Source organism: Nocardia noduli, assembly GCF_019038455.1.
Taxonomy (GTDB): Bacteria; Actinomycetota; Actinomycetes; order Mycobacteriales; family Mycobacteriaceae; genus Nocardia; species Nocardia noduli.
The window spans coordinates 1-57365 of record NZ_JAFMPL010000013.1; the positions used below are offsets into that span (position 1 = coordinate 1).

At 67.8% G+C, this 57365-nt stretch carries 53 protein-coding genes (1 of these 53 running past the window's edge); 34 read left to right on the forward strand and 19 right to left on the reverse strand.

Annotated elements, in window-relative coordinates; translation table 11 throughout:
- Positions 1-200, forward strand: a 200-nt coding sequence (locus tag JZ792_RS10475) for an AMP-binding enzyme (protein ID WP_438804321.1), incomplete at its 5' end; no start/stop codon positions are given.
- 134 nt (positions 201-334) lie between these two features.
- Positions 335-787 carry a MaoC family dehydratase gene (locus tag JZ792_RS10480; RefSeq protein ID WP_216909371.1) on the forward strand — a complete coding sequence of 151 codons (453 nt, stop codon included), beginning with the start codon at positions 335-337 and terminating at the stop codon, positions 785-787.
- A gap of 24 nt (positions 788-811) precedes the next feature.
- Here the strand turns inward: JZ792_RS10480 and JZ792_RS42915 are convergent, their stop codons facing one another.
- Both JZ792_RS42915 and JZ792_RS10490 read right to left on the reverse strand, forming a co-directional pair.
- On the reverse strand, positions 812-1828 hold the full coding sequence (locus JZ792_RS42915) for an adenylate/guanylate cyclase domain-containing protein (protein ID WP_216909373.1): 1017 nt from the start codon (positions 1826-1828) through the stop codon (positions 812-814).
- A gap of 38 nt (positions 1829-1866) precedes the next feature.
- Positions 1867-2805: a radical SAM protein gene (locus JZ792_RS10490; protein ID WP_216909375.1), complete on the reverse strand. Its 939-nt coding sequence runs from the start codon at positions 2803-2805 to the stop codon at positions 1867-1869.
- A gap of 289 nt (positions 2806-3094) precedes the next feature.
- Between JZ792_RS10490 and JZ792_RS10495 the strand changes: the two genes are divergently transcribed.
- A complete protein-coding gene (locus tag JZ792_RS10495) occupies positions 3095-4351 on the forward strand; it encodes an amidohydrolase family protein (RefSeq protein ID WP_216909377.1) in 1257 nt (418 codons plus the stop codon).
- A 151-nt stretch (positions 4352-4502) separates the two neighbouring features.
- Here the strand turns inward: JZ792_RS10495 and JZ792_RS10500 are convergent, their stop codons facing one another.
- The 4 genes from JZ792_RS10500 to JZ792_RS10515 are packed head-to-tail and all read right to left on the reverse strand — an operon-like array spanning position 4503 to position 9538.
- Positions 4503-5675, reverse strand: coding sequence for a thiolase C-terminal domain-containing protein (locus JZ792_RS10500; protein ID WP_216909379.1), 1173 nt, complete (start codon positions 5673-5675; stop codon positions 4503-4505).
- Complete coding sequence (locus JZ792_RS10505) at positions 5672-6850, reverse strand: Zn-ribbon domain-containing OB-fold protein (protein WP_216909381.1); 1179 nt, start codon at positions 6848-6850, stop codon at positions 5672-5674. Before JZ792_RS10505 ends, JZ792_RS10500 begins: the two co-directional genes overlap by 4 nt.
- A gap of 19 nt (positions 6851-6869) precedes the next feature.
- Positions 6870-8078: a CaiB/BaiF CoA transferase family protein gene (locus JZ792_RS10510; protein ID WP_216909383.1), complete on the reverse strand. Its 1209-nt coding sequence runs from the start codon at positions 8076-8078 to the stop codon at positions 6870-6872.
- A complete protein-coding gene (locus JZ792_RS10515; protein ID WP_216909392.1) occupies positions 8075-9538 on the reverse strand; it encodes an aldehyde dehydrogenase family protein in 1464 nt (487 codons plus the stop codon). Before JZ792_RS10515 ends, JZ792_RS10510 begins: the two co-directional genes overlap by 4 nt.
- Positions 9539-9839: 301 nt before the next feature.
- Between JZ792_RS10515 and JZ792_RS10520 the strand changes: the two genes are divergently transcribed.
- From JZ792_RS10520 to JZ792_RS10555, 8 genes are all read left to right on the forward strand, one after another.
- Positions 9840-10547 (forward strand): SDR family NAD(P)-dependent oxidoreductase, encoded by a 708-nt coding sequence (locus tag JZ792_RS10520; RefSeq protein WP_216909394.1) that lies wholly within the window; start codon positions 9840-9842, stop codon positions 10545-10547.
- Positions 10548-10616: 69 nt separating this feature from the next.
- Positions 10617-10811, forward strand: a complete 195-nt coding sequence (locus tag JZ792_RS10525) for a ferredoxin (protein WP_109530409.1) — start codon at positions 10617-10619, stop codon at positions 10809-10811.
- Between the two features lie 12 nt (positions 10812-10823).
- A complete protein-coding gene (locus tag JZ792_RS10530; protein WP_216909397.1) occupies positions 10824-12182 on the forward strand; it encodes a cytochrome P450 in 1359 nt (452 codons plus the stop codon).
- Between the two features lie 136 nt (positions 12183-12318).
- Positions 12319-13953, forward strand: a complete 1635-nt coding sequence (locus JZ792_RS10535; RefSeq protein WP_216909592.1) for a thiolase C-terminal domain-containing protein — start codon at positions 12319-12321, stop codon at positions 13951-13953.
- 22 nt (positions 13954-13975) lie between these two features.
- A complete protein-coding gene (locus tag JZ792_RS10540) occupies positions 13976-14938 on the forward strand; it encodes an alpha/beta hydrolase (protein ID WP_216909405.1) in 963 nt (320 codons plus the stop codon).
- Entirely contained in the window at positions 14938-15492 is a 555-nt protein-coding gene (locus JZ792_RS10545; protein WP_216909407.1) for a DoxX family protein, read from the forward strand. Before JZ792_RS10540 ends, JZ792_RS10545 begins: the two co-directional genes overlap by 1 nt.
- Positions 15492-16310, forward strand: coding sequence for an NAD(P)-dependent oxidoreductase (locus JZ792_RS10550; RefSeq protein WP_216909409.1), 819 nt, complete (start codon positions 15492-15494; stop codon positions 16308-16310). The genes JZ792_RS10545 and JZ792_RS10550 overlap by 1 nt, the downstream gene beginning before the upstream one ends.
- Positions 16311-16324: 14 nt before the next feature.
- Complete coding sequence (locus JZ792_RS10555; protein ID WP_216909411.1) at positions 16325-17134, forward strand: NAD(P)-dependent oxidoreductase; 810 nt, start codon at positions 16325-16327, stop codon at positions 17132-17134.
- Between the two features lie 36 nt (positions 17135-17170).
- On the opposite strand, the gene JZ792_RS10560 is transcribed toward JZ792_RS10555, so the two are convergent.
- Genes JZ792_RS10560 through JZ792_RS10570 form a run of 3 tightly spaced genes read right to left on the reverse strand, consistent with a single transcriptional unit; the run spans position 17171 to position 20232 of the window.
- Positions 17171-18727 (reverse strand): acyl-CoA synthetase, encoded by a 1557-nt coding sequence (locus JZ792_RS10560; protein WP_216909413.1) that lies wholly within the window; start codon positions 18725-18727, stop codon positions 17171-17173.
- Positions 18728-18748: 21 nt separating this feature from the next.
- A complete protein-coding gene (locus tag JZ792_RS10565) occupies positions 18749-18937 on the reverse strand; it encodes a ferredoxin (protein WP_109530416.1) in 189 nt (62 codons plus the stop codon).
- A complete protein-coding gene (locus JZ792_RS10570; protein WP_216909415.1) occupies positions 18934-20232 on the reverse strand; it encodes a cytochrome P450 in 1299 nt (432 codons plus the stop codon). Before JZ792_RS10570 ends, JZ792_RS10565 begins: the two co-directional genes overlap by 4 nt.
- A 139-nt stretch (positions 20233-20371) precedes the next feature.
- On the opposite strand from JZ792_RS10570, the gene JZ792_RS10575 reads away from it, so the two are divergent.
- The 5 genes from JZ792_RS10575 to JZ792_RS10595 all read left to right on the forward strand — a co-directional run bounded on the left by JZ792_RS10575 (position 20372) and on the right by JZ792_RS10595 (position 25437).
- Complete coding sequence (locus JZ792_RS10575; RefSeq protein WP_216909417.1) at positions 20372-21511, forward strand: acyl-CoA dehydrogenase family protein; 1140 nt, start codon at positions 20372-20374, stop codon at positions 21509-21511.
- 33 nt (positions 21512-21544) lie between these two features.
- Entirely contained in the window at positions 21545-22774 is a 1230-nt protein-coding gene (locus JZ792_RS10580; protein WP_216909419.1) for an acyl-CoA dehydrogenase family protein, read from the forward strand.
- Positions 22775-22813: 39 nt separating this feature from the next.
- Positions 22814-23725, forward strand: coding sequence for an LLM class F420-dependent oxidoreductase (locus JZ792_RS10585; protein ID WP_216909421.1), 912 nt, complete (start codon positions 22814-22816; stop codon positions 23723-23725).
- On the forward strand, positions 23725-24594 hold the full coding sequence (locus JZ792_RS10590; protein WP_216909423.1) for an SDR family NAD(P)-dependent oxidoreductase: 870 nt from the start codon (positions 23725-23727) through the stop codon (positions 24592-24594). Before JZ792_RS10585 ends, JZ792_RS10590 begins: the two co-directional genes overlap by 1 nt.
- A gap of 72 nt (positions 24595-24666) precedes the next feature.
- Positions 24667-25437: an SDR family NAD(P)-dependent oxidoreductase gene (locus tag JZ792_RS10595; RefSeq protein WP_216909425.1), complete on the forward strand. Its 771-nt coding sequence runs from the start codon at positions 24667-24669 to the stop codon at positions 25435-25437.
- Position 25438: 1 nt separating this feature from the next.
- On the opposite strand, the gene JZ792_RS10600 is transcribed toward JZ792_RS10595, so the two are convergent.
- Complete coding sequence (locus JZ792_RS10600) at positions 25439-26113, reverse strand: TetR/AcrR family transcriptional regulator (RefSeq protein WP_308165243.1); 675 nt, start codon at positions 26111-26113, stop codon at positions 25439-25441.
- A 159-nt stretch (positions 26114-26272) separates the two neighbouring features.
- Here JZ792_RS10600 and JZ792_RS10605 point away from each other — a divergent pair, with 159 nt between their 5' ends.
- The 6 genes from JZ792_RS10605 to JZ792_RS10630 all read left to right on the forward strand — a co-directional run bounded on the left by JZ792_RS10605 (position 26273) and on the right by JZ792_RS10630 (position 31746).
- On the forward strand, positions 26273-27574 hold the full coding sequence (locus JZ792_RS10605) for an acyl-CoA dehydrogenase family protein (protein ID WP_216909427.1): 1302 nt from the start codon (positions 26273-26275) through the stop codon (positions 27572-27574).
- Complete coding sequence (locus tag JZ792_RS10610; RefSeq protein ID WP_216909429.1) at positions 27571-28623, forward strand: phosphotransferase family protein; 1053 nt, start codon at positions 27571-27573, stop codon at positions 28621-28623. The genes JZ792_RS10605 and JZ792_RS10610 overlap by 4 nt, the downstream gene beginning before the upstream one ends.
- Positions 28620-29405 carry an enoyl-CoA hydratase-related protein gene (locus tag JZ792_RS10615; protein ID WP_216909431.1) on the forward strand — a complete coding sequence of 262 codons (786 nt, stop codon included), beginning with the start codon at positions 28620-28622 and terminating at the stop codon, positions 29403-29405. Before JZ792_RS10610 ends, JZ792_RS10615 begins: the two co-directional genes overlap by 4 nt.
- A 1-nt stretch (position 29406) precedes the next feature.
- On the forward strand, positions 29407-30381 hold the full coding sequence (locus tag JZ792_RS10620) for an NADPH:quinone oxidoreductase family protein (protein ID WP_216909433.1): 975 nt from the start codon (positions 29407-29409) through the stop codon (positions 30379-30381).
- Positions 30382-30472: 91 nt separating this feature from the next.
- Complete coding sequence (locus JZ792_RS10625) at positions 30473-30931, forward strand: VOC family protein (protein ID WP_254189623.1); 459 nt, start codon at positions 30473-30475, stop codon at positions 30929-30931.
- Positions 30928-31746, forward strand: coding sequence for an SDR family oxidoreductase (locus JZ792_RS10630; RefSeq protein WP_216909435.1), 819 nt, complete (start codon positions 30928-30930; stop codon positions 31744-31746). Before JZ792_RS10625 ends, JZ792_RS10630 begins: the two co-directional genes overlap by 4 nt.
- Positions 31747-31940: 194 nt before the next feature.
- Here the strand turns inward: JZ792_RS10630 and JZ792_RS10635 are convergent, their stop codons facing one another.
- The 4 genes from JZ792_RS10635 to JZ792_RS10650 form a co-directional block, all read right to left on the reverse strand.
- Positions 31941-32252, reverse strand: coding sequence for a 2Fe-2S iron-sulfur cluster-binding protein (locus JZ792_RS10635; protein ID WP_216909437.1), 312 nt, complete (start codon positions 32250-32252; stop codon positions 31941-31943).
- Between the two features lie 182 nt (positions 32253-32434).
- A complete protein-coding gene (locus JZ792_RS10640; RefSeq protein ID WP_216909439.1) occupies positions 32435-33202 on the reverse strand; it encodes an enoyl-CoA hydratase/isomerase family protein in 768 nt (255 codons plus the stop codon).
- Positions 33202-34473: an acetyl-CoA hydrolase/transferase family protein gene (locus JZ792_RS10645; RefSeq protein WP_216909441.1), complete on the reverse strand. Its 1272-nt coding sequence runs from the start codon at positions 34471-34473 to the stop codon at positions 33202-33204. The genes JZ792_RS10640 and JZ792_RS10645 overlap by 1 nt, the downstream gene beginning before the upstream one ends.
- Positions 34470-35663 carry a CaiB/BaiF CoA transferase family protein gene (locus tag JZ792_RS10650; RefSeq protein ID WP_216909443.1) on the reverse strand — a complete coding sequence of 398 codons (1194 nt, stop codon included), beginning with the start codon at positions 35661-35663 and terminating at the stop codon, positions 34470-34472. Before JZ792_RS10650 ends, JZ792_RS10645 begins: the two co-directional genes overlap by 4 nt.
- 109 nt (positions 35664-35772) lie before the next feature.
- Here JZ792_RS10650 and JZ792_RS10655 point away from each other — a divergent pair, with 109 nt between their 5' ends.
- From JZ792_RS10655 to JZ792_RS10675, 5 genes are all read left to right on the forward strand, one after another.
- Positions 35773-37314 (forward strand): class I adenylate-forming enzyme family protein, encoded by a 1542-nt coding sequence (locus JZ792_RS10655; RefSeq protein WP_308165244.1) that lies wholly within the window; start codon positions 35773-35775, stop codon positions 37312-37314.
- On the forward strand, positions 37311-38087 hold the full coding sequence (locus tag JZ792_RS10660) for an SDR family NAD(P)-dependent oxidoreductase (protein WP_216909448.1): 777 nt from the start codon (positions 37311-37313) through the stop codon (positions 38085-38087). Before JZ792_RS10655 ends, JZ792_RS10660 begins: the two co-directional genes overlap by 4 nt.
- A gap of 149 nt (positions 38088-38236) precedes the next feature.
- Entirely contained in the window at positions 38237-39220 is a 984-nt protein-coding gene (acuI, locus tag JZ792_RS10665) for an acrylyl-CoA reductase (NADPH) (RefSeq protein ID WP_216909450.1), read from the forward strand.
- 14 nt (positions 39221-39234) lie between these two features.
- A complete protein-coding gene (locus JZ792_RS10670; protein WP_308165245.1) occupies positions 39235-40545 on the forward strand; it encodes an FAS1-like dehydratase domain-containing protein in 1311 nt (436 codons plus the stop codon).
- 29 nt (positions 40546-40574) lie between these two features.
- Positions 40575-42281, forward strand: coding sequence for a class I adenylate-forming enzyme family protein (locus JZ792_RS10675; RefSeq protein WP_216909452.1), 1707 nt, complete (start codon positions 40575-40577; stop codon positions 42279-42281).
- Between the two features lie 540 nt (positions 42282-42821).
- Here the strand turns inward: JZ792_RS10675 and JZ792_RS10680 are convergent.
- Genes JZ792_RS10680 through JZ792_RS10700 form a run of 5 tightly spaced genes read right to left on the reverse strand, consistent with a single transcriptional unit; the run spans position 42822 to position 48055 of the window.
- Complete coding sequence (locus JZ792_RS10680) at positions 42822-43934, reverse strand: acyl-CoA dehydrogenase family protein (protein WP_438804322.1); 1113 nt, start codon at positions 43932-43934, stop codon at positions 42822-42824.
- The gene (locus tag JZ792_RS10685) at positions 43934-45130 is read right to left on the reverse strand and encodes an acyl-CoA dehydrogenase family protein (protein ID WP_216909457.1); all 1197 of its coding nucleotides are present in this window, start codon (positions 45128-45130) and stop codon (positions 43934-43936) included. The genes JZ792_RS10680 and JZ792_RS10685 overlap by 1 nt, the downstream gene beginning before the upstream one ends.
- Positions 45127-45903 (reverse strand): enoyl-CoA hydratase/isomerase family protein, encoded by a 777-nt coding sequence (locus JZ792_RS10690; protein ID WP_216909459.1) that lies wholly within the window; start codon positions 45901-45903, stop codon positions 45127-45129. The genes JZ792_RS10685 and JZ792_RS10690 overlap by 4 nt, the downstream gene beginning before the upstream one ends.
- Before the next feature lie 5 nt (positions 45904-45908).
- Positions 45909-46853: an acyl-CoA dehydrogenase family protein gene (locus JZ792_RS10695; RefSeq protein ID WP_216909600.1), complete on the reverse strand. Its 945-nt coding sequence runs from the start codon at positions 46851-46853 to the stop codon at positions 45909-45911.
- 32 nt (positions 46854-46885) lie between these two features.
- Positions 46886-48055 (reverse strand): acyl-CoA dehydrogenase family protein, encoded by a 1170-nt coding sequence (locus tag JZ792_RS10700; protein WP_216909461.1) that lies wholly within the window; start codon positions 48053-48055, stop codon positions 46886-46888.
- Positions 48056-48187: 132 nt separating this feature from the next.
- Between JZ792_RS10700 and JZ792_RS10705 the strand changes: the two genes are divergently transcribed.
- The 7 genes from JZ792_RS10705 to JZ792_RS10735 form a co-directional block, all read left to right on the forward strand.
- A complete protein-coding gene (locus tag JZ792_RS10705) occupies positions 48188-48994 on the forward strand; it encodes a FadR/GntR family transcriptional regulator (RefSeq protein WP_109530438.1) in 807 nt (268 codons plus the stop codon).
- A 571-nt stretch (positions 48995-49565) separates the two neighbouring features.
- Positions 49566-51101: an SMP-30/gluconolactonase/LRE family protein gene (locus JZ792_RS10710; RefSeq protein WP_216909602.1), complete on the forward strand. Its 1536-nt coding sequence runs from the start codon at positions 49566-49568 to the stop codon at positions 51099-51101.
- A gap of 140 nt (positions 51102-51241) precedes the next feature.
- Positions 51242-52618, forward strand: coding sequence for an aromatic ring-hydroxylating oxygenase subunit alpha (locus tag JZ792_RS10715; protein WP_216909463.1), 1377 nt, complete (start codon positions 51242-51244; stop codon positions 52616-52618).
- A 27-nt stretch (positions 52619-52645) separates the two neighbouring features.
- Entirely contained in the window at positions 52646-54469 is a 1824-nt protein-coding gene (locus JZ792_RS10720) for a flavin-containing monooxygenase (RefSeq protein ID WP_216909465.1), read from the forward strand.
- A 23-nt stretch (positions 54470-54492) separates the two neighbouring features.
- Positions 54493-55416, forward strand: a complete 924-nt coding sequence (locus JZ792_RS10725) for an SDR family NAD(P)-dependent oxidoreductase (RefSeq protein ID WP_216909467.1) — start codon at positions 54493-54495, stop codon at positions 55414-55416.
- The gene (locus JZ792_RS10730; protein WP_216909469.1) at positions 55406-57112 is read left to right on the forward strand and encodes a thiamine pyrophosphate-binding protein; all 1707 of its coding nucleotides are present in this window, start codon (positions 55406-55408) and stop codon (positions 57110-57112) included. Before JZ792_RS10725 ends, JZ792_RS10730 begins: the two co-directional genes overlap by 11 nt.
- A 2-nt stretch (positions 57113-57114) precedes the next feature.
- On the forward strand, positions 57115-57365 hold the 5' portion of the coding sequence (locus JZ792_RS10735) for an aldehyde dehydrogenase family protein (protein ID WP_216909471.1). The gene runs 1183 nt beyond the window's last position; only the first 251 of its 1434 coding nucleotides appear in the window; the start codon lies at positions 57115-57117; its stop codon lies off the right edge, out of view.

The window sequence follows — 57365 nt, forward strand, 5'->3', positions numbered from 1 at the left end:
CCGTCATCGGCGTGCCCGACGAACGGATGGGCCAGGTCGGACGCGCCTACATCGTCGCCGAGCAGCCGATCACCGAGGACGAACTCATCGAATGGAGCCGCGACCGCATGGCAGGCTTCAAGGTCCCCCGTTCGATACGTTTCCTCGACACCCTGCCGTTGAACGCCACCGGCAAGGTAATGAAAAACCAGCTGCGATAAGCGCGAACCGACGGCGGCGCTGGAGCGGGTGAGCACGCTCCAGCGCCGCCGCTTTCGCGACGCCGGTCGGACCGCCGGTGGTGCGCCGACCAACGTAGTACCCCGAATTCTTCTCGCGCAGAAAGCGATTCCCCATGACGGACTTCTCCGACTTCGACGCGCTGCGAGCGGCCGTCGGCACCGAGATCGGCACCGGCGACTGGTTCGAGATCGACCAGTCGCGCATCGACGGATTCGCCGAGGCGACCGACGACCGGCAGTGGATCCACGTCGACGCCGAACGCGCGGCGCGGGGCCCCTACGGCGCGACCATCGCGCACGGCTTCCTCACCCTGGCACTGCTCGCCCCGATCACCCAGCAACTGATGTCGGTGGGTTCGGCGCGCATGGCGATCAACTACGGACTCGACAAGGTCCGCTTCATCAGCCCGGTGCTCGTCGGCAGCCGGGTGCGCGGCACCGTCACGCTGAACTCGGTGACCGACGTGCCGGGCGGCGTGCAGGCCGAACGCACCGTGACCATCACCGCGGAGGGCGCCGAGAAACCCGCCTGTGTCGCGGTGCATCTGGTCCGGTACCTGAGCTGATCGACGCCGCGCTCGGGCGCCGGATCACCGGTCCTGAGCGCGGTTCTCGACCGCTCGGTGCAACAGCACCGGGGTGAGCGTGCCGATCCCCCGGATCTCCGCGCACGCCATATCCGTCAACCGGAAATCCGGGTGCCCAAGCAGTTCGGCGGCCAGCGCCGGGGCGATCACGACGCCGCCCGGCGCGGCGAGCGCGGTGAGCCTGCTGGCCAGATTGACGGTATTGCCGAAGATATCGCCGAGTTGATGGTGCAGCGGCCCCCACGCCGCGCCGACGCGCAGACCCGGAATATCGGGATCGGCGGCGAAGGCCCTGGTCAGGCGCGTGCAGATCTCCGCGATTATCACCGGGGAATCGGCGGTGAACAGGATTTCGTCACCGAGCAGTTTCACCACGCTGCCGCCGTATTCCGACACCACGTCGATGCTGCGGTGTTCGAATCGCGCCACCACCCTGAGCAGGTCGGCGGCGCGGCGGTCGCGACTCAGTTCGGTGAATCCGACGATATCGGCGAAGCCGACGCCCGCGTCGCGACCCGGCGGGGTTTCCGAGCCGGGATCGAGCATATCCATCGCGTCCTCGAGCTTGCGCCGCCACAGTTGCCCGAGCATCCATTGCACCTCGGGAATCCGCTCGGCCAGCGCCGCGGTCGTGTCGAGGGATTCCGGGGCGCGCAGCATCTGGCCCGCGACGATCTCGGCCTGGAGACGAGCGAGCTGGGAGATGGATCTGGCGAGTACGCCGACCAGGTGCAAGGACTCTGTCTCGTCGACCAGCCCCCGGTCGGCGTATCCGGTGACCAGACGAACCAGATCGACGTCGGAGGCCGCGAAATCGACGCTGGCGTCATCGACCCGCGGATAGCCGAGCGCGCGCAGGTAGCGCCTGCCGCGCTCCACGGGCACGCCGACGGCGGCGGCCACCTGATCGGCGGTGAGATTGCGTTGTTCGCCGAAGGTTCCGACCACCGGATGCCCTCCGGGTCCGATCGGCTCGCGGTCCGGCTCGTCGCGCTCCGCCGTACGGGATTCGGCCCCCACCATCCGATCCTTCTTTCCGGTCCGTGACCCGAGCGCCGCTATGCCGACCGACCGACACTCGCGAGGATGTCCTCGTGGCGGTGGTGTCCGCCGCAGGATACGCACAGCGCGTCGTTCTCCGCACCGCGCAGGTGTTCGAACAGCGGCGAGTATCGCCAGAGCGCGGCGAAACCGTTCGCGGTGCCGATATTTCCGGCCAGCAGGGCCTCGTGCGAGGCGAACGGGCAGGCGTACACGTCACCGGTCGCGTCGATCAGGCACGCGATCCGGCCCGCGCCGCATCCGACCGCCGTCGGTCCGTGATCGTCGGCGGCCACGTCGCCGATCTCGCGCTGCCTGCGCCGCACATCCAGTTCCCGACCGACGCTCTGGCGGGGTTCGTACCACGGCCGTCCGGTCCGGCGGGACGGGCGGGGGCTCGAGGTGCGCAGGCGCGCGCCGAACAGGTCTGCGACGGCGGCCATCGCGTCGAGTTGTCCCATATTCCGCTCGGTGAGAACCACGTCGACCGCGAAATCGTAGACACCGGAGGAGTAGAGCAATTCCATGGCGCGCACGGCCGCGCGATAGGCCCCCGCGCCGCCGACCGGATCGTTGGTGGCCTCGGTCGCGCCGTCGAGGCGGATGCGCACGTCGACGTAGCCGTTACCCGCGATGCGTCGCGCGGCCTCGGGGGTGAGGCGGCGGCCGTCGGTACGGAAGCCGACACCGATGCGCCGCGCGCTCGCGGCGTCGACGATGCGCCAGAAGTCGGTGCGGACCATCGGCTCGCCGCCGACGATGTCGAGGTACGGAACGCCCATGGCGTCGAACTCCTCGACGAGCCCCAGGCATTCCGCGGTGCCGAGTTCCCGTACCGCCGTGGACGGGAACACCGCCTCCGACGCTTCGTGGTCGTGGGTCAATTCCCAGCTGACGCGGTGCGGCGCCTCGGGCCGGTGTCCGAGTTGTCCGACCACGGGTGGTGGTGCGCTCATACCGGCCTCCGTCGTGGTTGGGCCGCCGCGTCGCCGGGCGGCGCGAGCGGAAATGTCATTCTCCAATAACGGTAATCCTATTTCAATCAAGGGACAAGGCCCATGCCCCAACGGGATTTGCGACCATTGCTCGCATATATGTCGACCAGCCGGGCACCTGGGGTGTATGGTCGAGGACACGTATGAGAGTGACATTCTCTTCAATGAAGACTTATCATCTCGAAACTTTTCCAATCTCGAACCGGTGGAGCGCAGCCCCCACGCAGCCCCATGAACACCGAGGAGTCACGTGAACATCGACGACCTGATCCTGGTGAGCATCGACGACCATGTCGTCGAGCCGCTCGACATGTTCGACGGCCATGTTCCGAAGAAGTACGCTGACTACGCACCGAAGGTCGTCGTCGACGACAAGGGCATCGATCGTTGGATCTACCGGGACCGGCCGACCGGTGTCGCCGGGCTCAACGCCGTCGTCACCTGGCCCGCCGAGGAATGGGGCCGAGATCCCGCGGGTTACGCCGAGATGCGACCCGCGGTCTACGACGTGCACGCGCGGATTCGCGACATGGACGTCAACGGCGTGCTGACCTCGATGTGCTTCCCCACCTTCACCGGCTTCAGCGCCGGGCACCTGAGCCGTGGCGGCCAGGACGAGATCACCGTCGCGATGATCGAGGCCTACAACAACTGGCATATCGACGACTGGGCCGGCGCGTACCCGGGCCGTTTCATCCCGATCGGCATCCTGCCCATGTGGGACCCCAAACTCGCGGTCGCCGAGATCGAGCGGCTGGCCAAGCGCGGCTGTCATTCGGTGACGATGCCGGAGCTGCCGCATATCGACGGCCTGCCCAGTTACCACGACCTCGAGTACTGGGCTCCGGTGTTCCAGGCGCTGTGTGACAACGACACGGTGATGAACCTGCACATCGGCCAGGGCTTCGGCGTGCTGAAGCTGGCGCCGGACGCCCCGATCGACAACCTGATGGTGCTCGCGCCGAGCATCTCGCTCATCGCCGCGCAGGATCTGCTGTGGGGCCCCGCGTTCCGCACCTACCCGAAGCTGAAGATCGCGCTGTCCGAGGGCGGCGTCGGCTGGATCCCGTTCTTCCTCGATCGCTCCGACCGGCACTACACCAACCAGCGCTGGCTGCGCCGCGACTTCGGTGGCAAGATGCCCAGCGAGGTCTTCCGCGAGCACGTGCTCGCCTGCTACGTGACCGACCGGACGTCGCTGAAGTACCGCCACGACATCGGGATCGACAACATCGCGTGGGAATGCGACTACCCGCATTCGGACTCCCTGTGGCCCGGCGCCCCGGAATTCGTGCTCGAGGAACTCGAGCACGCGGGCGCCGACGACAGCGACATCAACAAGATCACCTGGCAGAACGCCTGCCGTCACTTCAACTGGGACCCGTTCGCGACCGTCCCGCGTGAGCAGGCCACGGTGGGCGCGCTGCGTGCCAAGGCGACCGACGTCGACATCTCGACCAAGTCGCGCGCGCAGTACGCACTGGAGTACACGCCCAGCGCGAGCTGAGTCGTACGACGAATGCCCCGGTCGGAGCTTCTCCGACCGGGGCATTTCGCTGTTCGCCGTCGCCCGGTTACCCCGATCGGGACAGCGAAAACCCGGCCGGAGTATTCCGGCCGGGTTCTGTCACGGCATCGCCCGAGGCGGGCGAGCGGTCTCAGCGCGAGGTATCTCCGCTCGGACCTTCCAGGATCGTCACGGCGGCCACCGCGGTGGGCCCACCGACGTTGTGCGCCAAGCCGATACGCGCGCCGTCGACCTGGTTGGCCGCGCTGCCGCGCAACTGCTCGAACAGTTCCACGCATTGCGCGACACCGGTTGCGCCCGGCGGATGCCCCTTGGCCTTGAGGCCGCCGCTCGGGTTGACCGGCAGCGCGCCACCGAGCGCGGTGACGCCGGATTCGATGAGTTTGTACCCCTCGAACCGTTCGGCGAAGCCGAGGTCCTCGTAACTCATCAACTCGATGCCGGTGAAGAAATCGTGCACTTCGGCGACATCGATGTCGGACGGTCCGAGGCCCGCCATCCGGAACGCCTCGCGCGCGGCGCGGACGGTCGCGGGGAAGGTCGTCATATCCCGCTTGTGCTGGTGCATCACCGAATCCAGGCCGAGGCCGACACCGCGGACCCATACCGGCCTGTCGGTGTAGCGGTCGACCACGTCCTCGGCGGCGAGGATGAGCGCGGCGGCGCCGTCGCTCTGCGGCACACAGTCGTAGACGCGGAACGGATCGGCCACCACGGGGGCGTCGCGCGCCTGTTCCATGGTGATCTCGAAACGTAGTCGCGCCTTGGGATTCCGCGCGCCGTTGTAGTGGTTCTTCACCGCGACCATGGCCATGTGCTCATGCGTCGCCGGGGATTCGTACAGGTAGCGATTGACGTGCAGGGCGTACCCCGCGTGCGGGAACAGGCCCAGCTGGGAATCCCAGGCGCGGTCCCAGGTCATGGGCTGCCACTCGCCGAGCAGATCCTTCTGCGCCGTCTCGCGCAATTTGTCGGCCCCGATCACCAGGGCGACGTCGACCGCACCCGATGCCAGCGCGTACAGCGCGTTGCGCACCGCGTCGTTACCGGTCGCGCAGGAGTTCTGGATATGGGTGACGGGCAGGCCGGGCAGGCCGAGCGCGTCGGCGAGCACCCCGGACGGGAAACCGTCGGTCGATCCGAGCGCGCCGAACCAGGCGGCTTTCAGATCGGCGGTGTGGAACCCCTTGTCGACCGAGGCCGCGCATTCGGCGAAGGCCATCGGCAACAGATCCTTGATGCCGAGTGCGAAATGTTCGGCGAAGGGCGTCATCCCCGCGCCGACGATGGCCACTTTCCTCATACCGCCTCCGGTTCCGGTTCGAACGCGTATCCGTAATCGGGGACCCCGGCGCGCACGGCGACGCGGCGCAGCACCATCCGACCGCGGTCGCCGATGCCGACGGTGCCGGGATCGGCACCGGTCACCTTGGCGACGGCACGCACGCCGACTTCGTCGAGTTCCACGATCACCAGCGAATACGGACTCTTCACGCCGGGTACCGGAATCCGCACCGTCGTCTCGGAGTACACGACGCCGGTACGCGGGAGCGGCACCAGGGTGTAGTCGGTGCTCAACAGCCCGTCGGGCCCGATCCGGTAGCGCGGCGGGAAATCCAGTTCGTCGCTACCGGGATGCCTACCGGCTTCCCACCGGACCTTGGCCTCGAAGGCGCGCTCGTAGGCGGCCAGCGACAGCGGAAGATCGGCGCCGGGCACGGTGACGCCTTCGGGCAGCGCCCGCGCGGGCTGTTCGTTGCGCCGGACGTCGGCCGCGCCCGCGACGACGGTGACGCCGGAAAGATTCGCCTGCTCCACTCCGACGAGCAGTCCTCCCGTTTCCCATTCGGCCATCGTGGCCAGGGCGAACAGGCTCGAACTCGCGCCGAGCGTCGGCAGTTGCGGCGGCGGACTCAGGCACAGCGCCGACGCCTGTTTGTGGTCGACGCCCGCCACCGCCACCGGGGTGTCGAGCCAGGCCGCCGAGAGCGAGGCCATGAGTCCACGCTCGTGCAGCAGCCGCGGGTCGCCGTAGTCGTGCACGGCCCCGACCGCGTTGCGGGTGCGCACGGGAAGACTGCGCGTCACCCTGGCCGCGGTGCGGACCTGGATGCCGCCGCGGTCGGAGACGTAGGCCGCCACCGCGCCCGCGGGTTCCAGATCGACGCCGATCACGATGGTGCGCGGCCGCGCCGAACTCAACGCGTCCAAGGTCGCGGGAGCGCCGCCGAGGCGTTCGATCACCTCGAGCTCGGGATCGAGCCCGAGCCCGGCCAGCAACACCGCGGCATTACTGCTGTCCATGAGCGGCAGGTCCCGGCTGACCAGGACCACCCGCTCCACCGGCTCGCCGTGCGCTGCCGCCGCACGGCCCGCCTCGACCGCCAGGGTGACCGCGTCTTCGTCCTCACCGGGCACCCTGCTGCGTCTACTGCCCCAACAGGGCAGATAGGTCCCGATAGACGTGACAAAAGGCATCGGTCACCCCTTTCCCGAGCTAAGACACCGCGCCCGCGGTCTTCAGCTCGATAATGCGATCCCAGTCCATACCCAGTTCGAGCAGAACTTCTTCTGTGTGCGCCGCGAATTCGGGGCCGGGCCGCAGCTCGGGCGCACCGACATCGAATTGCACAGGGCTGGAGACCAATTCCAGTTCACCGGCCTGCAACAGGTACTCGTTCGCCCTGATCTGGGCGTCCGATCCGACCTGCAACGAGTCCTGAACGGGCGCCCACGGCCCCGCGAGGGTCGCGAACCGCTCGGTCCATTCTGCCAGAGTGCGTCCCTTGATCACCTCGCGCAGGATCGCCACCGCTTCGGCGGTATTCGCCGAGATGGCGGCGGAATCGGCGAAACGCGGATCGTCGATCAGTTCCGGCCGATCGATGTGACGGCACACGTCGGCCCAGAACTTGCCCGGCTGGAGCATCACGAACGACAGGTACCGGTCGTCGGAAGTGGCATAGAGCCCCGACAGCGGGTTGGTCGGCGCACCGTGGGCGCCGGGAACCGGCGCGATCATCGGCTGTTTCTGCTGTGCCGACAGCGCGATGGTGTGGCCGAGGGCCCACAGTCCGCTACCGAGCAGCGACACGTCCACGACCGAGGTCTCCCCCGTGCGCTCCCGCTTCAACAGCGCGGCGGCGATGCCGCCCGCCAGGTTGGTGCCGGAGATGGTGTCACCGAACGCGGGTCCCGGCGGCTGGATCATGCCGTCGGTTCCGGGCGGGGTGATCGTGGCGGCGACGCCGCCACGGCACCAGAACGCGGTCATGTCGTAGCCACCGCGCGTGGACTCGACACCGCGCGGACCGAGCGCACTGCCACGGGCGTACACGATATTCGGGTTCACCGCGCGGATGTGCTCCACGTCGATGCCGAATTTGGCGCGCGCCTGCGGCAGGAAACTGGTCAGGAAGACATCGGCCTTCTTCGCCAGCTCGAGGATGACCTCGCGGCCTTCGGCCACCGTCATATCGATGCCGATACTGCGCTTGCCGCGATTGGCGTGCTCCACGTTGGGATTCGGGTCGCCCTCGACGGTGAAGGCTCCGATGCGTCGCAGGCCGCGTTGCGGATCGCCATTGACCGCGTGTTCGACCTTGATGACCTCGGCGCCCCAGTCGGACAGGACAGCGCCCGCCGACGGGACGAACCCGTACATCGCGACTTCGAGGACCTTGATGCCTTCCAGCGGCTTGCTCATCCCAGAACCTCGGCAAAGGTCTTCAGCTCGAGGAATTCCTCGAGACCTTGACGGCCCATCTCCCGTCCGATGCCCGACTGCTTGTAACCGCCGAAGGGAGCGTCGGCGGAGAAGTAGTTGCCGCCGTTGATGCTGAAGGTGCCGGTGCGCACGCGGCGCGCCACCGCCTTCGCCCGCTCGGCGTCGGCACTCATGATGCCGCCGGACAGACCGTAGATGGAGTTGTTCGCGATGCGGACCGCGTCGTCCTCGTCGGTGTAGGGGATCAGCGCGATGACCGGCCCGAACACCTCTTCCTGGGCGATCTCGCTGTCGGGATCGACATTCGCGAGCAGCGTCGGCTTGTAGAAGAAGCCGGGATCGACCTTCTCGCCACCGGCGACGAGGGTGGCGCCCGCGGCGACGGCGCGCTGGACGATGCCGTCGACCTTCTCCCGCTGACGCTCGCTGATCAGCGGTCCCATGTAGGTCTTGGGATCGCGCGGATCGCCGTAGCTGACGTGGGCGAACACGCCCGCGATCATCTGCGCCACCTTGTCGTGATCGGCGGCGGGCACGAGGACGCGGGTGGTCAGCGCGCAACCCTGTCCGGCGTGGGTCGCCACGCTGAACGCCGCGAACTGGGCCGACTTCACGTAATCGGCGTCGTCGAGCAGGATCATCGCGGACTTGCCGCCGAGCTCGAGGAAGACCTTCTTCAGGGTCGCGCTGGCCGCCGCCATGATCTCGCGGCCGACCGGGGTGGATCCGGTGAAGGTGACCACGTCGACGTCGGGATGGGTGGTCATGCGCTTGCCGACCTCGATATCGGAGGAGGTCAGCACATTGACCACGCCCGCCGGGATATCGGTCTGCGCGATGATCTCACCGAGTGCCAGGGTCGACAGCGGGGTGTCGGGCGCGCCCTTGAGCACCACGGTGCAACCGGCGGCCAGCGAGGGCGCCAGCTTGGCCAGCGCGAGCTGGTGCGGGTAGTTGTAGGCGGCGATCGCGGCGACGACGCCCGCGGCCTCCTTCTCGACCCAGCGGTGATGCTGCTGACCGCGGATCTCGATATTGCCGAGGTCCTCGCTCCACTCGAAGCCCTCGAGCAGCCCCGCGTAGTAGCGCACGATCTCGAAGGGGACCTCGAGCTGATTGCCGTGGGTCAGCGCGCGCGTGGCGCCGACCTCGGAGATGGTCAGCTCGCGCAATTCCTCGACGTTGTCGCGCAGCGCTTGGTACAGCTGGTTCAAGCAGCGTGCCCGCAGCTCGTGATTCGTCGACCAGTCGGTGGTGTCGAAGGCGCGTCGCGCCGCCGCGACCGCCGCGTCGACCTCGGCCACGGTGGCCTCCGGCGCGTAGCCGTACACCTCGCCCGTGGCGGGATCGAGCGAGGCGAGCGTCTGCTCGGTCTCGACCAACTGCCCGTCGATCAGTAGCCGCCGCGTCACCGCTACTGCCTGTTCCTGCGTTGACATCCCGTCTCCTCGCTAACAATGGAAATTACATTCTCGCTTCCGGAGAATGTAACATTCACAATGCGGAACTGTAGCAATAATCGACATCACGCGACAGCCCGCCACGCTCTCCATTCCGCTTGGCGACCGTTCAGCAAGCAGGCGACTCTTGCGAAGGTGTTCCGTGCGAGAGTACGGTTCTCACAACCGGAAGGGAGATTCTTGTGTTCGACACTACACTCGCCCCGGTCCCCGAAGGGGCGGCGCGCGACACCCGCGCGATTTCGTCCGGCAACATGGTCAACGGAGAGAGGTTCCAGGCGTGAAGACGGCAGTGGTCACCGGAGGCGCGTCCGGAATCGGTTTGGGTATCGCGGAGCGTTTGCGCAGCGACGGATTCCACGTCGCCACGCTGGATCTGAATCCGCCCGCCGAGGACGACTTCGCCTATCGGGCCGACGTCACCGATCCCGAGCAGATCGGTCAGGCACTCGACGCCATCCGGGCCAAGCTGGGGCCGGTCACCGTCCTCGTGAATTCCGCGGGTCTCGACGGCTTCAAGCGATTCCAGAACATCTCGTTCGAGGAATGGAAGCGCGTCGTCGACGTCAACCTGCACGGGGTCTTCCACTGCGTCCAAGCGGTTCTGCCCGACATGCTGGAAGCGGGATGGGGTCGTATCGTCAACATCTCCTCGTCGAGCACACATTCGGGTCAGCCGTTCATGTCGCACTACGTTTCCGCCAAATCCGCCGTCAACGGACTGACCAAGTCCCTGGCGCTGGAACTGGGACCGTCGGGCATCACCGTCAACGCGGTGCCGCCGGGCTTCATCGACACCCCGATGCTGCGCAAGAACGAGGAAGCGCGACGACTCGGCGGAACCGTCGAGGACCACATCCAGCGCACCCCGGTGCGCAGGGTCGGCACCCCCGCCGACATCGCCGCGGCATGCGCGTTCCTGATCTCCGAGGAAGCCGGTTACATCACCGGTCAGATCCTCGGTGTCAACGGCGGACGCAACACGTAAGACCCCGGCCCGCCCTACCGGGCGCGGACGGTGCAGCCCGAAACAGCAAGACGGAAAAGGAAGAACACCGTGAAGGTCCACGTCGATCAAGACCGCTGCCAGGGGCACACGCTGTGCGCGATGATCGCCCCGCAATCGTTCGAACTCAGCGATATCGATGGACACTCGTCCCCGGTCGACGAATCCGTCGCCGACGGCCAGGAGGAGCAGGTCCGCGAGGCCGTCCATTCCTGCCCCGAGCGCGCGATCTCGATCGACGAGTAGATCGGAACCGCTATGACCGTGGAGAACATCGCCGATACCGATCGCAAGCAGCCGCAATTCCACTTCGATCGTTTCGCGCCCGAATATCGGGAGAACTTCCAGGCGATCACCGACGAGATGCAGGGCGAATGCCCGGTCGCGTGGACCGAGACCTACGACGGCCACTGGGTCGCCGCGGGTAACAAAGAGGTCTTCGAACTCGCCCGCTGCCCGCACATGTCCAACGATCACGACCCGAACGGCACGGGGTCGGGCTACAAGGGCATCTCCATTCCGCCGCCGCCCCGCGCCAAGGGCATCCGCGCGGGCATTCTGGAGATGGACGAGCCCGAGCACAGGGAACTGCGTGCGGTGCTCAACCCGTACCTGTCCCCCGCCGCCGTGAATCGCTGGATTCCGTTCGTGGACGAGATCGTCCGGGCGTCGATCGACGAGAAGATCGAAAGCGGCCGTATCGATTTCGTCGACGAGCTGGCCAATATCACTCCGGCCGTGCTGACACTCGGCATGCTCGGTATCCCGCTGAACAAGTGGCAGATCTACAACGAGCCCATCCACGCCGCGGTGTACACCCACCCGGAAGATCCGGACTACCCCCGGATCGCCGAAATGCACAGGGCGCTCGGCATCGATCTGCTGACCAACCTCGCCGAGATCAGGCAGAGCCCCCGTCCCGGCATGATCGACGCGGTGAACTCGGCAAGGGTCAACGGCGAGCCGCTGCCCGATATGGAAATCCTCGGGATGCTCAGCCTGTTGATCGGCGGCGGTTTCGACACCACCACCGCGCTCACCGCGCATTCGCTGGAATGGCTGTCGGAGAACCCCGCCGAACGCGAGAACCTCAGCCGGGACCGCGATCTGCTGCTCAACTCGGCCACCGAGGAATTCCTGCGCTACTACTGCCCCGCGCCCGGTGACGGTCGCACCATCGCCGAGGATTGCGAGGTCGCGGGTACGTCGTTCAAGGAAGGCGACCGGGTGTGGTTGTCCTGGGCGATGGCCAACCGTGACCCCTCGGTGTTCCAGGATCCGGAAGAGGTCATCCTGGACCGCAAGGGCAACCGGCACTATTCCTTCGGTCTCGGTATCCACCGCTGCATCGGCTCCAACATGGCCCGTATGGTCTTCAAGCGGATGCTGGTGGCCGTGCTGGATCGGATGCCCGATTTCCGGTGCATCCCCGAGGAGACGGTGCACTACGACACCATCGCGATCATCCAGGGGATGCGGCATCTGCCCGCCGAGTTCACCCCCGGCCCGCGCCTCGGCCCGGGAATCGAGGAGACCTTGGAGAAGTTGCAGGTCGTCTGTGACGAGCAGCGGCTGGCCGAGCCGGTGACCGCGAACAAGCACACCGCGGAAATCTGACCGGACGACAACTGAAACACGCGCCGCGCGTGGCCGATCCGGCCACGCGCGGCTACCGGCTGCGACGATACGAGGAGGCACTGTGACAGAAGCGGAGAGTTCACCCGCGGCGAAGGCCGAACCGTCGGGGCGGCCACTGCCGCTGCTGAGTCTGGACACCGAGTTCTTCTGGACCTCGGGGGCCGACGGCATCCTGCGCATCACCGAATGCCGTTCCTGCGCGGCGCTCATCCACCCGCCGCAGCCGATCTGCCGCTACTGCCGCGGCCACGACCTCGGAATCCGCGAGGTCTCCGGTCAGGCCGTGCTCGCCGGTTTCACCGTCAACCACCGCTTCGCCCTGCCCGGCCTGCCGCCGCCCTACGTGGTCGCCCAGGTCGCGCTGGTCGAAGATCCGCGAGTCCGGTTGACCACCAACATCATCGACGCCGATCCCGACAGCCTGGAGCTGGGGATGCGCGTCGAGGTCGTCTTCCAGCAGGACGCCGACGTGTGGCTGCCGCTGTTCCGGCCGGTGGCCGATCAGCCCGAACTCGCGCCGCTGCCGGTGGACGAGATCGCCCCCGAGCGTTTCGGCGAATACGTGCGCCCGATGGTGCGCCAGGAGAAGTTCGAGGACAAGGTCGCGCTGACCGGTATCGGCATGTCGCGGCTCGGACGCAGGCTGATGGTCCCGCCGCTGGCGCTGACGGTCGAGGCGTGCGAACGGGCCGTCGCCGACGCGGGGCTGACCATGAACGATATCGACGGCATCGCCTCCTACCCCGGCGGTGGAAACGTCGGCGGATTCGGTGAAGGCGGCGTCACCGCGGTCGAGGCCGCGCTCGGCTTGCGCCCGACCTGGCACAACGGCGGTATCGAGACCTTCGGCCCCGGCGGTTCGGTGATCGCGGCGATGACCGCGGTCGCGGCCGGACTGGCCAACCATGTGCTCTGTTTCCGCACCGTATGGGAATCGACGTTCAACGAACTGATGAAGGCGGGTCGCATCCCGTCCTCGGGCGGACGCACCACCAGCTGGATGATGCCCTTCGGGGCGACCTCCGCCGCGCACACGCTCGCCCAGAACGCCCAGCGCCATTTCCAGCGCTACGGCACCACCCGCGAGACACTCGGCTGGATCGCGCTCAATCAGCGCGCCAACGCCGAACTCGAACCGACCGCGGTCTATCGCGACCCGATGACGATGGACGACTACCTCGGCGCCCGCTCCATCACCACCCCGTTCGGGCTCTACGACTGCGACGTCCCGTGCGACGGCGCGGTCGCGGTCATCGTGTCGGCGGTCGACGTGGCACGCGATCTCGCGAAACCGCCGGTGCTGGTCGAGGCCGTCGGCACCCAGATCGTCGAGCGCATCGAATGGGATCAGAGCACCCTGACCCACGAACCGCAGGTACTCGGCCCCGCCGCGCATCTGTGGACCCGTACCACCCTGCGTCCGGCCGATGTGGACGTCGCCGAACTCTACGACGGGTTCACCTTCAACTGTCTGTCCTGGATCGAGGCGCTCGGCTTCTGCGGGATCGGCGAGGCGAAGGATTTCCTGGAGGGCGGCAAGAACATCGCCCGCGACGGCACGATTCCGGTCAACACCCACGGCGGCCAGCTGTCACACGGGCGCACCCACGGCATGGGATTGCTGCACGAGGCGGTTGTGCAGTTGCGCGGCGAGGCCGGGGCACGCCAGGTCGGCGGGGCCAGGGTCGCCGTGGTCTCCAGCGGCGGACTGACCCCGGGCGGCGCGATGCTGCTCCGCACCGACTCGTGAGCGCGAGAATGTCGGTCTCCCTATGACACTCATCGAGTCCGACCTACGCTCGCTCGACGGTCCGGCCCCGCTGCCGGTCGTCGGCGAATTCGACGGCATCCCGGTCTCGGGTCTGCTGGCCGAGGCGCCCGCGCCACGCGCGGTGCTGATCGCCCTGCACGGCGGCGCGACCGATTCGACGTATTTCGACTGCCCCGGGCACCCGGAACTCTCGCTGCTGCGCCTCGGGCAACGCCTCGGCTACACCGTGCTCGCGCTCGACCGACCCGGCTACGGCAGTTCCGCGCCGTTCACCGAGGAACTCACCCCCGCGCAGCGGCGCGTCGATCTCATGTACGGCGTCGTCGACTCGCTGCTGGCGAATCGCGAACGCGGCGCGGGCGTATTCCTGATGGCCCATTCGGCCGGTTGCGAACTCGCGCTGCGGATGGCGAGCGCGGATCGCGGCGCGGATCTGCTCGGCCTCGAGCTGGCCGGGACCGGACGCAACCATCACCCGAAGGCCCAGGAAGTGCTGTGGGGGCCTCGATCCGAGGGCGGTCGCAGGCCGATCGGGCTCGGCGGACTGCTGTGGAAGCCGCGTCGGCTGTACCCGCCCTCGCTCGGCGGCGGGGCGATCTACGTGCCCGGCCCCAAGCTGGAGGCGCAGACCATCGCCGATTGGGCCGAACACCACTTCCCCACCCTGGCCGCGCGTGTGCGGATCCCGGTGCGCTACACCGCCGGTGAGTACGAGGCCATCTGGCGCAACGACCCGGAGGAAGTGGCGCGTATCGGCGCGCTGTTCGAGGCGGCGCCGCGCGTCGTGCTCAACCTGCAACCCAATACCGGGCACAACGCGAGCCTGGGCTATACGGCGGCGGCATACCACCTGAAGGTGCTTTCCTTCGTGGAGGAATGCGTTGTCGCCGCGACTACCGGAGAATTCACCGGACCGACAACACAATTCGACGGCGGCGACAGCGCGGCCAGGGAGGTCAGGTAATGGAGGTCACCGATATCGCGCCGCTGCTGCTGCGGCTGGTCGTGGGTGTCACGATGATCGCGCACGGCGCGAATCACTGGATCGGCGGCGGCAAGATCGCCGGAACGGCCCGGTGGTTCAGCGGACTCGGGCTGCGCAACGGCGTGCTACAGGCATGGCTGAGCGTCATCACCGAGATCGGCGCGGGCGTGCTGCTGATCGTGGGACTGTTGACGCCGTTCGCGGCCGCCGCCGTCATCTCGGTGATGCTGGTCGCCGGACTGCTCGCGCACCGCAAGAACGGCTTCTTCGTCTTCAAGGAGGGCTACGAGTACGTCCTCGTGCTGGCCGTGGCCTCGCTCGCGCTCGGCTTCTCCGGACCGGGATGGCTGTCGCTGGATCATGCCGCGGGCATCGAGATCACCGGCTGGGCCGGTGGCGCGGTCGCACTCGGCGTCGGCGTACTCGGCACCGCGGGCCTGCTCGCCGTGTTCTACCGCCCCGCTCCCGCGAGCCCGGCGCCCGAACCCGCGAGTGCCGCACCGGAAACCACCGTCAGCGAGGAGGCGCACTGATGCGCGTCGGATTCATCGGATTGGGCAGCCAGGGCGGCCCGATGGCCCGCCGGATCATCGAGGCGGGCCACCCGACCACGCTGTGGGCACGCAGGCCCGCGTCGCTGGAGCCCTACGCCGACACGGCGGCCGACACTGCCGAATCCCCCGCCGCCCTGGCGGAGAAGAGCGATCTGGTCTGCCTGTGCGTGGTCGGCGATGCCGACGTGCGCGAGGTGATCACCGGCGAGAACGGCATCCTGGCCGGAATCGCGCCGGGATCGATCATCGCCGTGCACTCCACGGTGCACCCGGACACCTGCCGTGATCTCGCGAAAACAGCCGCGGCACAGGGTGTCGAGCTGATCGACGCCCCGGTCAGCGGTGGCGGCCCCGGCGCCGCGGCGGGCACCCTGCTCGTGATGGTCGGCGGGTCGACCGAAGCCGTCGAGCGCAGCCGACCGATCTTCGAATCGTATGCGAATCCGATCGTGCACCTCGGTGACGTCGGCGCCGGGCAGGTCACCAAACTGCTCAACAACCTGCTGTTCACCGCCAATCTGGCGACGGCCAAGAGCGCACTGGATCTGGGCACCTCGCTCGGCCTGAGCCAGGAACGCCTCGGTCAGGTCATCTCCAACGGCACCGCGAACAGCTTCGCGCTCGGACGCATCGTCGACGCGGGCGGCACGCTGGACCGGCTCGCGGCGCACGCGGGCGATCTGCTGCTCAAGGATGTCGGTCTGGTCGCGGCCCTGGCCGCCGCGGCGGATGTCACCCCGGGAATCGTGCTCGACGCCGCCGACGCGACTCTGGGCTTCATGGATCGTTCACGTTGAGGGAGACAGTCGGCATGCGTATCGGATTCGTTGGCGCCGGGCGGATGGGCCGCCCGATGATCGAACGCCTGGCCAAGGCCGGGCATACCGTGCGCGCCGTCGGCCGCTCCGCCGAGACCAGGGCCGCGCTGGCCGAAACCGGCGCCGAACCGGTGGCGTCGGTCAGCGCCGCGGCCGCGGGAGCGGAGGCTCTCGTGGTGTGTGTCTTCACCGACGAGCAGGTCCGCGAGGTCTGCCTCGACGGTTCGCTGCTCAGTGATCTGCCGCGCGGTGCGGTGCTCATCGTGCACACCACGGGTAGTCCGGCGACCGTGGCCGCTGTCGCCGAGGCCGCCGAGCAATACGGGGTCGAGGTGGTGGACGCACCGGTCAGCGGCGGGCCGCACAATATCGCCGCGGGCAAGTTGACGGTTTTCCTCGGCGGATCCGAGGAAGCGGTCGCCCGCGCGCGAGAGGTGGTGTGCGCCTACGCCGATCCGGCGGTGCACGTCGGCCCGCTCGGGTCGGGACAGCGGGTCAAACTCGTCAACAACGCGTTGTTCGCGGCGCAGATCGGCCTCGTGGCCGACGCCGTCCGCCTCGGCGAACAGCTCGGGCTCGACGAGGCGACGCTGCTCTCGGCACTGCCGCACGCCAGCAGTAGCGGTCGCGCGCTGCTCAGCGTGGCGAGCAAGGGCGCGGTGGCGCAGTTCATGGCCTCGGTCGGTGAATTCCTCGGCAAGGATGTCGCCGTCGCCAGGGCGCTCGTCGCCGAACTCGGCGGAGACCTGGGAATTCTGGAGGCGGCCATCGACGCGGGAGTCCCCGCGCACGATCCGGCCTGACCGCTCGGAAAGCCTTCTCGGGGCGCGGGTTCCGCTTCAGATGACGCGGGATTCGCGCCCTTCCCAGTAGCGTTCGCGCAGCAGTCGCTTGTACAACTTCCCATTGGGATCGCGCGGCAGCTCGGTGACGAAATCGACCGTGCGCGGGCATTTGTACGAGGCCAGTTCCGCACGGCAGAACTCGATCAGTTCCGCGGCCAGCGCGTCGTCGGCCAGCGCCGGATCCACCGCCTGGACAACCGCTTTCACCGCCTCGCCCATCTCCTCGTCCGGTACGCCGATCACCGCGACGTCGGCGACGGCCCGATGGCCCGCCAGCACGTTCTCCGCTTCCTGCGGGTAGATGTTCACTCCGCCGGAGATGATCATGTGCGCCTTGCGGTCGGTCAGATACAGGTAGCCGTCCTCGTCGAGGTAGCCCATATCGCCGATGGTGCGCCAGCCCTTCGGATGGGCGGCGGCCGCGGTCGCGTCCGGATTGTTGTGGTACTCGAAGGGTCTGCCGCCGCCGAAATGGACGACGCCGACCACGCGCGGGCCCACCTCATTGCCTTCGGCGTCGACGATATGGCATTCCTGCATGGGCTTGCCCACCGAACCGGGATGACTCAGCCAGTCCCGCGCGCCGATGTAGGTGGTGCCGATATCCTCTGTGCCCGAGTAGTACTCGCTGATGATCGGTCCCCACCATTCGATCATCCGATGCTTGACCGCGACCGGGCACGGCGCGGCCGAGTGCACGACATCCACCAGACTCGAGCGGTCGAAGCGGGCGCGGCGCTCGGCGGGCAGCCGCAGCATCCGCACGAACATCGTCGGCACCATCTGGGTGTGGGTGACTCGGTAGTTCTCGATCAGATCCAGGCATTGCGCCGGATCGAAACGCTCCATCACCACGACGGTCGCGCCGAGCCGTTGCCACGACATCGAGAACACCAGTGGCGCGCCGTGATACAGCGGCGCGGGCGAGAGGTACACGCCGTCGCCGGTGGCGCCGGAGATCAACAGGCCGCGCGCGATCTGCACGGGCGCGGCGGTGGGATCGCCCAGCGGGGTGGCGGGCAGTTGTTTGCGCACGCCCTTGGGACGGCCGGTGGTGCCCGAGGAGTAGAGCATCTCGCGGCCCTCGCACTCGTCCGCGAGCGGACCGGCGGCGGTGGCGGCGAGGATGTCGTCGTAACGCTCGAAACCCGGCAGGTCACCGTCGACGGTGACGCGTACCGGGATATCGGACAGATCCAGCCCGGCCACCACATCGGCCATGGCGGCGCTGGTCACCAACGCGGTCGCGCCGCTGTCGGCCAGGATGTATTGGACCTCGGCCGGGCGCAGATGCCGGTTGACCGCGGTGTAGTAGAGCCCGGAACGCTGTGCGGCCCAGGCTACTTCGAGATAGGCGCGGGTGTTCTCCAGCAGGATGGCGATATGGCCGCCGACGCCGAGGCCACGTTCGCGCAGTGCCGTGGCGAACCGCAGTGAACGGTCCTCGAGTTGCGCGTAGGTGACCGTCTCGCCGCTGCTCGCCATGACGAGCGCGACCCGATCCGGGGATCGGGTCGCGTGCCACCCGAGCGTCGCTTCGGCATCACTCATGCCCGGCCGCTCATTCCGTGCTCATTCTTCGACGATCGCCCGTTCGGGACAGTTCTGCACGGCCTCGCGGACCTTGTCCTCGTGTTCGGCGGGGATCTCGTCGACGAGCACCTCGGCGTAGCCGTCGTCGTTGATGGCGAACACCTCGTCGCACAGCACCATGCAGATGCCGTGTCCGCGACAGCGTTCGTCGTCGATGGAAACCTTCATCGTGCTTCGGCCTCGGCGACGTCGATGTCGAGGTACAGCTCGTTGAGTCCACGCAGGATGAACGTGGGCAGGTAGGAGAAGGTGCGGGCGTCGGCCGGACCGTGCCTGTTCTCGTTGATCCGCAACTCGGCGGTGCGCTGGAGCAGACGCTCGATGGCGACGCGCGCCTCGGCGCGGGCCAGCGGAGCGCCGGGGCAGCTGTGCACACCGCGACCGAAGGCGACGTGGGCGCGGGCGTTGGAGCGGGCCGCGTCGAAGGTCGTCGGGTCGTCGAAGCGGCGCGGATCGCGGTTGGCGGCGGCGTTGATGACCATCACGACACTGCCCTGGGCCACCTCGGCCCCGCCGACCTCGGTATCCACCTTCGCCAGCCGGAAGTCGCCCTTGACCGGGCTCTCCATCCGCAGCGACTCCTCGATGAAGTTCTGGATGCGGCTGGTGTCCTCGCGCAGGTACTGCTGGATGTCGGGGCGTTCGGCCAGCGTGCGCAGCGCCGAGCTGAGCAGGCGGACGGTGGTCTCCTGGCCCGCCGAGAAGAGGTTGGCCGCCACCCGCACCACATCCATGACCTCGGGCGTGCTGCCGTCGGGGAAGGTCGCGGTCGCCATGCTGGTCAGCACATCGTTGCGCGGATTGGCCCGGCGGTCGTCGATGTAGCCCGAGAACTTCGTGTAGAGGAATTCGATCGGGGCGTGCTGCAGGTCCTCACCGTCGGTGCTGCCGACCGCGCCGCGCGAATGCTTCTCGCGCTGCAACTTGTTGAGGAATTCCTCTTGGTCGTCGGCGGGCACGCCGAGCAGGTCGGCGATGACGTAGAGGGTGAACGGACCGGCGAAGTCGCGGATGATGTCGGCGTCTTCCATCACCAGGAATTCGTCGAGCAACCGGTCGGCGATCGACCACATCGCCTCTTCGTTCTCCTTGAGGCGCTTGGGGGTGATCAGACGCATCAGCACGGCGCGGTGCCCGGTGTGCATCGGCGGATCCATCGTCGGCAGCTGGTCGCTCATCGGCAGCTTGTCGCGATGTTCGGCGATCAGCGCGTCGACATCCTCGACGCCCTCGAGCGAGACCGGGAAGCCGGGGAAGGGGCCGGTGACCGAGATGCAGGAGGAGAAACGCTCGACGTCGTTGTAGACCTCCAGCGCTTCCTCGTACCCTGTCACCATCGTCACGTCGTGATGGTTCTCCTTGGTGACCGGACACACCTCGCGCAGCGAGTCGAAGTACGGGTACGGATCGTCGACCAGCTCCTGTCCGAGGAAGAAGTCCAGATCCTGGAAGTTTTTCACCACTCGACGGTTCCCTTCGATGCTCCGGCGAGCGCACGGGGCTGACGCTGCCAGTTGACTTCCATGATTGAGAATAAGGCTCTCATCTGTGAATATGAGATTTCCATATTCATAGCTCCGCGTCAACCAGAGGACCGCCATCATGCCCAATGACCCCGCCGCGGATCAGCGGTTTTTCCAGTCGACCACCCGGGACTTCCTCGCCGACACCGTCCCGATCAGCACGGTGCGCGCGCTGGGCGACTCCGGCACCGGATTCGACCGCGACTGGTGGCAGCGCGGGTGCGAACTCGGCTGGACGTCCATGCTCATCCCCGAAAGTCTCGGCGGCGGAACGGTATCCGGTTTCGCGATGACCGAACTCGCCCTGGTCGCCGAGGAACTGGGCCGCGCTGTCGCGCCCGGTCCCTTCGTCACCACCAACGCCGTACTCGCCGGACTGGTTCCCGTCGCGGACCGGTTCGCCGAGACCCTCACGGCCGTGCAGAGCGGTGAGACCGTCGTGGCATGGGCGGTATACGAACCGAACCGCGGTTTCGAGGCGCTCTCCGGCACGGTGACCGGCACCCGCGCCGAGCCCGACGGCGACGGCTACCGGCTGACCGGCGTCAAGGACCGGGTCGAGGCGGGCGATCAGGCGGATCTGTTCCTCGTCTCCGCCGAGAGCGAGCGGGGCCCGATCCAGCTGCTCGTGCGTGCCGACGCCCCCGGCGTGACGGTGACCCCGGCCTGGACCCTGGACCTGGTGCGCCGCACCGCGCAGGTGTCGTTCGAGAATGTCGAGGTCGCGGCGGACGCCGTGGTCAACCTCGGCGCCGAGGCCGCCGATTCGATCAGGACCCAGGCGCTCACCGCCGCGGTGCTGACGGCGACCGAGACGGTCGGTGCGACCGGCCCCGCTTTCGACTCGACGCTGGAATGGCTCACCGATCGCTACACCTTCGGCAGGCCGCTGGCGTCCTACCAGGCGCTCAAGCACCGCATGGCCGACAACAAGACCTGGCTCGAAGCCTGCAAGGCGACCGTGGCCGCGGCCGCCGCGGCGTGGGACGAGGACGCGGCGGGCGCGGCCGAGACCGTCAGCATCGCGAAATCCTTCGCGGGCGCGAAGGCGACCGTGATCGCCCAGGACTGCGTGCAGTTGCACGGCGGCATCGGCGTCACCTGGGAACACGACCTGCACCTGTACCTGCGTCGGGTGACCCTCGGCCGCACCCTGTACGGCACCCCGGAAGAGCACCGGCGCCACATCACCGACCTGCTCGACACCGCGGCAGCCTGAGTCGCTCCGAATCTCCAGGAAGGCACGTCACCAATGACCACCGAGCTCGAATCCGTCGCCGATTTCCGCGAACGCGCGCGAATCTGGTTGCGCGACAACATGCCGACCGCCCCGTCGACGGAACTCAAACCCGATTCCGACGAGGCCTGGCAGCGCGCGCGTCAGTTGCAGCGCATCCTCTTCGACGGCGGTTTCGCCGGCATCTGCTACCCGGCCGAATACGGCGGACGCGGGCTGACCCCGGCACACCAGCGCGCCTTCAACAAGGAATCGGCGGGCTACGAGATGCCGCTGCTGCTCAATGTGCCGACCCTGTCCATCTGCGCGGCGACACTGGCCGAACTGGGCACCGACGAGCAGAAGCGCGCGCATCTGCCCGCCGTGCTCAAGGGTGAGGAAGTCCTGGTCCAGTTCCTGTCCGAGCCCAACGGCGGATCCGATCTCGCGGGCCTGACCACCCGCGCGGAACGCGACGGCGATCGCTGGATCCTCAACGGCTCCAAGATCTGGAGTTCGGGCGCCTACGCCGCCGACTACGGCCTGTGCCTGGCCCGCACCAACTGGGATGTGCCCAAGCACCGCGGACTGACGCTGTTCATCGTTCCCGTGCACGCGCCCGGTGTGACCGTGCAGCGGATCAAGCAGGTCACCGGTTCGACCGAGTTCTGCCAGGAATTCTTCGACGATGTCGCGCTGCCCGCCGAAGCGGTGCTCGGCGAGGTCGACGCGGGCTGGGAAGCGGCGTCGCGGCTGCTCAACCACGAGCGCGCGGCGCTCGGCGGCACGTCCCCCTACATCAGCGGCCACACCGTGCACATGGGCGCCGAGACGATCTCGCTGGTCCAGGTGGCGAAGGCGACCGGTCAGTGGGAGGACTCGCGCGTCCGCGAGGACATCGGCGAGGCGCGGGCCATGCGCGTGGTGCGCGACCAACTCATCGCCCACGTCACGAAATCGATCATGGGCGGCGCCCTTCCGCCCGCGGCGGGTTCGATCACCCGGCTGTTCAGCGCCGAAACCGAATGGATGCAAACGGATATGCGGGTGCGCATCGCGGGTTCGGTCGCGGCCACCCAGGCGCCCGGCGATCCGGTCAACAGCGAGAAGATCGGCCTGGACTATCTGTTCCGCAACGCGTGGAGCCTGGCGGGCGGCAGTACCGAGATGGCGCGCAACATCATCAGCGAACGGGTGCTCGGCATGCCGCGTGAATACGCCGCCGACCGCGACGTCCCGTTCAACCAGGTCAAGCGCGGCCGATGAGCCGAACCCAGCCGAGCCGAACCCACCGATAGGGAGTCGATGCGTTTCATATTCCATTATCCGGAGACAGCCGGATACGAAGGCAGCCTGCTCGACGCGGGTCCACTGCCCGAGGTCGCCGCGGCGGCCGAGCGGCACGGGTTCGACGGGTTCTCCCTCAGCGAGCATCCCGCGCCGGGCGCGAAATGGCTGGCCTCGGGCGGTCACCAGACCCTCGACCCGTTCATCGCCCTGGCTTTCGTCGCGGCCGCGACCCAGCGGCTGCGGCTGATCACCTATCTCACGGTCGCGCCCTACCGCAATCCGATGCTGCTGGCCAAAACCGCCGCCTCCCTCGACATCCTGTCCGGCGGACGGATGACCGTCGGTATGGGCACCGGCTACCAGAAGAGCGAATTCCACGCCCTCGGCGTCGATTTCGACGAACGCAACGTCCTGTTCGACGAAGCCCTCGATGTGCTGCCCCAACATTGGAGCGGTGAACCCTTCAGCTACACCGGCACCCATTTCAGCGCACGCGACGTGGTCGCCCGCCCGCGCCCGATCCAACAGCCGATCCCGCTGTGGATCGGCGGCAACTCGGCACTGAGCCGTCGCCGGGTGGCCCAGCGGGCCCAGGGCTGGATCCCGATGAGCGGCGGCGCGGAACTGTCCACGACAGCGCGGACGCCGTCGCTGGGACCGGTACCGGAGTTGGCGCGCAAGATCGCCGAGATCAGGGAACAGGCCCAGGCTGCGGGACGCACCGAACACATCGATGTCGTGTACTCCTACAGCGGCGAGGGCATCACGAAACCGACCGTCGACGCCCAGCGCCATACCGACGCGTTGGCCGAACTGGCCGAGGCCGGGGTGGACTGGATCGTCATCTCGAGCCGTACCCGCGAACAGGCCGAGACGATGGATTTCATCGAAGGTTTCGGCACCACGTATCTGACGGCGGCCCGCTGATGGGCTGGTTCGAAGAACGCGCGGGCCTGCACGACACGGTCGCCGTCGTCACCGGCGGCGCGGGCGGACTCGGCCAGGCGGTCGTCACCGACCTGGCCGCCAACGGCGTGCGAGTCGCGGTACTCGACGCCGACGCCGACGCCGCGGCGGCACTGGGACGGCTGGCGGCCGAGCGCGGCCACGACGTCCTGATCGAGGTCGGCGACGCCAGGAATCCCGACGTCCTCGCCGCGTTGTTCGACGCCGTCGACGCCCGCTGGGGACGCCTGGACACCCTGGTCAACGTGGTCGGCGGCACCTTCCGCGCACCGTTCACCGAAACCAACGCCAAGGGCTGGGACGCGGTCATCCGCACCAACCTCGGCCACGTCTTGCACGCGTGCTCACTGGCGGTGCCCCGCATACGCGCGGGCGGACGCGGCGGCAGCATCGTGAACATCACCACGATCGAAGCCCACCGCGCCGCACCGGGTTTCGCGGTCTACGCCGCGGCCAAGGCCGCGGTCGAACAGTTCGCCCGCACACTGGCCGTGGAAGTCGCCCCCGACGGCATCCGGGTCAACAATGTCGCGCCCGACTACGTACCGACGCCGAATCTGAAGCGGTTCAGCCACGCCGACGGCGCGCTGGACGATCCGGTCGGGGTCAAGGTCGCCATCCCGATGGGCCGGGTCGGCCACGTCACCGATATCTCCCACAGCGTGGTCTTCCTGGCCTCGGCACTCTCGTCCTACATCACCGGGTCCACGCTGCATCCCGACGGCGGCACCAGCGCGTCGGCGGGCTGGTTCAACTGGCCCGGTCAGGGCTGGGCCAATCACGCTCCGCTCGAGGTGCTCCGCGGGGCCACCGAGGGGGCCGCGCATTGATGGACGCCGAGAGGTCGCCGACCGAAGTCGAATCGGTTGCGACGCGATGTGATCGTCGATGAGGAGCCTCTGATGGGATACGCGGACGGTGTTTTCGATCTGACCGATCAGGTCGTGCTGATCACCGGCGGCAGCCGCGGGCTCGGGCGCGAAATGGCCTTCGCCGTGGCGCACTGCGGCGCCGATGTGATCGTCGCGAGCCGCAACTACGACTCGTGTGTGGCGACCGCCGACGAGATCCGGGAGGCCACCGGCCGCCAGGTACTGCCCTACGCGGTGCACGTCGGCCGATGGGACGAACTCGACGGTCTGGTCGAGGCCGCCTACGAACGGTTCGGCAAGATCGACACGCTGATCAACAACGCCGGGATGCAGCCGGTCTACGACTCGCTCACCTCGGTCAGCGAGAAATTGTTCGACTCGGTGGTCGATCTCAACCTCAAGGGACCGTTCCGCTTGGCGGCGCTGGTCGGCGAGAAGATGGTCGAGGCGGGGCGCGGGTCGATCGTCAACGTCAGTTCCACCGGTTCGATTCGTCCGACACCGTGGATCGTCCCCTACGCGGCGGCGAAAGCGGGCCTCAACGCCATGACCGAGGGCCTTGCCCTCGCGTTCGGGCCGAAGGTTCGGGTGAACACGCTGATGGCGGGTCCGTATCTCACCGATGTCAGCAAGGCGTGGGGGCTGGACACACTCGAGCCGTCACGCAACCCGTTCGCCACCCACGCCCTGCAACGCGCCGGAAAGCCGTCCGAAATCATCGGTGCCGCCCTGTTTCTGGCCTCCGACGCATCCAGCTACACCACCGGATCGATCCTGCGGTCCGATGGTGGCATCCCCTGATCTACCCGGGGGTCAGGGCACGCAGACAGAAGGCGGTGATCCGGTCAACGTCGTCCTCGGTGGGACCGGATCGCTGCCGCAGTAGGTCGGCCAGCGTGCCGATGGCGACATGGGCGATCAGCGCCGCATCCGAATCGGGTGCGGCGCTTCCTAATTCGGCGAGCGCGTCGCGCAGCAGGGTGGCGAGTCCGCTGCCGACCACTCCGGGGCCCGCCTCCAGCGCCAGGCCCGGCCCGGCCGCGTTCCACAGCACCGACAGGGTGGCCGCCGCGGTTTGCTCGTCGGCCTGAGCCAGGATCGCGGCCACCCAGCGGCGCACGCGCAGGCGCGGATCGGATTCCTTGGCCATCTGATGCGCCGCGTAGCGGGCCAGCCGCTCCGAGCCGTCCTCCAGCAGGGCGGCGACCAGCGCGTCCTTGGACGGGAAATGCCGATAGAAGGCGTCGTTGGAAAGTCCCGCGGCCGCGACGATATCGACGACCCTCGGCTTGGCGGTCACCCCGCCCGCGGTCATCACCGACAACGCGGCATCGAGCAGACGCCGGATCTCGTCGGCGTAGTCGGCGCGGCGCTTGGCCAGGGCGCGCTTGGCGATCCGCGCGGCGACATCGTCGACGCGATCCGCCTCGTCGGGCGCCGCGCTGTCGTAGGACAGGTCGACCGCCAGGTCCGTCACCGCGTTCTCCTTCACAAGAATATTGTTCTCGACAGGCTCCTCCAGCGCAAATGCTGACGCCAGCTGCGAAAACGCGAGCGTCGAGCACAGGCCCGATCCTAGTCAAGAATTGCATTCTGGTTCAGGAGAAGCTTATTCTTCATGGCGAGAGGAGATGCCATGGGATGGGATTTCGAAACAGACTCCGAGTACCAGGCGAAGCTGGACTGGGCCGAGGAGTTCGTCCGCGAAGAGGTCGAGCCACTGGACCTGGTCTGGCCGCACGAGCAGTTCGTGCCGTTGGACGGAGGACGACGTAAGGCGATCGACCCGCTCAAGCAGCGGGTCCGCGAACAGGGCCTGTGGGCGACCCACCTGGGCCCCGATCTGGGTGGCCAGGGCCACGGGCAGGTGAAACTCGCCCTGCTCAACGAGATCCTCGGCCGCTCGTCCTGGGCCCCGATCGTCTTCGGTTGCCAGGCGCCCGACACCGGCAACGCCGAGATCATCGCCCACTACGGGACACCCGAGCAGAAGGAGCGCTACCTGCGCCCGCTGCTCGAGGGTGAACTGTTCTCCTGCTACTCGATGACCGAACCGCAGGCGGGCGCCGACCCGACGCAGTTCCGCACCATCGCCGTGCGCGACGGCGACGACTGGGTCATCAACGGCTGGAAGTTCTTCTCGTCCAACGCGAGAACCGCCGCGTTCCTGATCGTCATGGCGATCACCGACCCCGATGTCAGCCCGTACAAGGGCATGTCGATGTTCCTGGTACCCACCGACACCCCCGGCATCGAGATCGTGCGCGACGTCGGCCTCTACGGCGAAGCCGAGGGCGAGGGCCAGCACGCGCTGATCCACTACAACAACGTGCGGGTGCCGAACGCGGGCCTGCTCGGCGGCCCGGGACAGGCCTTCGCCATCGCGCAGACCCGCCTCGGCGGCGGACGCATCCACCACGCGATGCGCACCATCGGCTTGGCCCGCAAGGCGATCGACATGATGTGCGAACGCGCGCTCAGCCGCGAGACGGCGGGCAGCAGGTTGTCGGAGAAGCAGTTCGTGCAGGGCTACATCGCCGATTCCTACGCGCAGTTGCAGCAGTTCCGGCTGTTCGTGCTCTACACCGCGTGGGAGATCGACAAGCACAACGACTACAAGAAGGTCCGCAAGGACATCGCCGCGGTGAAGGTCGTCATGCCGACCGTGCTGCACGATATCGCCTGGCGATCGATGCAGATCCACGGCGCGCTCGGCACCACCAACGAACTGCCGCTGTTCCGGATGATCCACGGCGCGGCCGTGATGGGCCTGGCCGACGGACCCACCGAAGTGCACAAGACCACCGTCGCCAAACAGGTGCTGCGCGATCACAAGCCCACCGAGGACACCTGGCCGACGGAATGGATTCCGCGCCAGCGCGAGGCCGCGATGGCCAAGTACGCCGAATTCCTGGAAAACGAAGTAGGAAACCGATGAGCGACGCAGTAACGGAGACCGAGTCGACGCTGGACGTCGCCCGTCTCGCCGCCTGGATGGAACAGACCGGACTCCCGGACGCCGGGGGCCCGATCGAGATCGGCCTGCTCTCCGGCGGCACCCAGAACGAGATCTACGAGATCCGCCACGGTGATCACCGCAGCGTGCTGCGGATTCCGCCGAAGGCCGCCCCGGCCGACCGCGACAAGGGCATCCTGCGCGAATGGCGCATCATCGAGGCCCTCGACGGCTCCGAAGTGCCGCACACCAAGGCCGTCGCGGTCTGCACCGATCCCTCGGTCCTCGGGCGCACGTTCTACCTGATGGGCTTCGTCGACGGCTGGTCGCCGATGCAGCAGCGCCAGCACTGGCCCGAGCCGTTCGACTCCGATCTGTCGGCCCGCGCCGATCTGGCCTACCAACTCGCCGAGGGAATCGCGTTACTCGGCAACGTCGACTGGAAGGCGCGCGGACTGGAGGATCTGGGCAGGCCCGACGGTTTCCACGAACGTCAGGTCGCTCGCTGGACCGGATTCTTCGAGCGCATCAAGGCACGCGAACTCGACGGTATGGAGACCGCGACGGCGTGGCTGCGCGAGCACCGTCCGCTCGACTTCGTCCCCGGTGTCATGCACGGCGACTACCAATTCGCCAATGTCATGTTCCACCACGGCGCACCGGCGCGGATGTCGGCGATCGTGGACTGGGAGATGGGCACGGTCGGCGACCCCAAACTCGACCTCGCCTGGATGCTACAGGGGTGGCCCGAGGACACCTCGGCTCCCGAGGCGTCCACCTCCGGCTACGTCGATCTGAGGTACATGCCCTCGGCCGAACAGCTGGCCGATCACTATTCGAAGGTGTCGGGCCGTCAGGTCGACGACCTCGACTACTACCTCGTACTGGCCAAATGGAAGCTCGCGATCGTGCTCGAGCAGGGTTTCCAGCGCGCCGGTGACGACATCAAACTCCAGTCTTTCGGCGCGATCGTTCCCGAGCTCATGCGCTCGGCCGCCGAACTTGCCGAATCGAGCGGGTACAAGGGATGAGCGACAACACCGAAACAGCGGAACTCCTGTTCGAACGGCACGGCGCGGTCTCGGTGGTCCGGTTGAACCGGCCCGAAGCCCGCAACGCGCTGACGGTGGCGATGATGCAGGGCATCGGCGCGGCGGCCCTCGAGGCCGAGAGCGATCCCGAGATCCGCGCGCTGCTGCTCACCGGCGCCGGTGACCGCGCGTTCTGTTCCGGGATGGATCTGCGCGCGTTCTCCTCCGGGGCCTCCTTCTCCGACGAGGACCGCGACACGGCCGCCTACCTGCGCCTGGCGCGCGGCAAGCTGTCGGTCCCCGTGGTGGGCGCGGCCAACGGTTCCGCCATCGGCGGCGGTCTGGAACTGCTGCTCGGCGGCGATGTGCTCATCGCCTCCGAGGACGCGAAATTCGCGTTCCCCGAGATCAAGCGCGGGCTGATTCCCGGTGGCGGCGGAACTTTCATCGGCACCAGGATCCCGATGAACATCGCGCTGGAGATGACACTGACCGGCGATCCGATCACCGCGGCACGCGGCTACGAGATCGGCCTCGTCAACGCGGTCGTCCCCGCGGATCAGGTGTTCGCGACCGCGCTCGACTTCGCGCAACGGATCGCGGCCAACGCACCGCTCGGCCTGGCCGCGTGCAAGGAACTGGTCCGGTTGGCTGTCGACGACGCGGCCGAGGCCGACAAGCGGCTGACACACTGGCAGGGCAAGGTCTTCACCAGCGACGACGCGAAAGAGGGCGCGATGGCGTTCCTGGAGAAGCGCGCGCCGGTGTGGCAGGGTCGCTGACATGCGCGCGGCCGTCTGCCCGGCCTACGGACCGCCCGAGGCGGTCGAGATCCGCACGCTGCCCGCACCCGAACCGGCCGCCGACCAGGTGCTGGTCCGGGTCGGGTCGGCCGCGGTCAACTTCCCCGATGTCCTGCTGATCGCCGACAAATATCAGATCAGCGTGCCGCCGCCGTTCGTTCCCGGGAGCGAATTCGCCGGAACGGTCATCGAAACAGGCAGTGCGGTCACCGATCTCGCGATCGGTGACCGCGTCACCGGCACCGGACTGTACGGCGCCTTCGCCGAACAGGTGGTCTTCGCGGCGAAGAAGTTGGCGCGGATACCGGACGGGGTGGATCTGCCCACCGCGGCCGCGTTCGGGGTCGCCTATCGCACGGCGTATCACACGCTGCGGTCGATGGCCCGGATCGGCGAGGGCGATCGGGTGATCGTGCTCGGCGCGGGCGGCGGAGTCGGGCTGGCGGCGGTGCAACTGGCCGTCCAGCTGGGCGCCGAGGTGACCGCGGTCGCGTCGTCGCCGGAAAAGCTCACGGCGGCGAAGCGATACGGTGCGGCGCACCTCATCGACCGGACGGCCGGTGATATCCGCGCCGCGCTGCGCGAGGCGCTGCCCGACGGCGCGAACGCCGTGGTAGATCCGGTCGGCGGCGACCTGTCGGTACCCGCGCTGCGCACACTGGCGCGCGGTGGCCGTTTCGTCACCGTCGGCTACGCCTCGGGCGTCATCCCGGACATCCCGCTGAATCTGGTGCTGATCAAGGGCGTCCACCTGCTCGGCTTCCAGTTCCACGATCTCGATCCGGCCGAATACCGCCGCAACGAGGACGAATTGGCCACCATGCTGGCCGAGGGCCGGATCCGCCCGCATATCGGCGGCGAGTATCCGCTGGCCGATGTCGGCACCGCGCTGCGCGAGGTCGCCGAGGGTCGCGCGGTCGGCAAGATCCTGGTCGATCTGTCCGGCGACCAGTAGTCGATATACCTTTCGACCGAAAGGAGAGGGTCATCAACAACACCGGTGCCCATCTCGTTCTCCATCGTCCGGCACGCCGGGCGGTGACCCGATGATCCGGGCCGAGAACCAATTCCATCTCGGCATCGTCTCCGACGATTTCGAGGCGACCGTGGCCGAACTGTCGGAGGCCTTCGGCTACCGGTGGGGTCCGCAGGTCGGCGGCTCCATCGAGGTGACCACGCCCGCGGGCTCGACCGTCGTCGATCTCGCGTGCACCTACTCGGTGACCGTCCCGCGCATCGAGATCGTCCGTTCGATCCCAGGCACGCTGTGGGAGCCGTCGGGCGGCGGCATCCACCACCTCGGCTACTGGTCCGACGACGTCGCCGCCGACGCGGCGACGCTGCTCGACAACGGCTATGTCAGCGAGGTGACGCGCGACCTGCCCAACGGCCTGCCGCAATTCGCCTTCCTGCGCGGTCCGTCGGGTATCAGGATCGAACTCGTCAACCGCCTGACCGAACCCGGCCTGTCGGGCTGCTGGGCAACCGAACGGAGTGCCTCATGACCACCGTGGGAATCGTCACCGGCGCCGGCCGCGGCATGGGTCTGGCCTGTGCCGAACGGCTTTCGACCATGGTCGACGTGCTGCTCGTCGCCGACCTGGACAAGGAAACCCTCGCCACGGCATCCGATGCCCTCGCGGCGCGGGGGTCGGCGCGGATCGAACCGATCGTCGTCGACATCTCCGACGCGGACGGCGTCGCGGACATGGCCGCGCGCGCGGGCGAACTCGGCACCCTGCGGGCCGTCGCCCATGTCGCGGGCATCTCCCCCACCATGGCCGACTGGCGACGCATCTTCACCGTCGACCTGGTCGGCACCGCCCTGCTCGCCCGCGAGCTGCGGCCGCTGGTCACCACCGGCACCGCGACGGTGTGTTTCGCGTCGATGGCGCCGGTCCTGGCGGGTATCGCCGCGGAGCCCGCGGTCGCCGAGATTCTCGACGATCCGCTCGCCGAGGGATTCCTCGACGCCGTACGCGAGGCCGTCGGCCCGTCGGTCGAAGATCCGGGCGTCGCCTACTCGTGGGCGAAATACGGTGTGAAGCAATTCGTCCGGCGCGAGGCGGTCCGTATCGGCGCGGCGGGCGGGCGCATCTGCTCGGTGTCACCCGGCATGATCGACACCCCACAGGGGCGTCAGGAGGCCGAGCAGCACGCGAGTATGCAGGCGCTGGTCGCGCGGACCCCGCTGGGGCGCACGGGAAGGCCCGAAGAACTCGCGGCGGTGGTCGCCTTCGCGCTCTCCGACGAGGCGAGTTTCCTCAACGGCGTGGATCTGCTCGTGGACGGTGGCGTATGTGCCGCCGCGCGCGGCTGATCGCCGCGAACAACGGTTGACGCCGGAGACGGCGGTCGAAGGTCCTCCACAGGGCCCGATGCCGCGGTCTCCGGCCCAACCGCTGTGGTTCCCGGCTGACTACTGCGGTCTCCGGCCGAGCGCCGCGGTTATCGGCTGGCTCAACGCGGCACGCTCAGGACGAAGGCTTGTGCTCTCCGGCCGAACGCCGGGAATCACTCGTATTCGACGACCACCGACGGCGTCTGTGGGACCGACTGACAGGTGAGGATGTACCCCTCGGCGACATCCTCGTCTGTCAGCGCGTCGTTCACCCGCATCTCGACACGACCCTCGACGAGTCGCGCCATGCATGTGCCACAGTTGCCCGCCTCGCAGGCGAACGGCGGATTGAGTCCGGTGCGGCGACCGGCTTCCAGCACCGTCTCGTCCGGCTTCATCTCGACGACGGACTCCCCGCCGTCGAGTCGTACGGTCACCACCGAGGCAGTGGCGGTGTCGCGCTGGGGTACTGATGATCCGGCCATGACGGCACACTCCTGATCGGTGAAATCGCACACGTCGGATGGGCAACCCCCGACGGTACCGACGAGCGCTCAGGCCATGGGCCTGAGCGCTCGCTCAGCATTTTGGGCTGTGCACATGCTTAGCACGGCACTTCGCGGACGGTCAATACCGGCAGGTCAGCGACCTGCACGCCGAGACCTGCTCACCGACCGGTCCACTGCGGTGTGCGCTTCTCGGAGAAGGCACGCGGCCCCTCCTGCGCATCCGAACTCTCGTAGCAGTGCGTAGAGGCGTGGCGCGCGGCCTCCAAGGCCGCCGAACGCCCCATCTCGGTCGCGAGCATGACCGTATCCCGTGCCGCGCGCACCGAAAGCGGCGCGCCCGCGGTGATCTCGGTCGCGAGCGCGATCGCGGCGTCGAGCAGATCCTGCGGCTCGGCCAGGCGATTCACCAGACCGATCTCGTAGGCCCGCTGCGCCGTAATCGGCTTACCGGTCAGCAAGAGTTCCATCATGATCCGCTGCGGGATCATATGGATCAGCGGCGCCGCCCACGGCGAACTGCGGCCGACCTTCACCTCGGTGACCGCGAAGGTCGCGGTGGTGCTCGCGACGCACAGATCACAGGCCTGCGCGATCATCCAGCCACCGGCGAACGCCGCGCCGTTGACCGCCGCGATGGTCGGCTTGGACAGTTCGATGGTGTCGTAGGGCAGCGCGAACATATCGCGCGGCGGGACCGTCATCCCGGTGCGCACCATCTCCTCGAGATCGCCGCCGGCGCAGAACGCCTTGGGGCCCGCGCCGGTGAGGATGGCCACGCGCAGATCCGGATCGCGCTCGAATCGGTCCCATGCCTCGAACAGTCCGGCGCGCACGTCCAGCGCCAGACAGTTGCGGCGTTCGGGCCGGTTGATGGTGATGATCGCGATGCCATCGGATCGGGCATCGAACAGTACGGCGTCGGACATCAGAAACCTCTCTGCTGGACGACGTGTGCCGCGCGCTCCAGCTCTTCACGGAAGTCGGGGTGGGCGATGGCGATCAGCCTGCGGGTGCGCTCGGCCAGCGTCTGCCCGGCGAGTTCGGCCGCGCCGAATTCGGTGACGATCACGTCCACATCGCTGCGCGCGGTGGTCACCGGGCCGCTCAGTGCCACGGTGATCCGGCTGATGGTGCCGCCCTTGGCCGTGGCGGGCAGCCCGATGATCGAATGACCGCCGGGCGAACGCACGCCCGCCCGGACGAAATCGACCTGGCCGCCGGTGCCGCCCAGGTAGGACGCGCCGCTCTGTTCGGCGTTCACCTGGCCGGTGATGTCGACCTCCATCGCGGAATTGATGGTGACCAGACGTTCGATCTGCGCGAGCACCCCGGCATCGTGGGTGTAGCCGGTGGTGCACATCCGGATCGACGGGTTGCGGTCGGCGAATCGATACAGCCGCTCGGTGCCGATGAGCGCACCGGTGACCGAGACGCCCCGGTCGATCTTCTTGCGCGCGTTGGTGAGAACGCCCGCCTCGACCAGGTCGACGAGTCCGTCGCCGATCATGCCCGAATGCACGGCGAGATCGACACGGTCGTGCAGCAGTCGCAGCATCGCGTCGGGCACCGCGCCGACCCCGACCTGCAACACCGAGCCGTCCTCGATATAGGCCGCGGCGAATTTCGCGATGGCCGAGTCGGTTTCGCTGACCTTCGCGGCGCGGACCTGCACCGGTGGACGCGAGACCCGCACGGCGACATCGATATCGGAGGCGGCCAGCCGCTCGCCGAGGGTGAACGGCACCTGATCGTTGACCTCGGCCACCACGACCCGCGCCGTGGCGACGGCGGCGCGCACGTAATCGCTGATGAGCCCGAAACTGTGTTCGCCGTTCTCGTCGGCCGGACTCACCTGGACGAAGGCGACGTCGCAGCCGATGGCCCCGGATTCGATCAGCGGACCGACCCGGCTGACATGGCACGGCACGATGGCCAGGCGATGTTCCTTGGTGAGCGAACGCAGGGTGCCGATCGCGCCCATACTCGACAGCGCGAAGGATTCGGTGGCCTCGGGGGTGAAGATCCCGGAGAAACTGGTGGCGACGAACGCGGACAGTCCGCCGATCTCGCGGCCCTGCGCGATGAGCGCCTCGAGCAACGTGGTCGGTTCACCGCACGCCTGTCCGATGACGATCCGGTCGCCGGGGCGCAGGATCGCGCGCAGATCCAGTTCGTCCGCCTCGAGCACTGTCGTCACGGCTGTGCCTTTCCATTCGCGTGAGTCGTTCCGTTCGCGCCCACGTCCGCGTGTTCGCGCAGTGCGCCGAGCACTTCCTCGGTGTCGGCGCCCAGTCGCGGCGCCGGACCGGCGACCCGGCCGGGCGTCCGGGAGAACCACGTCGGCGGGCCGGGGAAACGCAAAGGCCCGTAGGAGGATTCGACGGTTTCGAAGAAGCCCGCGTCGTTCAGGTGCGGATTGTCGAACAATTCGTCCAGCGAGCGGACCGGCGCGCACGGAATACCCAGCGCGCGAAGCAGTTCCAGCCATTGATCGGTGGTGCGCTCGGCGAAGGTCTCGGCGAGCCTGGCGTAGACGACGTCGATCCGCGCCGCGCGCTGTTCCAGCGTCGCGAATTCCGGGCCCGCCCAGGCGGGACGCACCGCGTCGACGAAGGTCGTCCACTGCTTGTCGTTGTAGACCAGCGCGGACAGGTAGCCGTCGGCGGTGCGATAGGGCTTGCGATTCGGGGTGACCGCGCGCGGATAGTGCGCTGGCCCGAGCTGCGGTTCGAACAAGGCGCCGTTGGCGTGTTCGACCAGCATGAACGCGGCCATGGTCTCGAACATGGCGACCTCGACCTCTTGGCCCTCGCCGGTGCGCTCGCGATGGAACAGCGCCATCATCGTCGCGTACACCGCGGTCAGGCCCGCGATCTTGTCGGCCATGATGGTGCCGACGTACCCGGCGGTTCCGGTGAGCTGTTCCTGGACCGACGGCAGACCGCATTCGGCCTGGATGGTGTCGTCGTAGGCGGTCAGATCGGCGTCGCGACCGCGGCGGCCGTAGCCGTAGCAGTTGGTGTAGACGATCGACGGATTCAGTGCCGCGACCGCGTCGTAGCCGAATCCGAGCCGATCGATCGCCGAGGCGCGCATGGAGTGGATGAACACGTCGGCCGTGGCCACGAGGTCGCGCAGCGCGGCGGCGCCCTCGTCGGATCTCAGGTCGAGCACCACACTGCGTTTGCCCCGGTTGACATTGACGAAGACGCCGCCCATGCCGCGTTCGGGGCCTACCGAGATGAAGCGGGTGTTGTCGCCGGCCGGAGGTTCGATCTTGATGATCTCCGCGCCCATATCGGCCATGATCTGCGTGCAGTATGGGCCCATGACCATCGCCGTGAGGTCGATGACCCGGATACCGGACAGCGGGCCTGTGTGTTCCATCGCCACGTCCTTTTTTGCGACCTCTCCGGTGTCTACACAAATCCCATCGCGATGGGTACCGTGAGGCTATCTGATGAATCTTTGCAAGGATAGTGATATCAAAGACGCTGTGGACAGTTTCAACGGCGACAGCCCACCGGGCCCGGCCCCCCTTCGACCGATCGCCCGTGTGCTCGACGCGCCTCTGCGCGCCGAGCCCGACGCGACGGCCGTAGAAGCCGCCTCCGGCTCCCTGACCTACGCCCAACTCGACGAACGTGCCGACCGCGCGGCGGGCGCCCTGTGGTCGCTCGGCGTGCGCCCCGGCGACCGCGTCGCCGCGTGCCTGCCCAACGACCTCGACATCGTCGTCGCCTTCCACGGCACGCAGCGGATCGGCGCCGTGTGGGCGGGTATCGGCGAGGCCCTTTCGGCTCCCGAACAGCGACATCTGGTCGATCTGGTCACGCCGACGGTGGTACTCGCCGGACCGCGCTGGCTGCTCGACACGCCCGAAACCGTCGATGCCGAGCGCTGGGCCGCACTGACCGAATCGGCCCAAGCGCCGCCCGCCGTCGAACTCGACATCGACGCGCCCGCGGGTATCGCCTTCACCAGCGGGACATCCGGCAAGCCCAAGGCCGTCGTGCACAGTCAGCGTAACCTGCTGCTGCCCGGCGCGGCGCTGGTCGCCACCCGCGGATACGGCCCCGACCTGCGCAAAGGCGACAGCTTTCCGTTCACGATCCTCAATCTGATGGTGCTGTCGACCCTGCTCACGGCACAGGCAGGCGGTTGCGCGGTCGTCATGAACCGCCGCGATCTCGAAGGCGTGGCCGAGTGGATCGCCGGCCATCGCGTGACCGTGTGGAACGGCGCGCCCGCCCAGCTCTACGACCTGGCCCGGCGGCCCGAGCTCGATCTGAGCTCGCTGCGGGAGGTCTGGAGCGGCGGCAGCGACACCCCCGACACCATCCGCAAGGCCTTCGCCGCCGCGCACGGCATCTCCCCCCGCGTCACCTACGGCCTCACCGAAGCCCCCACCGTCGTCTCCATCGACAAGCCGGGCTCGCAGTGGTCGCCCGGTAGCAGCGGCTTGGTGATGCCCCAATTCGATGTCGCCGCCTACGACGACGACGGCCGACGCCTGCCACCCGGCGGACTCGGCGAGTTGAAGGTCGCATCCGCCACCGCGGGACCGTGGGCCGGACTGTGGACACCGATGCTCGGCTATTGGGAGGATGGTCGCGTGCGGCCACCCGAACCGGGTCCGACCCCCACCGGCGATATCGGCACCGTCGACGCCGAGGGCATGCTGTCGGTGCTCGATCGCAAGAAGATGGTCATCATTCGCGGCGGCGCGAATGTGTATCCGCTCGAGGTGGAGCGGGTCATCGGCGCCCATCCGGACGTGAACAAGGTCGCTGTCTGCCCCGTCCCCGACGAACGGCTCGGCCAGAAGGTCGCGGCGATCGTCGAAAGTCTCTCCCCCACGGTCGATTTCGCGGAACTCGCGGCGCTGTGCAAACGGGACCTGGCCGGATACAAGGTGCCCGAGATCTGGGTGCGGGTCGACGCCCTGCCGACCAACGCCATGGGCAAGGTGGAACGCACCAAGCTCACCGAACTCGCCGCGCCCGCCGCCGACCGGACAACGGAGGTCTCCCGGTGAGCCTGCCCCGCGAACACGCGACACGACTGTTCGACCTGGACGGCCGGGTCGCCATCGTCACCGGCGCGTCGTCCGGTCTCGGAGTCGCGGTCGCGGAATCCCTGGCCGCGCTCGGCGCCAAGGTCGCCGTGGTCGCGCGCCGCGAGGACCGGCTGACCGAACTCGCCAAGCGGATCGACGGGCATCCCGTTGTCTGCGATCTCGGCGACACCGACCGGGTCGGCGACGTGGTTCCCGCGGTGGTCGACGCGCTCGGACCACCGGAGATCCTGGTCAGCGCGGCGGGCAACCGCTTCAGCAACGACCGCGCCGAATCCGAATCGCTCGAAGACGTGCAGCGGACGCTCGGCCTGAATCTGATCGCCCCGTTCCTGCTCGCGCAGGCGGTGTTCCCGTACATGCGCGACGCCGGGCGTGGATCGATCGTCAATATCTCCTCGATCAGCGGACGGGTCGGCGTGCCGGGGATTCCCCAGGCCTCCTACGCCGCGAGCAAATCGGGGCTTTCCGGACTCACCGCCGAACTCGCGGTGCAGTGGGCCCGGCATTCGATCCGGGTGAATACGGTCGCGCCCGGATTCTTCCGCAGCGAGATCACCGACAGCCTCTACGACAGCGACCGCGGCGCGGACTATCTGCGCCGCAACACTCCCCTGCCGACCGAGGGAACGGCCGACGACATCGTCGGCGCGGTCACCTGGCTGGCCGGTGACGCGGCTCGCTATGTCACGGGTCAGACGATCGTCGTGGACGGCGGCTGGACGACCCGCTGACCTGTGCGCTTGCGCTGGTCAGAGCCGGTTGACACCCGGTACCAATAATGGAAATATTGTTGTCCCATCTGGAGAATCTAATTCTCGTATGACGAAAATTGATGTGCGAGATCCGGAAAGTCCAAGGGCGAGGAAGGAATCCGCTCCGAATGTTTGCGGCAGTTGTTATCGAAAAGGGCGACGAGGGAACAAAAGTCGCGCTGACGAATGTGGATGAAGCGGCGCTTCCCGAGGGGAACGTCACCGTCGAGGTGGCGTATTCGACCCTCAACTACAAGGACGCCCTCGCCATCACCGGCTCGTCGCCGGTCGTGCGGTCGTTCCCGATGGTCCCCGGCATCGATCTCGCCGGCGTCGTCACCGACAGCGCGCATCCGGACTACTCGGCGGGCGACGAGGTCATTCTCAACGGCTGGGGCGTCGGTGAGAAGCACTGGGGCGGCCTCGCGCAGAAGGCGCGTCTGGACGGCGACTGGCTGATCCCCAAGCCCGCGGAATTCACCGCGCGCCAGGCGATGTCGATCGGCACCGCGGGGTACACCGCGAGCCTGTGCGTCGAGGCGCTGCTGCGCCACGGCGTCACGCCCGACCAGGGCGAGATCCTGGTGACCGGTGCGACCGGCGGCGTCGGCAGCATCGCGATCGCGCTGCTGACCAAGGCCGGATTCGGCGTGGCCGCCGCCACCGGCAAGACCTCCGAGACCGAATACCTCCAGAGCCTCGGCGCGGGCACCATCATCGATCGCGCCGAACTGTCCGAGCGCGGCAAGCCGCTGCAAAAAGAACGCTGGGCCGGTGTCGTCGACACCGCGGGTTCCCACACCCTTGTCAACGCCGCCGCGCAGACCCGCTACGGCGGCGCCGTCGCGGCCTGCGGCCTGGCCCAGGGCATGGATTTCCCGGCCACCGTCGCGCCGTTCATCCTGCGCGGAGTCGCGCTGCTGGGCGTCGACAGCGTGATGGCGCCCAAACCGCGCCGTCTCGAGGCCTGGGCCCGACTGGCCCGTGACCTCGACCCCACCGCCTTGGAGTCCATCGCCCAGGAAGTCGGTCTCGGTGAGTCCATCGCGGAGGCGAGCCGGCTCATCGACGGCACCGTGCGCGGTCGCATCGTCGTCGACGTGAATCGCTGATCAGGAGTTTATTCGTGGCAACCACAAAGAAGGCCGCCGCACCGGCGGCGAAAGCACCGGCGGCGAAGAAGACCTCCGCGACAAAAGCCGCTCCCGCGGCCAAGACCACGCGGGCCGCCAAAGCGCCCGCGGCCAAGGCGGTAGCGGCGGAGCCGACCGTCGAACTCGATCTGTCCGACGTCGACCACCGGGTCGGCAAGCCGATCGGCGGCGGTCAGCTGTGGGATCCGTGCAGCACCTCCGATATCCGCCGCTGGGTCATGGCGATGGACTACCCCAATCCGCTGCACTGGGATCAGGAATTCGCCAGGGAGTCCCGCTACGGCGGCCTGGTCGCTCCGCAGTCGATTGCGGTCGGACTGGACTACGGTCACGGCGCAGCGCCCGCGTGTGTCGGCCATATCCCCAACAGCCACTTGATCTTCGGTGGCGAGGAGTGGTGGTTCTACGGTGCGCCCGTGCGCCCCGGCGACACCCTGTTCCAGGATCGGCGTTTCCACGACTACAAGGTCGCGGACACGAAATTCGCCGGGCCGACCATGTTCTCGCGCGGTGACACCACCCACCGCAACCAGAACGGCGTCCTCGTCGCCCGCGAACGCTCCACCGCCATCCGCTACCTCGCCGAGGAAGCCGCCAAGCGCGGCATGTACGACAACTCGGTCGGCGAGCTCAAGCGCTGGACGGCCGCGGAACTGGCCGAGGTCGACGCGCTGCGCACCGAATGGCTTCACTCCAATCGTCTCGGTGTCTCACCGCATTTCGACGAGGTGAAGGTCGGCGACAAGCTGCCGCGCCGCGTCATCGGCCCGCACTCGATCGCGAGTTTCACCACCGAGTACCGCGCCTTCCTGTTCAACATCTGGGGCACCTTCCGCTGGACCGCGCCCGAGGGCATCAAGGATCCGTGGGTGTACCAGGATCCGGGCTGGACCGAGGGTTTCGGCTTCGACGAAGAGGGCGCCAAGATCGATCCGCGACTGCGGGACGGTCTCTACGTCGGCCCCTCGCGCGGCCATATCGATAACGAGAAAGCCGGCGAGGTCGGCATGGCGCGGGCCTACGGCTACGGCGCGACCATGGGCGCCTGGTGCACCGACTTCCTGGCCTACTGGGCGGGTAACGACGGCATGGTGCGTCACACGAAGGCCGATTTCCGCCTTCCGGCGTTCGAGGGCGACGTGACCTACTTCGACGCCGAGATCATCGGCAAGGAAGCCCAGTCTGTCTGGGGTGTACCACTGGTCCAGGTCGAGCTCAGGCTCACCGACCAGAATGGCGGCACGCTCGTCAAGTGCGTCGCCGAGGTCGAACTGCCGTTCTGAGGCGGCGGAAGGAACGGGGAAGGTCGAGGATGACCACCGAAACCAAGGAAGTATCCGAACAACAACCGGCGATCGCGTCCGGCTTGCCGCTAGCGGACGAGCCGGGCCTGGGCACCCTCACCCTGCCGGGCTTCCTACGCGAGGTGACACAGCAGTTCGGCAGTCGTGAGGCCCTGGTCTTCCACGACGACGCCGGTGTCACCCGCTGGACGTACGACGAGCTGTGGGAACGCTCCGTCGAGGTGGCGCGGGCGCTACGCGCCTGCGGCGTCGGCAAGGACAGCCGCGTCGGCGTGCTGATGACCAACCGCCCCGAATGGCTCGCGGCCGTCTTCGGCACCTCGCTGGCGGGCGGTGTCGCCGTCGCGCTCAGCACCTTCTCCACCCCGGCCGAACTCGAGCATCTGCTCGGGCTGTCCGGAGTCTCGGTGCTGCTGTTCGAACGCACCGTGGTGAAAAGGGATTTCGCGTCGGTGCTGACCGATCTGGAACCGGCCATCGGCACCTCGGCGCCCGGCGCCGTGCAGTCGGCGGCCTACCCGTTCCTGCGCCATCTCGCCGTCGTCGGCGAGCCGGTGCCGGGCGGCGCGATCGACGACTGGGACACCTTCGTGGCCCGTGGACAGACCGAACCGGTCGAACTGATCGAGGCCAGCGCCGCGTCGGTGAACCCGAGCGATACCGCTGTCCTGTTCTTCTCCTCGGGCACCACGAGTAAGCCCAAGGGCATCCGCAGCGCGCATCGGGGCGTCACGATCCAGATGTGGCGTTTCCGGCGGATGTTCGGTTTCGGTCCGGAAGACGACGTCCGCTGCTGGACCGCCAACGGGTTCTTCTGGTCGGGCAACTTCGGTCAGGCGCTGGGTTCCACCCTCGCCGCGGGCGGATCACTGGTCCTCCAGTCGACCTTCGACGGTGCGGCGGCCCTGGAACTGATGCAGTCCGAGCGGGTGAATTTCCCGGTCGCGTGGCCGCATCAGTGGGCACAGCTCGAGGGCGCGGCCAACTGGGCGACGGTGGATCTGAGCAGTCTGCGGTTCGTCGACCGCGACTACCCGGCCGCGCGGCATCCCACGGTGAAAACCGATTGGACCGAGCCGGGTCACGCCTACGGCAATACCGAAACCTTCACCATCACCACGTGTTTCGCGGCCAACACCCCCGAGGACGTGATCGCGGGCAGCAGTGGCGAGCCGCTGCCCGGCAATACGATCAAGGTCGTCGACCCGCTCACCGGCCTGGTGCTGACACGCGGGGAACGCGGTGAGATCTGCGTCAAGGGCCCGACCCTGATGCTCGGCTACGTCGGCATCCCGCTGGACGAGACGCTCGACGAGGACGGCTATTTCCACACCGGCGACGGCGGCTACCTCGACGATATCGGCCGCCTCTACTGGGAAGGACGGCTCACCGACATCATCAAGACCGGTGGCGCCAACGTCTCCCCGCTGGAAGTGGACGAGGAACTCAACCGCTACCCCGGCGTGAAGGTCGGTCGCACCGTGGGTGTTCCGCACGAAACCCTCGGCGAGGTCGTGGTGGCCTGTGTCGTGCCGCACGCGGACACGACGCTCGACGGCGAGGCGATCCGCCTCTTCCTGCGCGAAAGCCTTGCCAGCTACAAGGTGCCCCGGCACGTGCTCTTCTTCGCCGAAGAGGATATCGAGATCACCGGCAGCGCCAAGATCAAATCGAGTGACCTGCGGCTGCTCGCCGCACAGCGGCTGGAAACCTAGCCGCACGAAGGCCCCCGGCACGGCCGCGGGGTGGGTCCGGCGCCGACAACGACGTTGTCGCCGGACCATCGCCCGCGTCCCACGCGCGCGGCGGACCGGATTACGACAACGGCGTCTTCCGATCCGTCCGCGTGCTACGGCGGAGCCCGTCACGTGACACGAAATAGCCCGAACAGCCGCCCGGCTGTTCGGGCTATTTCGTGTTCCGGGGTGTCGTGCACGCGGTGTGGTTCCGAAGCGGGTCGAAACGGCCAGGCCTACGCGGACAAACGCGGCAGTCAGGTCCGGGAACCCGGCTGTTCGGGGCGCCATTGTCCGTTCGGGCCGGGTGTCCGGCACCCCGAACAGACAATGCTGTTCGAGCTCATCGTGTTCCGGCGATCCCGACTCCCGCAACCAGTGCTTCGCCGCGCCGTCCGCTCGGGCCGGGCGTCCCCGCGCCACACGACGTAGCCCGAACAGACAACACTGTTCGGGCTCATCGTGTTTCGGGCTGTCTCGATGTCCACGACCGGGTGCGCCGCCGCACCGAGTCGGCGTCTACTCGGTGGCGGAGGGAAGGTAGCGACGCGCCAATACCTTGCGGTGTTCGGCGGGAGAGCCGAACAGGGAGCGGTTGAGGACGGCCCGCTTCAGGTACTGGTGGATGCCGCTTTCCCAGGTGTAGCCGATGCCGCCGTGCAGTTGCATCGCCTTGCCCGCGACGTCGACGGCGGCGGCGCTGGTGAACGCCTTGGCCATCGAGGCCGCGGTGCTCGCCTCGGGTGTGTCCGCGACGAGGGCGCGTACGGCCGCCGAGACCAGTTGCCTGCCGACGGTCACCTGGACCAGCATGTCCGCGCACGCGTGTTTGACCGATTGGAACGAGCCGACGGGGCGGCCGAATTGTTCGCGGACCCCGACGTATTCGACGGTCGCGTCCAGCATGGCTTCGCTCAGCCCGAGGCTGTCGCAGGCGAGTGCGACCACGGCGCGGTCACGCAGTCGCCCGAGGGCGCGCGCACCGTCATCGTCGAAATGCCACACCTGCTCCGGCGTGAGCGACAGTCCGTCGACGCGGACGTGCCCGAATCCGCGCGTCTCGTCGACGACCGGTTGTTCGGTGACGAGGTCACCCGGTTCGATCGCGGCGAGCACGATCGCGTTGTCGGGTGTGCTCGCCGGGATCAGCAGCCGGTCGGCAGAGGCCGCGTCCAGCACGAAATCGGCGCTGCCGTGCAGGGTCGATCCGTTCTCCCCGTCGACGAGCCGGAATTCCGGCGCGGTGTCGGGATCGAGTGCGGGCGAACGTCCCGACGACAGTACGACGATCGGCACGGACGTACCCGCGACGGTGTCGCGCAGCAGCGTGTCGCGTTCCGGGTTCGGGCTCACCAGGCCGAGCGCGCCGAGTCCGAGTGCGGCCACCGCCGGGTAGGCGCCCGATGCCGCCGCCCGCCCCAGCTCGCCGAGCAGGACCGCCACTTCCGCGAACGTGGCTTCGGCTCCGTCGAATTCGGCGGGCGCTTCCAGACCGAGCCAGCCGGAGCGGGCGATCAGCGACCAGTCGATGGCGGTCTCGCGACCGGCCTTGCCGAGCAGATCACGGGCCACCGCGCGCAGTTCGTCGTGGATCTCGGCGAATTCGTCGCCCGCCGCGAATGCTTCGCTCATCATGTCCCCGTCGGTTCCCTGGGCAGTCCCAGCCCGCGCTCACCGATGATGGTGCGCTGGATCTCGCTGGTTCCGCCCGGAATGGTCCATTCCCACGAGCCGACGAAATCGAGAACCCACGCTCCCGATTCCCAACCGCCGGACATCGGTTTCCGCAGCACCGTATGCGCGCCGACGCCACCGACCTCGGTGCCGAAATCGGTCATGCGCTGGAGCAGTTCGCTGTAGTACAACTTCACGATGGAGGCGTCGGCCGGACCCGCGGTGCCGGTGTCGTGGCGCTCGACCAGATCGCTGCACAGCGCGCGCAGTCCGGTGATCTCGATATCGAGTGCGACCAGCCGGTCGGCCACCACCGGGTCGTCGACCGGACGTCGTCCGGTCGCGTCGGGGGTCGCGCACGCCTCGACCAGCCAGCGGAATCCGGCGTTGCCGAGACGTTCGGCCAGCTCCAACATGGTCAGCCCGCGTTCGGCGCCGAGGGTCTGCTGCGCGACCTGCCAGCCCGCGTTCTCCGCGCCGATCAGGTTGGCGGCGGGTATGGGGACGTCGTCGAGGAAGATCTCGCAGAAATGCGATTCGCCCGCCGCGTTGCGGATCGGGCGCACTTCGATGCCCGGTGTGCGCATATCCATGAGGAAGTACGAGATACCGCGACGTTTGGGCGCGTCCGGGTCGGTGCGTGCCAGCAGCAGGCACCAGTCCGCGTATTGCGCGCCGCTGGCCCAGACCTTCTGTCCGGTCACCCGGTAGGTGTCGCCGTCGCGGCGCGCGGTGGTGCGCAGTGCCGCCAGATCCGAACCCGCGCCGGGTTCGGAGAAGCCCTGGACCCAGAGTTCACCGTCGAGAATGGCGGGCAGATGCCGCCTGCGCTGTTCCTCGGTGCCCGCGGCCAGCAGCGTCGCGGCCGCGTGATGGACCGCGACGAAGGCCAGGACCAGTCGCGGCGCGTCGTGCGCGGCGAGTTCCCGGTAGAGCACGACCTGTTCCGGAATCGACATGCCCCCGCCGTAGGCGGCGGGCCAGTGCGGCACCGCGTAACCCGCGGAGCGCAATTTCTGGAACCACTCCTGTTGGAATCGAACGAATTCCGCCTCCGACGGTCCCGTCTGAGCCTGTCGCCAGTCGGCCGGGACGTTGTCCCGACACCACCGACGCACCTCGGCGCGGAACTCGTGCAGATCGCGCCCGGTCACCGCGCGCGTGCCCTGATCGCCAGCAGTCGCTCCCGGTGTTCGGGGGACTTCATGGTGGACACCTCGGCGGCGAAACCCGCCTGCATCGGCCCACCGAGGGCCTGCGACAGGTACATGTTCACCACCCGTTTGGTGCTGCGCAACGCCTCCGCGGGCATCGCGGCGAGACGTTCGGCGAGTTTGCGCGCCTCGGCGAGCAGTTCGTCCGGTGCGACGGTGCGGCTGGCCAATCCCACCTCGACCGCGGTGGCGGCATCGATGCGATCACCGGTGTAGAGGAATTCGCGCGTGCGCAGGATCGGGGTGAGCAGCGGCCAGAACGCCGCGCCGCCGTCGCCCGCGACAAGTCCGACCGCGACATGCGGATCGGCCAGGTAGGCCCGTTCCGACATCAGCACGACATCGCACAGCACCGCCATGCTCGCGCCGAGTCCCATGGCCGCGCCGTTGACGGCGGCGATCACGGGCAGCGGGAAGCGCAGCATCTCCTCGATGATCTGCGCGCCCTCGCGGATGCTCTCGTCACGCGCGGCGGGATCGTCGAGGAAGGAGGTGATCCAGTCCAGGTCGCCGCCCGCGCTGAACGCACGGCCCGCGCCGGTCAGGATCACGACCCTGGCCTCCTGGTCGGCGGCCAGTTGCCGCCAGACCTCGGCGACCGCGCGGTGCAGATCGGCGTTGACGGCATTGAGTTCGTCGGGCCTGTTGAAGGTGACGATGCGGACGGGGCCCTCGGATTCCACGGTCAGCACCGCGGGCAGGTCGTATCCCATGCGACTCACACTCCCCCGATCTCGGTGAAAAGTCCCGCGGGCCCGCGGCGGCCCATGTGGGCGGCCAGTGCCTCGTCGGTGCCGATGGAGGCGAAAGGCAGCCGTCGCAGCGGCAGGCTGTAGCGCGAGAGCCACGACAGCGGCGTCTCGTCGCAGAAGCCGGTGGCGCCGTGCAGTTGGTGCGCGGCGCGGAAGATGGTGTCCGCCGCGTCGAGTATCGCCGAGCGCAGCGAGAGCGCGTCGATGAGCGCGTCCTCACGGCCGGCCTGGATACTCCACAGCGCGTACCTGGCGAGCATGTCGACCCCGCGCCGGTCCACTTCGGCGTCGGTCAGCTGGAATTGCACGGACTGGAATTCGGCCAGCGGTTTGCCGAACTGTTCGCGCACGAGCACGTGTTCGCGGGCCGACTCGATCGCGCGATCCAGCATGCCGAGCAGCGTCCAGCAGGGCAGGACCAGCGCCAGCGCGACATCGGCGGCGCCTTCGGTGTCGACCGGGCGCACCCGCACACCGGTCGTGAACGCGGAGTAGCGCGCGGATTCGCTCGACGGCAGTACGGTGATCTCGCCGCGCGCGCCCTCCAGGGTCACCGCGGCCCAGCGCAGGTCCACCCCGGCCAACGCGGCGGTGGGTTCGTCACCGGCGACCACGACGAGGCCGTCGACGTCCATGTCGATCGGACGGGCGAGCCGCTCGGCGACCGGGTAGGGCGTCGCCCAGTAGCCCGCGCTGCGGCACAGCGCCGCCGCCGCTTCCAATTCCTCCGGATCGCGGCGCGGCTCCAGATCCCACGCGCCGAGCGCGTCGAGCACCGGGGCGACGAGTTCGTGCCTGCGCGCGGGTTCCGACTCGGCGGCCTGCACCAGTTCGTCGCCGCCCGCGGCGCGCAGCGCGCGCAACGCCTGTTTACCGAATTCCTGTGCCTCGTCGGATAATTCGATGGTCATGGCATGACCGTCGGAGGGGAAGGGCGCGGTGGTCATGCGGCCTCCCCGGACCGGCGGGGCGCGCTCAGCAGTGAGCGAGCGAGCAGGATCTTCTGCATCTCGATACTTCCCGACGCGACGGTCGCCGCGTTCGCGTAGCGCCAGTGATCGTCCACCGCGCGCCGGAACTGCCGCTGGGCTTCACCCTCGCTCGGCACGAACGCGGCGAGTTCGGTGAGCACGCTCGCGCTCTCCTGATCGAGTTTGGTCACCGCGATCCGGTAGGCGGCGGCGTCGCCGGGCGCGACCCGGCCGGTGGCCTGCATGGAGACCACCTGGTAGGCGAGCAACCTGGCGCGCCTGGCCCGGACCAGCGTCTTCGCCCAGCGCACGCGCAATTCCGCGGGCAGCGTGTCCCAGCGTTCGCCGAGCACATCGGGGGCGGCGGAGAGCAGGCGGTCACAGCGGGCGTAGCGGGCGATGCCGACGCGTTCGAAGGCGAGCACTTCCTGCACCACCGACCAGCCCTCGTCGACCGTGCCGAGGACATCGGCCTCGGTGGCGCGGACGCCGTCGAAGAAGACCTCGTTGAGGTGGTGCGGTCCGAGCATGGATTTGATCGGCCGCACCTCGATGCCGGGATCCGACATCGGGATCAGGAAGACCGTCAGACCCTGCTGTTTGCGCGCGCCGGTCGAGGTACGGGCCAGCAGGAAGCACCACTGCGCCATCGAGGCGTAGGAGGTCCAGATCTTCTGCCCGGAGATTCGCCATCCGTCGCCGTCACGGCGGGCCGCGGTGCGCAACGAGGCGAGGTCCGAGCCGGAATCGGGCTCGCTGAAGCCCTGGCACCAGATCACCTCGCCGCGCGCGATCGGCGGCAGATGTTTGCGTTGCTGGTCGGCGGTACCGTGCCGCATGAGTGTCGGGCCGACCCAGTTGACACCCATGTACTGTGCGCCGCGCGGTTCGTGGTGTGCCCACATCTCCTCGCGGACGACGGTCTGTTCCCACACCGAGGCGCCACCACCGCCGAAATCCTCCGGCCAGGCCGCGCAGAGCAGTCCGTGTTCGGCCAGTACCCGGCAGAAACGCTGGGCCACTGCCAGATCCGAGGGATTGTCGGTGAACGCGCCGAGATAATCGGCGGGGACCTCCTCGGCAATCAGCCGCCGCAGTTCTCGCCGGAGTTCTGCGGCGGACCCACCCATCGTGAAGTCCATGTGGCGCAGACTACTTCAATCCTCATAAGGATAGCAATATTTGAATGGTCAGCCGGTTGATGACTAGACTGCCGCCATGACGGATACGGCCACCTGCGTTCGAACGAATCGGACGAACTCGCGACGGTCCGCATGACCACGGCCAAACGCGGCCGGGTGCCGCAGCGCCGCATCGCCGAAACCGTCGCCGCCGAGCTACGCACGCGCATCCTCGCGGGTGACGAGAACTACCGACTTCCCACCCAGGACCAGTTGGTACAGGATTTCGGTGTCAGCTATCCCTCGATCCGCGAAGCATTGCGCATCCTGGAGACAGAAGGCCTGGTCACGGTCAGGCGCGGCAATGTCGGAGGCGCCGAAGTACACCGTCCCGACGCGACTTCCGCAGCGTATCACCTCGGTCTGGCCCTCCAGGGCGCTCGCGTCACGCTCGGCGACCTCGCCGCGGGACTGCGCATGCTGGAGCCGCTGTGCGCGGCCGAATGCGCCGAACGGCCCGATCGCGCCGACACCGTGGTGCCCGTGCTCGCCGAGAACGTCGAGAAATCCGCCGAACTCGTGGCCGACGGCATGGCCTTCACCCACACCGCGCGCGAATTCCACGACCTCATCGTCCAGAACACCCCCAATCTCACCGTCCGATACGTGGTCAGCACCCTGGTCACGCTGTGGTCGGCGCAGGAGGAGGCCTGGGCGGAGGCGCTCACCCGACGCGGCGAATATCCCTCCGAGGACGAGGCCGCCGCGGTCGTGCGCACCCACCAGCGCATCGTCACCGAGATCGCGGCGGGCCGAGCGGCCGAAGCCGAGCGGTTGTATCGCACCCACCTGGCCGCGACCCAGGCACTCGTGCTGGAACGCTTCGACGACGGCGTGGTCAACGCCGCGTCGGCGGGCGCGCGTCTCGCCGTGCACTCCGGGCTGCGTTCCCGGATCTGACGCACCGCGTCACGAATTCCACCGCACCCCCGTTGAAGTCGCGTTTTCCTTGCTGCACGCCCGCGAACGGCCTAGGATAATCGTGTTCTCATCCCAGTGAAATCAGCGTTTCCAATCGCGTTTCGGGCGTATGCTCGGCTAGACCCGGGTACCGGTCGGCACCTACCGGCTCGACCGGCGCGAGCCGACACCGCCGAGGGGTCGTTGTGCGCGGCTATCTGGTTGCAGCACAACATATTTCAATACAGCAGCGAGACGGGCGACACCTCGTCTCCGCTCGGCGGCACGACCGCTTCACGCCGCTTCGAGGCGTCATCGACAGCCCGCGGCAAATTACCCACCGGTAAGCAATTGTTCAAGTATTGCTATCCTTGTGAGGATTGAAGTAGCGTGACCCACGACACGCGGTCCTGCACTTGCCCCCATCGGAATCCCGCCCCACGGCGCCGCCGGGTCCGGGCAGTGCCGCAACGCGAATATCGGACTTCTCACCGCATCGGAGGGCCCCACCTTGACTCGAGGGGCGCGTTACAGCAGCACCACGTCCATCACCACCGCAGAGGGTGTGAGCATCGAACGGCTCACACCGCCGAGCCGACTGTTCGGCGCGAACGGCCTGCGCACCGGACCTGATAACCGCATCTACGTCGCCCAGGTGGTGGGCAGCACGATCAGCGCCCTCGACATCACCACCGGCGATCTCGAGACCATCAGCGCCAAGGGCGGCGACATCATCGCCCCCGACGATATGGCCTTCGACCCGGCGGGCAACCTCATCGCCACCGAGTACATGGACGCGCGGGTGAGCGTGCGCAGCCCCGACGGCACCAGCCGGGTACTGCGCGACGATCTGCCCGGCGCCAACGGCATCACCGTGTACAACGGCAGGCTCTTCGTCAACGAGTGCCGCATCGGCGGCAGGCTCATGGAGGTGCCGCTCGACGGCAGTGCCCCGGTGGTACTCCAGGACAACCTGCCGATGCCCAACGCCATGGAGGTCGGCCCGGACGGGCTGCTCTACTACCCCGTGATGGGCACCAACGACATCTGGCGCATCGACCCGAACGGCGGGACGCCGGAGCGCGTCGTCGGCGATCTGGCCGGGCCGGACTCGGTGAAGTTCGACGCCGCCGGGTTCATCGTCTCCACCCAGGCGGGCACCGGGCAGGTGCTGCGCATCGATCCGCGCACCGGCAACCGCGAGGTGCTGGCCCAGCTCGAACCCGGCCTGGACAACTGCACCTTCGTCGACGGCAGGCTCTTCGTCTCCAACTTCAACGGCTCCATCACCGAGGTACTCGGCGGCGGCGAGAGCAAGTCGCTGCTGCCGGGCGGTCTGCTGTGGCCGCTCGACCTCACGGTCGGACCGGACGGCACGCTCTACGTCGCCGACGGCACCTACTTCCACGAGTTCCGTGACGGCAAACTCCAGGTGGTCGCGTCGCTGTTCAGCCTGAACAGCCCGGGCTACGTGCGCGGCGTGGTGGCGACCGGCGTCAACGAGTTCGTCGGCGCCACCTCCACCGGGCAGATCGTCACCTACAAGCACGGCGAGGAGCCGGAGACCGGGCTGATCGCCGACGGCTTCGCCGAGCTGTACGGCATCGCGGTGGCCTCGGACGGTTCCATCGTCGCGGTCGACGCGGGCACCGGACAGGTCGCGTCGGTGCGCGGCGGACAGACCGAGGTGCTGGCATCCGGCCTGCAACGCCCGATCGGCGTCGCACTCGGCCCGGACAACGCGATCCTGATCTCCGAATCCGGTGCCGGACGCGTCGTTTCGGTCGGCGCGGGCGGCGTCGACACCGTGGTCGACGGCTTGGAGACCCCGCACGGCATCCTGGTGCGCGGCAAGCAGCTGCTCATCGTCGATGTCGGCCTCAAGGCTCTGATCAGCTTCAACCTCGAGACCAAGGTGCGCACGACACTGGCGACCAACCTGCCGGTCGGCACCCCCGACGGTGTCGTCGCCAAGCCGCTCCAGGGCACCCCGCCGTTCTCGGGCCCGATGGGTCCGTTCGCCGGTATCGCCGCCGCACCGGACGGCACCGTCTACATCTCGGCCGACGCCGAGGGCAGCGTGCTCGTCCTGCGCGAGGAGGCGTGAGCCACCGATGACCGACGGCGGGGAACAGAAACGCGAAAAGCCTGTTCCCCGCTGCCGGGCTATCGAGAGAGAACACCGGCCGGACCAGCCACCGCGCCGCGACCACCTACTGACACCACGGTTTCCACCAGGAGGATGTCATGACCGAAACCGCTGAGAACATCACCGAGACCACCACGACGGATCCCCTGTCGACTCCGATGTCGATCGGTGTCGAGGCATACATATCCCCGGAATACGCCAAAGCCGAGGGCGACAAACTCTGGGCCAAGGTCTGGCAGCAGGTCGCCCGCGTGGAGGAGATCCCCAAGGTCGGTGACTTCCTGACCTACGAGATCGTGAACGACTCGATCATCGTGGTCCGCACCGCCCCCGACACCATCCGCGCCTACCACAACGTCTGCGCCCACCGCGGCCGCCGCCTGGTCGACACCCCGGCAGGAGCGCACGACGCGCGCGGACAAGCCCGCCAGTTCATCTGCGGCTTCCACGGCTGGCGCTACGACCTCGAGGGCAACAACACCTTCGTCGCCGAACGCGAGGACTGGACCTGCGGACTCACCGAACGCAACGACGGCCTCAACCACGTGAAGGTCGACACCTGGGGCGGCTGGGTCTGGATCAACATGGACCCCGAGGCCGAACCGCTGCGCGACTACCTCGAGCCCGCCGCGAGCCTGCTCGAACATTTCGAACTCGAGAAGATGCGCTACCGCTGGCGCAAATGGCTCACCTTCGACTGCAACTGGAAAGTCGCCTTCGAAGCCTTCATGGAGACCTACCACGTCCCCTACACCCACCCGGAATTCACGAATTTCGGTAGCTTCCTCGGGTGGGCCCGCCAGCAGGGCAAGCACAGCAACATCGGTTACGACGCGCCCAAGGGCATGGAAGAGAACCAGGCCAAGCTGCGCGTCGGCGGCGGTGACGACGCCCGTATCTCCACGGCGACCCTGCAGAACTTCACCTGGGAGAACGCCAACACCAACACCACCCGCACCCTCGTCGATGTCGCCAACCGGCTCGTCGACGAACTGCCGGAGGGCACACCCAGTGCCGAGGTGCTGCGCTACTGGCTCGAGACCTCTCGTGCCGAGGACCAGGCGCGCGGTGTCGACTGGCCCAAGGTGGAACCCGACGTCGTGGCCAAGGCGGGCACCGCCTGGCAGATCTTCCCGAACTTCCAGATCGGGCACGCGGTCAACAACATGCTCTGCTACCGGTTCCGGCCCTTCGGCGCCGATCCGGACAAGTGCGTCTTCGAGGCCGCGGTCTTCGAACTCTTCCCCGAAGGGCAAGAACCCGAGACCGAATGGGAATACACCCCCGTCGGCGACCCGGGGTGGCGCACCGTGCTCCCCCAGGACTTCGACAATATGGCCGCGGTCCAGCAGGGCATGAAGTCCAGGGGCTTCTCCGGCCCCAAACCCAATCCCTATCGCGAACGCAGCGTGGTCAACCTCCACCACGGCCTGGCCCAGTACATGGGCACCGGCGAACCACGCGACCTCGTCTGAATCACCACACCCAGCAAGGAAACCCGCATGACTGACTGCGCACCCACGCAGACCCCCGAGGTCGACATCGACGCACTTCGGGCGAAGTACCTCGGCGAACGCGACAAGCGTCTGCGCACGGAGGGCCAAGGCCAGTACCTGGTCACCGAAGAGGGGTTCAACGAGTTCTACGAGGGCGACCCGTACACCACGGTCGTTCCGCGGGAACCGATCGACGCCGAGATCGGCGTGGCGATCCTCGGCGGCGGGTGGGCAGGCCTGATCGCCGCGGCCCGGCTGGAAGAGGCGGGCGTCACCGACTTCCGGATCATCGAGCTGGCGGGCGATTTCGGCGGCGCGTGGTACTGGAACCGCTACCCCGGCATCCAGTGCGACACCGACAGCTACGCCTATCTGCCGTTGCTCGAGGAAACCGGCTACATGCCGAAGGAGAAGTACGCTCGCGGCGACGAGGCGTTCGAGCACGCGCAGCGCATCGGCAAGCACTACAACCTCTACGAGCGCGCGATCTTCTCCACGCTGACGACCTCCCTGGAATGGGATGAGGCGAGCAAGCTCTGGAATGTCGGCACCAATCGTGGCGACAACATCCGCGCCCACTACGTCATCATGGCGCAGGGCCCGTTCAACAAGCCGAAACTGCCCGGCATTCCCGGCATCTCGGAGTTCGAGGGGCACACCTTCCACAGCGCCCGCTGGGATTACGAGTACACCGGCGGCAGCCTGAAGGGCGGCCTGGACAAGCTGGCCGACAAGAAGGTCGCCGTGATCGGCACCGGTGCCAGTGGCATCCAGGTGATTCCGCATCTGGCGCAGTCCGCCGAGCACCTGTACGTCTTCCAGCGCACACCGTCCTACGTCTACGAGCGCGGCGATGTGCCCACCGATCCGGATTGGGCCGCCACGGTGCAGCCGGGTTGGACCCGTGAGCGCAAGCGCAACTTCCACACCGCGGCCTTCGAGGCGTTCGCCCCGGGCCAGGCAGACCTGATCTGTGACGGCTGGACCGAGGTGAGCCGCAACCTGGAGGCGCACATCAGCGCCACCGGCCAGTGGGCGACGCTGACTCCCGAGAAGTTCATGGAGCTGCGCGAAGCCGAGGACTACAAGGCGATGGAGCGGGTCCGCAACCGCGTCGACGAGATCGTGAAGGATCCCGCGACCGCGGCGGCGCTCAAGCCCTACTACCGGTTCCTGTGCAAGCGGCCCGTCTTCAACGACGATTACCTGCCGACCTTCAACCGCGACAACGTGACCCTGGTCGATGTGTCCAAGTCCAAAGGCGTGGAACGCATCACGGCCAAGGGCATCATCGCCGACGGTGTCGAGCACGAGGTCGACGTCATCATCTTCGCCAGCGGTTTCGAGATCACCACCGATCTGGACCGTCGCCTGGGCATCGCGCCGTTCACCGGCCGCGACGGCCTCTCGCTCTACGAGCACTGGGCGGGCGGCTACAAGACCCTGCACGGCCTCACCACCCGCGGATTCCCGAACGTGTTCTTCACCGGGTTCATCCAGGGCGGCGTGACCGCGAGCACCACCGACATGTTCGACCAGCAGGCCAACCACATCGCCTACATCCTGTCGAAGGCGTACGAAACCGGTGCCGCCACGGTCGAACCCACCGCGGAAGCGGTCGAGGAATGGTGCACCACCATCCGCGAGTCGGCGGTCGACAACACCACCTTCCAGCGCGAGTGCACGCCCGGCTACTACAACAACGAGGGCGAGAAGACCATCAAGTCGCACCTCGGTGACCCGTACTGGCCCGGCTTCTACGCCCTCGAGGACCTGTTCCAGGCGTGGCGCGACGCGGGAGACCATCAGGGCCTCGTCCTGGACAAGTGACGATCGCAGAAGGAGGAGATCCAGTGTCGGAACTCAGATTCGACGATCGAGTTGCCGTGATCACCGGCGCGGGACGCGGGCTCGGGCGTGAATACGCCCTGCTGCTCGCGTCACGTGGCGCCAAGGTGATCGTCAACGACCCCGGTAGCAGCGTGCGCGGCGACAGTGTCGAAGTGGACGCCGCCGCCGAGGTGGTCGCGGAGATCGAAGCGGCGGGCGGTATCGCCGTCGCGTGCACGGAGTCGGTGGCGACCCCCGAAGGCGGCCGTGCGATCATCGAATCGGCCATCAAGAATTTCGGCCGGATCGATATCCTCGTGCACAACGCGGGCAATGTCCGCTACGGCTCGCTGCGCGAGCTGAGTTACGAGGATTTCGACGCGGTACTCGATGTCCACCTGCGCGGGGCGTTCCATGTCGTTCGCCCGGCGTTTCCGTTGATGGCCGACGCGGGCTACGGCCGCGTCGTGCTCACCTCGTCTATCGGCGGGTTGTACGGCAATCAGGGCGTCGCGAATTACGCGGTGTCGAAGTCGGCCATGATCGGTTTGTCCAATGTGATCGCCCTGGAGGGCGCCGAATCCGGTGTGCGCAGCAATATCATCGTGCCCGCCGCGGTGACCCGGCTGGCCGACGGACTCGACACCTCGGCCTACCCGCCGATGGGTCCGGAGCTGATCGCTCCGACCGTCGGTTGGCTCGCCCACGAAACCTGTTCGGTCACCGGCGAAATGCTGGTGGCCGTCGGGGGTCGGGTGGCACGGGCGTATATCGCCGAGACACCGGGGGTCTATCGACCCTCATGGTCCATCGATGAGGTCGGCGAGCAGATCGACGCGATTCGCGATACCGCGGATTCGTGGGTCTTCCCCGCGACCACAGGACACGTAGAACACCTCAGGAAGAGTTTCGCGCTAGCCACGGAGGCAGGCCAGCATGTCGGTTAAAGTTTACGAACGCATTCTCCAGCTATTCGAAGCGGAGGGCATCAACACGATTTTCGGTATCCCCGATCCGAACTTCGTGCACATGTTCCATCTCGCCGAAGAACGCGGTTGGAATGTCATCGCACCCCATCACGAGGAATCCGCCGGATTCATGGCCGAGGCCGTGTCCAGGATGACCGGCAAGGCCGCGGTCTGCATCGGCACCCTCGGCCCGGGTGTGGCCAACCTCGCGGGCGCGATGATGTGCGCCAAGGTCGAGAATTCGCCGGTGATCTTCCTGGGCGGTCAGCGCGCCAGGATCACCGAGCAGCGGGTACGCCGCGGACGGATCCAGTTCGTCAAGCAGGCCGCGCTGTTCGAGCCGTCGGTGAAGTACTCCGCCAGCATCGAATACGCGGACCAGACCGACGAGATCATCCGCGAGGGCCTGCGCAAGGCGCTCGGCGGCACCCCGGGACCGGTCTACATCGAATACCCGTCGCACGTCATCCTCGAAGAGCTGGATGTGCCGGATCCGGTGCCGCCGTCGCGCTACCGCCTGGTCGGGCAGACCGCGGGCGCCGACGTGATCGCCGAAGCCGTGGAACTGATCCGTGCCGCCAAGCAGCCGGTGCTGCTGGTCGGACACGGTGTGCACACCACCCGCTCCGGTGAGTCGGTCCGGGCGCTGGCCGAGGCGATGGCCTGCCCGGTGATCCAGACCTCCGGCGGCACCTCCTACATCGAGGGCCTCGAGGATCGCACCTTCCCGTACGGCTTCTCGCCCTCCGCGGTCGAAGCGGTCGTGCAGTCGGATCTGTGCCTGGCCATCGGCACCGAACTCGGTGAGCCGGTGCACTACGGTCGCGGTCGGCACTGGGTCGCGAACGAGGCGAACCGCAAATGGATTCTGATCGAACAGGATCCGTACGCGTTCGGCGTCAACCGCCCGATCGACGTTCCGCTGGTCGGCGACCTCCGTGCCGTCGTCCCGCAGCTGGTCGAGGCGCTGAAGGACACCCCGCGCACCGCGACGCCGGAGCTGGCGGGCTGGATCGAGCAGGACGCCGCGCGTCTGGCCGAACTGGCCGAGACCGCGCCGTCCGGGATGACCCCCGTGCACCCCGCGCGTCTGATCGTGGAGGCCACCAAGGCGTTCCCGGCCGACGGCATCATGGTCCGCGACGGTGGCGCCACCACGATCTTCGGCTGGACCTACTCCCAGGCCAAGCCGCACGACGTGATCTGGAACCAGAACTTCGGTCACCTCGGCACCGGTCTGCCCTACGCCGTCGGCGCCTCGGTCGCCGAGGGCCGCAAGCGTCCGGTCATGCTCGTCACCGGTGACTCGTCGATCCAGTTCCAGATCGCGGAGCTGGAAACCGCTGTGCGGCTGGGTCTTCCGCTGGTCGTCGTGGTCGCTGTCGACTACGCGTGGGGCCTCGAGGTCGGCGTCTACAAGCGCACCTTCGGTCAGGGCTCGCTCGAGACCGGCGTGCACTGGGGCACCGAGACGCGACTGGACAAGGTCGCCGAGGGCTTCGGCTGCTACGGCGAGTACGTCGAACGCGACGAGGACATCGCACCGGCCATCAAGCGGGCGTACGCCAGCGGCAAGCCGGGCCTGATCCACGTGGCCGTCGACCCCAAGGCGAACTCGGAAGAAATGCCCAGTTACGACGAGTTCCGCACGTGGTACGCGGAAGGGACACAGTAGTCATGAGTGATCTGACAACGTTCTACATCGGCGGCAAGTGGGTCGAGCCCGCGGGCACCGAATTCTTCGACGTGGTGAATCCGGCCACCGAAGAGGTTTTCGGTCGCGTCGCACAGGGCACGGCCGAGGATGTCGACCGTGCCGTGACAGCCGCCCGCGCGGCGTTCACCACCTGGTCGGCGACCTCGGTCGACGAACGGCTCGCGGTGCTGCGCGCCATCGACGCGGAGTTCGGCAAACGCCGCGACGACCT

Coding starts and splice junctions, on each gene's coding strand:
- JZ792_RS10730 (WP_216909469.1), top strand. CDS start 55,406: ATGTCGGTTAAAGTTTACGAACGCATTCTCCAGCTATTCGAAGCGGAG.
- JZ792_RS10565 (WP_109530416.1), bottom strand. CDS start 18,937: ATGAAGGTTTCCATCGACGACGAACGCTGTCGCGGACACGGCATCTGC.
- JZ792_RS10675 (WP_216909452.1), top strand. CDS start 40,575: ATGACCACCGAAACCAAGGAAGTATCCGAACAACAACCGGCGATCGCG.
- JZ792_RS10590 (WP_216909423.1), top strand. CDS start 23,725: ATGGGCTGGTTCGAAGAACGCGCGGGCCTGCACGACACGGTCGCCGTC.
- JZ792_RS10480 (WP_216909371.1), top strand. CDS start 335: ATGACGGACTTCTCCGACTTCGACGCGCTGCGAGCGGCCGTCGGCACC.
- JZ792_RS10700 (WP_216909461.1), bottom strand. CDS start 48,055: ATGGACTTCACGATGGGTGGGTCCGCCGCAGAACTCCGGCGAGAACTG.
- JZ792_RS10695 (WP_216909600.1), bottom strand. CDS start 46,853: ATGACCATCGAATTATCCGACGAGGCACAGGAATTCGGTAAACAGGCG.
- JZ792_RS10615 (WP_216909431.1), top strand. CDS start 28,620: ATGAGCGACAACACCGAAACAGCGGAACTCCTGTTCGAACGGCACGGC.
- JZ792_RS10630 (WP_216909435.1), top strand. CDS start 30,928: ATGACCACCGTGGGAATCGTCACCGGCGCCGGCCGCGGCATGGGTCTG.
- JZ792_RS10560 (WP_216909413.1), bottom strand. CDS start 18,727: ATGAGTGATGCCGAAGCGACGCTCGGGTGGCACGCGACCCGATCCCCG.
- JZ792_RS10540 (WP_216909405.1), top strand. CDS start 13,976: ATGACACTCATCGAGTCCGACCTACGCTCGCTCGACGGTCCGGCCCCG.
- JZ792_RS10490 (WP_216909375.1), bottom strand. CDS start 2,805: ATGAGCGCACCACCACCCGTGGTCGGACAACTCGGACACCGGCCCGAG.
- JZ792_RS10555 (WP_216909411.1), top strand. CDS start 16,325: ATGCGTATCGGATTCGTTGGCGCCGGGCGGATGGGCCGCCCGATGATC.
- JZ792_RS10610 (WP_216909429.1), top strand. CDS start 27,571: ATGAGCGACGCAGTAACGGAGACCGAGTCGACGCTGGACGTCGCCCGT.
- JZ792_RS10640 (WP_216909439.1), bottom strand. CDS start 33,202: ATGTCCGACGCCGTACTGTTCGATGCCCGATCCGATGGCATCGCGATC.
- JZ792_RS10595 (WP_216909425.1), top strand. CDS start 24,667: ATGGGATACGCGGACGGTGTTTTCGATCTGACCGATCAGGTCGTGCTG.
- JZ792_RS10650 (WP_216909443.1), bottom strand. CDS start 35,663: ATGGAACACACAGGCCCGCTGTCCGGTATCCGGGTCATCGACCTCACG.
- JZ792_RS10585 (WP_216909421.1), top strand. CDS start 22,814: ATGCGTTTCATATTCCATTATCCGGAGACAGCCGGATACGAAGGCAGC.
- JZ792_RS10705 (WP_109530438.1), top strand. CDS start 48,188: ATGACCACGGCCAAACGCGGCCGGGTGCCGCAGCGCCGCATCGCCGAA.
- acuI (WP_216909450.1), top strand. CDS start 38,237: ATGTTTGCGGCAGTTGTTATCGAAAAGGGCGACGAGGGAACAAAAGTC.
- JZ792_RS10575 (WP_216909417.1), top strand. CDS start 20,372: ATGCCCAATGACCCCGCCGCGGATCAGCGGTTTTTCCAGTCGACCACC.
- JZ792_RS10550 (WP_216909409.1), top strand. CDS start 15,492: ATGCGCGTCGGATTCATCGGATTGGGCAGCCAGGGCGGCCCGATGGCC.
- JZ792_RS10690 (WP_216909459.1), bottom strand. CDS start 45,903: ATGGGATACGACCTGCCCGCGGTGCTGACCGTGGAATCCGAGGGCCCC.
- JZ792_RS10620 (WP_216909433.1), top strand. CDS start 29,407: ATGCGCGCGGCCGTCTGCCCGGCCTACGGACCGCCCGAGGCGGTCGAG.
- JZ792_RS10500 (WP_216909379.1), bottom strand. CDS start 5,675: ATGAGGAAAGTGGCCATCGTCGGCGCGGGGATGACGCCCTTCGCCGAA.
- JZ792_RS10625 (WP_254189623.1), top strand. CDS start 30,473: ATGATCCGGGCCGAGAACCAATTCCATCTCGGCATCGTCTCCGACGAT.
- JZ792_RS10580 (WP_216909419.1), top strand. CDS start 21,545: ATGACCACCGAGCTCGAATCCGTCGCCGATTTCCGCGAACGCGCGCGA.
- JZ792_RS10680 (WP_438804322.1), bottom strand. CDS start 43,934: ATGAGCGAAGCATTCGCGGCGGGCGACGAATTCGCCGAGATCCACGAC.
- JZ792_RS10635 (WP_216909437.1), bottom strand. CDS start 32,252: ATGGCCGGATCATCAGTACCCCAGCGCGACACCGCCACTGCCTCGGTG.
- JZ792_RS10545 (WP_216909407.1), top strand. CDS start 14,938: ATGGAGGTCACCGATATCGCGCCGCTGCTGCTGCGGCTGGTCGTGGGT.
- JZ792_RS10720 (WP_216909465.1), top strand. CDS start 52,646: ATGACTGACTGCGCACCCACGCAGACCCCCGAGGTCGACATCGACGCA.
- JZ792_RS10605 (WP_216909427.1), top strand. CDS start 26,273: ATGGGATGGGATTTCGAAACAGACTCCGAGTACCAGGCGAAGCTGGAC.
- JZ792_RS10530 (WP_216909397.1), top strand. CDS start 10,824: ATGACCGTGGAGAACATCGCCGATACCGATCGCAAGCAGCCGCAATTC.
- JZ792_RS10715 (WP_216909463.1), top strand. CDS start 51,242: ATGACCGAAACCGCTGAGAACATCACCGAGACCACCACGACGGATCCC.
- JZ792_RS10515 (WP_216909392.1), bottom strand. CDS start 9,538: ATGTCAACGCAGGAACAGGCAGTAGCGGTGACGCGGCGGCTACTGATC.
- JZ792_RS10505 (WP_216909381.1), bottom strand. CDS start 6,850: ATGCCTTTTGTCACGTCTATCGGGACCTATCTGCCCTGTTGGGGCAGT.
- JZ792_RS10510 (WP_216909383.1), bottom strand. CDS start 8,078: ATGAGCAAGCCGCTGGAAGGCATCAAGGTCCTCGAAGTCGCGATGTAC.